Annotated in this window: 32 protein-coding genes, 1 tRNA gene and 1 riboswitch (1 of these 34 cut by a window edge); of the genes, 27 read left to right on the top strand and 6 right to left on the bottom strand. The window is 44.7% G+C overall.

The genetic code is table 11. The features are described 5' to 3' along the window. Positions 1-150: 150 nt before the first annotated feature. Positions 151-227: transfer RNA gene (locus tag R7Z50_RS19600), tRNA-Asp, on the top strand. Positions 228-975: 748 nt separating this feature from the next. On the opposite strand, the gene R7Z50_RS19595 is transcribed toward R7Z50_RS19600, so the two are convergent. Then, positions 976-2,307, bottom strand: a complete 1,332-nt coding sequence (locus R7Z50_RS19595) for a cation:proton antiporter (protein ID WP_044129501.1) — start codon at positions 2,305-2,307, stop codon at positions 976-978. Between the two features lie 191 nt (positions 2,308-2,498). On the opposite strand from R7Z50_RS19595, the gene metH reads away from it, so the two are divergent. Next, on the top strand, positions 2,499-6,179 hold the full coding sequence (gene metH / locus R7Z50_RS19590) for a methionine synthase (RefSeq protein ID WP_154204997.1): 3,681 nt from the start codon (positions 2,499-2,501) through the stop codon (positions 6,177-6,179). 86 nt (positions 6,180-6,265) lie between these two features. Here metH and lysC read toward each other — a convergent pair whose 3' ends face one another. Then, positions 6,266-7,618 carry a lysine-sensitive aspartokinase 3 gene (gene lysC / locus R7Z50_RS19585; RefSeq protein WP_017821324.1) on the bottom strand — a complete coding sequence of 451 codons (1,353 nt, stop codon included), beginning with the start codon at positions 7,616-7,618 and terminating at the stop codon, positions 6,266-6,268. 101 nt (positions 7,619-7,719) lie between these two features. After that, a riboswitch (Lysine riboswitch) is annotated at positions 7,720-7,898 on the bottom strand. A gap of 220 nt (positions 7,899-8,118) precedes the next feature. On the opposite strand from lysC, the gene R7Z50_RS19580 reads away from it, so the two are divergent. After that, a complete protein-coding gene (locus tag R7Z50_RS19580) occupies positions 8,119-9,240 on the top strand; it encodes a pyridoxal-phosphate-dependent aminotransferase family protein (RefSeq protein WP_033907426.1) in 1,122 nt (373 codons plus the stop codon). Positions 9,241-9,299: 59 nt separating this feature from the next. Here R7Z50_RS19580 and R7Z50_RS19575 read toward each other — a convergent pair whose 3' ends face one another. The 4 genes from R7Z50_RS19575 to R7Z50_RS19560 form a co-directional block, all read right to left on the bottom strand. After that, a complete protein-coding gene (locus R7Z50_RS19575; RefSeq protein ID WP_318149217.1) occupies positions 9,300-11,081 on the bottom strand; it encodes a PglL family O-oligosaccharyltransferase in 1,782 nt (593 codons plus the stop codon). Between the two features lie 67 nt (positions 11,082-11,148). Then, a complete protein-coding gene (gene uvrA / locus R7Z50_RS19570; RefSeq protein WP_318149216.1) occupies positions 11,149-13,971 on the bottom strand; it encodes an excinuclease ABC subunit UvrA in 2,823 nt (940 codons plus the stop codon). Positions 13,972-14,120: 149 nt separating this feature from the next. After that, on the bottom strand, positions 14,121-14,993 hold the full coding sequence (gene galU / locus R7Z50_RS19565; protein ID WP_005381239.1) for a UTP--glucose-1-phosphate uridylyltransferase GalU: 873 nt from the start codon (positions 14,991-14,993) through the stop codon (positions 14,121-14,123). 159 nt (positions 14,994-15,152) lie between these two features. Then, complete coding sequence (locus tag R7Z50_RS19560; protein WP_033907423.1) at positions 15,153-15,797, bottom strand: LuxR C-terminal-related transcriptional regulator; 645 nt, start codon at positions 15,795-15,797, stop codon at positions 15,153-15,155. 277 nt (positions 15,798-16,074) lie between these two features. Here R7Z50_RS19560 and R7Z50_RS19555 point away from each other — a divergent pair, with 277 nt between their 5' ends. The 24 genes from R7Z50_RS19555 to R7Z50_RS19440 all read left to right on the top strand — a co-directional run. Next, a complete protein-coding gene (locus tag R7Z50_RS19555) occupies positions 16,075-16,614 on the top strand; it encodes a single-stranded DNA-binding protein (RefSeq protein ID WP_005381235.1) in 540 nt (179 codons plus the stop codon). Positions 16,615-16,856: 242 nt separating this feature from the next. Beyond that, entirely contained in the window at positions 16,857-18,866 is a 2,010-nt protein-coding gene (csrD, locus tag R7Z50_RS19550) for an RNase E specificity factor CsrD (RefSeq protein ID WP_213894249.1), read from the top strand. Between the two features lie 11 nt (positions 18,867-18,877). Next, on the top strand, positions 18,878-20,323 hold the full coding sequence (locus tag R7Z50_RS19545) for an MSHA biogenesis protein MshI (protein WP_318149215.1): 1,446 nt from the start codon (positions 18,878-18,880) through the stop codon (positions 20,321-20,323). After that, complete coding sequence (gene gspM, locus R7Z50_RS19540) at positions 20,320-20,970, top strand: type II secretion system protein GspM (protein WP_054577143.1); 651 nt, start codon at positions 20,320-20,322, stop codon at positions 20,968-20,970. The genes R7Z50_RS19545 and gspM overlap by 4 nt, the downstream gene beginning before the upstream one ends. Then, positions 20,963-21,295 carry a hypothetical protein gene (locus tag R7Z50_RS19535; protein WP_005381196.1) on the top strand — a complete coding sequence of 111 codons (333 nt, stop codon included), beginning with the start codon at positions 20,963-20,965 and terminating at the stop codon, positions 21,293-21,295. The genes gspM and R7Z50_RS19535 overlap by 8 nt, the downstream gene beginning before the upstream one ends. Before the next feature lie 20 nt (positions 21,296-21,315). Beyond that, positions 21,316-22,956, top strand: coding sequence for a pilus (MSHA type) biogenesis protein MshL (gene mshL / locus R7Z50_RS19530; protein WP_054575326.1), 1,641 nt, complete (start codon positions 21,316-21,318; stop codon positions 22,954-22,956). A gap of 44 nt (positions 22,957-23,000) precedes the next feature. Then, positions 23,001-23,846: an ExeA family protein gene (locus R7Z50_RS19525; protein WP_053303467.1), complete on the top strand. Its 846-nt coding sequence runs from the start codon at positions 23,001-23,003 to the stop codon at positions 23,844-23,846. Beyond that, positions 23,843-24,937 carry a tetratricopeptide repeat protein gene (locus R7Z50_RS19520; protein ID WP_193837563.1) on the top strand — a complete coding sequence of 365 codons (1,095 nt, stop codon included), beginning with the start codon at positions 23,843-23,845 and terminating at the stop codon, positions 24,935-24,937. The genes R7Z50_RS19525 and R7Z50_RS19520 overlap by 4 nt, the downstream gene beginning before the upstream one ends. After that, complete coding sequence (locus R7Z50_RS19515) at positions 24,934-26,658, top strand: GspE/PulE family protein (RefSeq protein WP_005381188.1); 1,725 nt, start codon at positions 24,934-24,936, stop codon at positions 26,656-26,658. The genes R7Z50_RS19520 and R7Z50_RS19515 overlap by 4 nt, the downstream gene beginning before the upstream one ends. Before the next feature lie 8 nt (positions 26,659-26,666). After that, positions 26,667-27,890, top strand: a complete 1,224-nt coding sequence (locus R7Z50_RS19510) for a type II secretion system F family protein (RefSeq protein ID WP_225492039.1) — start codon at positions 26,667-26,669, stop codon at positions 27,888-27,890. A gap of 3 nt (positions 27,891-27,893) precedes the next feature. Beyond that, positions 27,894-28,355, top strand: coding sequence for an MSHA biogenesis protein MshF (locus tag R7Z50_RS19505; RefSeq protein ID WP_225492038.1), 462 nt, complete (start codon positions 27,894-27,896; stop codon positions 28,353-28,355). Between the two features lie 291 nt (positions 28,356-28,646). Continuing rightward, entirely contained in the window at positions 28,647-29,147 is a 501-nt protein-coding gene (locus R7Z50_RS19500; RefSeq protein WP_225492037.1) for a type II secretion system protein, read from the top strand. A 67-nt stretch (positions 29,148-29,214) separates the two neighbouring features. Beyond that, entirely contained in the window at positions 29,215-29,439 is a 225-nt protein-coding gene (locus R7Z50_RS19495) for a Tfp pilus assembly protein FimT/FimU (RefSeq protein WP_225492036.1), read from the top strand. 124 nt (positions 29,440-29,563) lie between these two features. Beyond that, entirely contained in the window at positions 29,564-30,043 is a 480-nt protein-coding gene (locus R7Z50_RS19490; protein WP_225462007.1) for a type II secretion system protein, read from the top strand. Beyond that, entirely contained in the window at positions 30,040-30,621 is a 582-nt protein-coding gene (locus R7Z50_RS19485; protein WP_124009117.1) for a type II secretion system protein, read from the top strand. Before R7Z50_RS19490 ends, R7Z50_RS19485 begins: the two co-directional genes overlap by 4 nt. Continuing rightward, positions 30,621-31,334, top strand: coding sequence for a PilW family protein (locus R7Z50_RS19480; RefSeq protein WP_225492035.1), 714 nt, complete (start codon positions 30,621-30,623; stop codon positions 31,332-31,334). The genes R7Z50_RS19485 and R7Z50_RS19480 overlap by 1 nt, the downstream gene beginning before the upstream one ends. After that, entirely contained in the window at positions 31,324-31,758 is a 435-nt protein-coding gene (locus R7Z50_RS19475; RefSeq protein WP_186584633.1) for an MSHA biogenesis protein MshP, read from the top strand. The genes R7Z50_RS19480 and R7Z50_RS19475 overlap by 11 nt, the downstream gene beginning before the upstream one ends. Positions 31,759-31,766: 8 nt before the next feature. Then, entirely contained in the window at positions 31,767-35,822 is a 4,056-nt protein-coding gene (locus tag R7Z50_RS19470; RefSeq protein WP_318149214.1) for a DUF6701 domain-containing protein, read from the top strand. A 151-nt stretch (positions 35,823-35,973) separates the two neighbouring features. Continuing rightward, on the top strand, positions 35,974-37,017 hold the full coding sequence (locus tag R7Z50_RS19465) for a rod shape-determining protein (RefSeq protein ID WP_005381144.1): 1,044 nt from the start codon (positions 35,974-35,976) through the stop codon (positions 37,015-37,017). Between the two features lie 150 nt (positions 37,018-37,167). Beyond that, on the top strand, positions 37,168-38,064 hold the full coding sequence (mreC, locus tag R7Z50_RS19460) for a rod shape-determining protein MreC (protein ID WP_005381142.1): 897 nt from the start codon (positions 37,168-37,170) through the stop codon (positions 38,062-38,064). Continuing rightward, on the top strand, positions 38,054-38,542 hold the full coding sequence (mreD, locus tag R7Z50_RS19455; RefSeq protein ID WP_005381141.1) for a rod shape-determining protein MreD: 489 nt from the start codon (positions 38,054-38,056) through the stop codon (positions 38,540-38,542). Before mreC ends, mreD begins: the two co-directional genes overlap by 11 nt. 4 nt (positions 38,543-38,546) lie before the next feature. After that, positions 38,547-39,116 carry a Maf family protein gene (locus R7Z50_RS19450; protein WP_206970985.1) on the top strand — a complete coding sequence of 190 codons (570 nt, stop codon included), beginning with the start codon at positions 38,547-38,549 and terminating at the stop codon, positions 39,114-39,116. Between the two features lie 18 nt (positions 39,117-39,134). Then, on the top strand, positions 39,135-40,604 hold the full coding sequence (gene rng / locus R7Z50_RS19445; protein ID WP_005381138.1) for a ribonuclease G: 1,470 nt from the start codon (positions 39,135-39,137) through the stop codon (positions 40,602-40,604). 12 nt (positions 40,605-40,616) lie between these two features. Continuing rightward, positions 40,617-42,177: the start of a YhdP family protein gene (locus tag R7Z50_RS19440; protein ID WP_206970986.1), read on the top strand. It continues 2,321 nt past the right edge of the window; 1,561 of the gene's 3,882 nt are visible here — the first part of the coding sequence; its start codon is at positions 40,617-40,619; the stop codon falls past the right edge of the window.

The following is a 42,177-nucleotide window of genomic DNA, read 5'->3' as shown; positions in this document are numbered from 1 at the left end:
ACTCAGAAGTGAAACGAAATAGCGCCGATGGTAGTGTGGGGCTTCCCCATGTGAGAGTAGGACATCGCCAGGCTTTAGTTTTATTTTCACTTTTTCGAAAAGTGAAGACAAAAGCGGACGCTTGCTTATTAAAGCGAGTGATACCACTGCGGAGTGGTAGTTCAGTTGGTTAGAATACCGGCCTGTCACGCCGGGGGTCGCGGGTTCGAGTCCCGTCCACTCCGCCACTTATATTAAGCCTCAGTCGAAAGACTGAGGCTTTTTTCGTTCTGGTTCCCCCGACTTACCTGAAACTCACTTTCATATTGAAACCTTGCATCTAGAGTTACACTACCCTCTTCACATGGTTTTAATATCGTCGTGAACGAGCTAGCATGTAACTCTGTGCCTTAGTCTTAGCCTTATTCCGATACCAAGCTCTAACCAAAGCTCCTTTTATTCGATATTAGAAAATCTAGTTATGTGACAGAGTTTAATTGTTTGAAGTGTCGCTTGTTTCTAATTTGAAAACAGGAGGACTTTGAATACAAGTTTAGTCTCACTGAGATCAAGAGGGAGGGGGGCTACATTTCTGTTAAGGCTTTGATCTACCTGAATGCTAGCTCAGTTTTATCTTGGTGAGGTTGCTAACCTGTTTGGGTTCTGAACGCAATTACCCTAAATGCCTCTTTCTCATAAAAATACAAACTCGCTCATTGCTAAGTATTGTGGAAGTTTAGCTTTGATGTTTGCGAGGAGCCTATATTGCCAAGGTAAGAGAAGTGATACAGATGAAAATGGGTAAATTAAAAGGCTCGTCTATGAATACTATCTATCAGCAATAGTTAGTATCTATGAAAATGTAGCGTAGCGATTCTTCGTATATTTGATGGTATATCAAAGAATAAGGAGCCTTCGTCCTTGAAGGGGAGTCTGAAAATTAGTTATGAAAAAAGCAGCTAGGTAGCTGCTTTTTATTTATTAAGTTACGTGTCTTTAAGAGTCCACTGTCTCCGTATGTTCCGGAGTGGTTATTGCTTGGTTGTTCTCTTCCATCTTCTTCTCTTCTGCTTTTGCTTTTTCAATCATTGGAGTGATTGTTGAGCCTTGAATGAGGATAGAGAAAACAACGACGGAGTAGGTCATTACAAGAATAATCTCTTTTACATCGATTAACTTATCTTGAATCACCCAAATACCAGATGGAATGGAAAGTGCCATTGCCAATGCAAGGCCCCCGCGTAAGCCGCCCCACGTCAAAATACGTACTGACCACGGGTTATATTTTCTGTAACGCTTAAAGCCAATGTACGAGAGAAATACGCTTAGATAGCGAGCTGCTAGTACAAGAGGGACTGAAATAGCCATCATAATCCAGTCTTCTTTGTGGAATTCAAAGAGCAGCATCGACATGCCGATCAGTAGGAATAACACGCCATTCAAGAACTCATCAACAAGCTCCCAAAAATGGTCAAGGTGATCTTCACTCTCTTTTGAAAAGCCAATAAAGCGTGTCCAGTTGCCAATCATAATACCGGATACAACCATTGCGAGTGGGCCTGATACATGGATGTATTCAGCAAATGCGTAACCTGCTGTTGGGACACCAATGGTAAGTAACAATTCCATTGAGTGATCATCGGTGGCACTGATCAAGTAGTGGAATAGCAAACCGAGGACGAAACCATATGTGATACCACCGATAGCTTCTTGGATGAAGAGTAAGGTGACACTACCTACAGTTGGTGCCTCAGTGCCAAATGCAATCGTAAATAGAGTGACGAAGATAACCAAACCGAAGCCATCATTGAAGAGCGATTCTCCTTCAATCTGAGTGGAGATACGTTTAGGAGCATCGAGTTTTTTCACAATAGCCAATACAGCGATTGGGTCAGTTGGCGATATTAGAGCACCAAATAGTAAGCAGTAGACCAAATCAAATTGGATGCCAATTAACTGACAAAACCCATACAGCGTAAATCCAATAAAGAACGTAGAAAACAGTGTAGCTCCAAGGGCTAAAACAGTGATCTCCCACTTTTGATCTTTAAGGTTCGGGAGTTTGATGCCTAGTCCACCAGCAAATAGTAAGAAGCCAAGAATGCCTTTGAGCAAGAAATCTTCGAAGTTAATCCTTGTGACCGTCTCCGTCGCAATTTCGGTGAGATGGAACCAGTTGTTTTGACCCGCAATTAAGATTAGAAGTGAAAGCACCATTGAACCTGCGGTAATCGCAATGGTGGTTTGCATCTTTCCTATCTTGCTGTTTACAAAAGCAATTAGCATCGCAGCTGCGGATAGAAAACATAAAGTATGATAGACCGACATAGAGCTCTCTATTTGTAACATTTTATGAATGGAATTCTCGGCTGATGCTGCTTAAATAGCAAACATTTTTTCGTGATTATTTTGTAAGTTAAGAAGGAGATAAAATAATCATTAATTCCACGTTTAGACGTCTAGACTCCTGAAGTTTGTGTGATAGGATGGAAAGATAACTAAAGGAATGAGGCTGTACTGTGGGAAGTAACGTAAGACAACAGATTGAAGCTCAATTGAAGCAACGTATTCTTTTGATTGATGGTGGTATGGGAACCATGATTCAAGGGTACAAACTTGAAGAGCAAGACTATCGAGGAACGCGCTTTGCGGATTGGCATTGTGATCTAAAAGGTAACAACGACCTGTTGGTTCTAAGTCAGCCTCAACTTATCAAGGAAATTCACGCTGCATATTTAGAAGCGGGTGCAGATATTCTTGAGACCAACACTTTTAACGCAACAACCATTGCGATGGCTGACTACGAGATGGAAAGCCTAAGTGAAGAAATTAACTTTGCAGCTGCCAAGCTTGCACGTGAAGTTGCAGACGAATGGACCGCAAAAACACCCGATAAACCACGTTATGTCGCAGGGGTTTTAGGGCCAACAAACCGAACTTGTTCTATTTCTCCTGATGTAAATGACCCCGGATATCGAAATGTTTCTTTCGACGAGTTAGTTGAGGCTTACTCTGAATCGACTCGAGCGCTTATTAAAGGTGGTTCAGACCTTATTCTTATCGAGACCATCTTCGATACGCTTAACGCTAAGGCTTGTTCATTTGCTGTTGAAAGTGTGTTTGAAGAGATGGGTATTGAGTTACCTGTGATGATCTCGGGGACTATTACTGATGCTTCCGGTCGGACATTATCCGGTCAAACCACAGAAGCGTTTTACAACTCATTACGTCATGTTAAACCGATTTCGTTTGGTTTGAACTGTGCACTTGGTCCAGATGAGCTGCGTCCTTATGTTGAAGAGCTCTCTCGTATATCAGAATCTTTTGTTTCCGCTCACCCAAATGCTGGGCTTCCGAATGCATTCGGCGAATACGATTTGTCGCCAGAAGATATGGCTAAGCATGTTAAAGAGTGGGCTCAAAGTGGCTTTTTAAACTTGATTGGTGGGTGTTGTGGTACAACTCCTGAGCACATTCGCCAAATGGCACTCGCGGTTGAAAATATCGCCCCTCGTCAATTACCTGAACTTCCCGTTGCTTGTCGCTTGTCTGGCTTAGAGCCGCTCGCGATTGATAAAGACTCTTTATTTATCAATGTCGGTGAGCGTACGAATGTAACCGGTTCTGCGCGTTTTAAGCGCTTGATTAAAGAAGAGCTGTACGATGAAGCGCTCGATGTGGCTCGTCAACAAGTTGAAAATGGCGCTCAAATTATCGATATCAACATGGATGAAGGCATGTTGGATGCACAAGCTTGTATGGTTCGCTTTTTAAACCTTTGTGCGTCAGAACCTGAAATCTCAAAAGTACCAATCATGGTTGACTCTTCCAAGTGGGAGGTTATTGAAGCCGGTCTTAAGTGCATCCAAGGCAAAGGCATTGTTAACTCGATCTCTCTCAAAGAAGGCAAAGAGAAATTCGTTGAACAAGCTAAGTTGATCCGCCGTTACGGTGCGGCTGTGATTGTGATGGCGTTTGATGAGATTGGGCAAGCAGATACACGTGAGCGCAAAGTAGAAATTTGTACCAACGCTTACCGAATTCTTGTTGATGAAGTGGGCTTTCCACCAGAAGACATCATTTTTGACCCAAACATTTTTGCCATTGCTACGGGGATCGAGGAGCATAATAACTACGCGGTGGATTTCATTGAAGCCGTTGGCGATATCAAACGTGATTTACCACATGCGATGATCTCGGGTGGTGTTTCTAACGTCTCATTCTCTTTCCGTGGCAATAACTATGTACGTGAAGCGATTCACGCGGTGTTCCTCTACCACTGTTTTAAAAATGGTATGGATATGGGGATTGTGAATGCGGGTCAGTTAGAAATCTACGATAACGTGCCTGAAAAATTGCGTGAGGCTGTGGAAGATGTCGTTCTTAACCGTCGTGATGACGCCACTGAGAGATTGTTAGATATCGCGGCGGAATATGCAGGCAAAGGGGTAGGTAAAGAGGAGGATGCCTCTGCACTTGAGTGGAGAACTTGGCCTGTTGAAAAGCGCTTAGAGCACGCGTTAGTGAAAGGAATAACTGAGTTCATCGTTGATGATACCGAAGAGGCTCGTGTCAACGCTTCAAAGCCATTAGAGGTGATTGAAGGCCCACTAATGGATGGGATGAACGTCGTCGGAGACTTGTTTGGTGAAGGTAAGATGTTCCTTCCTCAGGTCGTAAAATCTGCACGAGTGATGAAGCAAGCAGTCGCGCATCTGGAGCCCTACATCAATGCAGAAAAGCAGGTGGGACAAACAAACGGTAAGATTTTGCTAGCGACGGTCAAAGGTGATGTACATGATATCGGGAAAAATATCGTTGGCGTTGTATTGCAGTGCAATAACTACGAAATTATCGATCTTGGTGTCATGGTTCCTTGCGAAAAGATCTTAAAAGTAGCGCAAGAAGAAAACGTCGATATTATTGGTTTATCAGGGTTGATCACGCCTTCATTAGACGAAATGGTGCATGTTGCAAAAGAGATGGAGCGTCTCGACTTTAACTTACCTCTTCTCATCGGTGGCGCAACAACGTCAAAAGCCCATACAGCAGTTAAGATTGAGCAAAATTACAAGCATCCAGTGGTTTACGTGAACAACGCCTCACGTGCAGTGGGCGTATGTACTTCTCTTCTGTCAGATGAACGTCGCCCTGAATTTGTTGAAAAACTTCAAGCTGATTACGAACGAGTACGTGATCAACATAATCGAAAGAAACCGAGAACCAAACCAGTGACATTAGAAGCGGCTCGAGCGAATAAAGTTGCGATCGATTGGGAAGCTTATACTCCTCCAGTGCCTGTTAAGCCTGGCATTCATATCTTCGATGATTTTGATGTGGCTATATTACGTCAATACATCGATTGGACACCATTCTTTATGACTTGGTCACTTGTGGGTAAGTATCCAACAATTTTCCAACATGAAGAAGTTGGTGAAGAAGCAAAACGTTTATTCGAAGATGCCAACGAGTTACTTGATCGAGTTGAGCGAGAAGGCCTGTTAAAAGCGCGTGGAATGTGTGGCTTATTCCCTGCTGCGAGCGTGGGGGACGACATTGAAGTTTATGCTGATGAAACTCGTACCGACGTTGTGAAAGTATTACGTAACTTGCGACAACAGACCGAGAAACCAAAAGGATTCAACTATTGTTTATCCGACTACATCGCACCTAAAGAGTCGGGTAAACATGATTGGATAGGGGCATTTGCTGTCACTGGTGGTATTGGTGAACGAGAGCTTGCTGATGAATACAAAGCACAGGGAGATGATTACAACGCAATTATGATTCAAGCGGTGGCGGATCGCCTAGCCGAAGCGTTTGCTGAGTATTTGCATGAGCGTGTCCGTAAAGAAATTTGGGGTTATGCTGCGGATGAAGATTTATCTAACGATGATCTCATTCGTGAAAAATACCAAGGTATTCGCCCTGCACCAGGTTATCCAGCGTGCCCTGAGCATACTGAAAAAGGACCGCTTTGGGAGCTACTTAATGTGGAAGAGAATATTGGCATGACTCTAACCTCCAGCTATGCAATGTATCCGGGTGCGTCAGTATCTGGTTGGTACTTCTCTCATCCTGACTCACGTTACTTTGCGATCGCACAGATCCAAGAAGATCAGCTAGAGAGTTACGCCGATCGTAAGGGGTGGGATAGGATCGAGGCTGAAAAATGGTTAGGGCCAAACATTAATGGTTAAATTGATGTTTACCTCGTCCAAATATAACAACTAATGAAACAACAAAGGGCTGCAGATACGCAGCCCTTTGTTTTATTGAGTTGAACTTACTTCTCAAACAACTCCGTGTGGAGTTTTTGTATGGCTTGTTTCGATACCGATTCATGGAGCAAGAAGCATAAGTTGTGAGGGCTAGCGCCATAACAAATCATGCGTAGGTTAAAATCTTCTAGCGTGCCAAAAACCTGTTTCGCGTAGCCTTTACTCTCACTCATGTTGTTACCAATGAGAGCAACGAGGCATAGGTCATGTTCAACTTCTACCTTACATAACTCTTCTAACTCTTCTCGTGCAGCTTGCGGCAGCTGTGGTGCTCCGCCAGATGTATCAGTTTGATCAAGTGTTAACGATACACTGATTTCAGATGTCGTGATCAAATCGACAGAGATCTTATGCTTTGCAAGGATCTCAAAGACCTTTGCTAAGAAACCGTATGCGTGGAACATATTGGCGCTGCGTAGCGTTACCATGGTTTGGTTACAACGCAAAGCTAGCGCACGGAATAACGGTGAGCTTTCGACTTGGTGGCGAATCCAAGTTCCCCCTTTTTCAGGCTCTTTCGATGACCCCACAAATACCGGAATGTCGTGGCGCAATGCAGGTACTAGCGTAGAAGGGTGAAGGATTTTAGCGCCAAAGTTAGCCATTTCTGAAGCTTCACTAAAGCTGATCTCAGGAATTGGTGAGGCTTTTGGCGCAATTCGCGGGTCTGTTGTGTAGATGCCCGGAACATCAGTCCAGATTTCTAACCCTGCCGCTTTGACGCTCTCAGCAATTAAGGCGGCGCTGTAATCGCTGCCTCCTCGACCTAGTGTTGTTGTATTACCGGCTTCGTCAGATCCTATGAAGCCTTGAGTAACAACAACGGATTGTTGGCAAAGTGGTACGAGTTTATCTTGCGCAAGCGTCGAAATTGCTTCAATGTTTGGCTCTGCGCGACCAAAGTTGTCATCAGTACGCAGCACATCGCGGATATCAAAGCGCACAGCTTGAATGCCTCGCTCACACATTAACTGAGTTAGAATATGCGTCGACATGAGTTCGCCACATGCGACTAAATGATCGGTTAACTTCGCACTAGCTTGGATAGATGCAGCCTCGGCCAGGCTGGTTACGGTATCTAATATGCCATACACCTCGGCAGCAGTTTTCGTGCTGTCTTCGAGCTGAGTTAAAATGGCGTCATGAATGTTGGCCAGATTTTGCAGCAGCTCAGTACGGTGCGTTTGATCCTGAACACCGTTGGCGAGTTCTACCAATAGGTTGGTGACGCCAGAGCAAGCGCTGCTCACGACCAGGCGAGTATTTGGATTGTTTTCGATAATGGTGGCGCAACGACTCATTGCCTCAAAGTTGGCAACACTGGTTCCACCGAATTTAGCTACGTTAAATGCGCTCACTGCGTTCTCCCACGACTTCCTAAAAAATTGTACATCCAATGTTTAGTGAGAAAAGGAACAGAGCAAAAAGAGAGGTATTTAGAATGCTATTTGAAAAATTTACCCTCAGAAGCCCTTCATCAGACTGCGCTGATGACAGTTGATGGGATTCAGCCCAATTCAACCGACAAGTCAAATCCTGCAACTTTGACTTACCTCGGCACTACTCCCCCTCAATGATTGGTGTTGGAATTGCGGTTCCACAAATCATCTACCTGGGTAGCGCTCCTCTTCTACATAAAGCTCAAACATTGAACGGTTTTGAGGCCTTAATGTCAATCAATATTTCAACCGTTATGGTGTTTTTTATTAACGATTTTGTGACACTGGTTTGACCTCCATACTTACGGCTAATTGCTGATAGAGGAAAAATCTATTAGGGTGAAGAACCCTACACCTGAGCCATGTTATTGAATAGAACTTTTAGAATGCTCAGGATAAAAGATAATCAAGGAGCTGACATGTCGATCCAAAGCTTTATTCCGCCTCACCGTATTTTAATGGGACCTGGTCCTTCTGATATTTATCCTCAAGTGTTACAAGCACTAAGCCGTCCTACGGTAGGTCACCTTGATCCTCTGTTTATCGGTATGATGGATGAGCTCAAGCAGCTATTGAAGTATGCCTTTCAAACTGACAATGAGTTCACTATTGCGGTTTCAGCGCCTGGTAGCGCAGGGATGGAAACCTGCTTTGTAAACTTGATCGAGAAAGGCGACAAAGTGATCGTCTGCCGTAACGGTGTATTTGGTGAACGCATGCGCGAAAATGTCGTCCGTGCTGGTGGCGAAGTTGTTATCGTCGATGATGAATGGGGGACGCCTGTTTCCATTGATAAAGTCGAGCAAGCACTCGAACAGCACCCAGATACAAAAATTCTTGCTTTTGTGCATGCGGAAACCTCAACTGGTGCAGTCAGTGATGCTCAAGCATTGGGTAAGCTGGCGAAACAGCATAATGCATTATCTATTGTTGATGCGGTGACATCGCTTGGTGGTGTGCCGTTAAAAGTGGATGAATGGCAACTGGATGCGGTTTACTCTGGTAGTCAAAAATGTTTGTCATGTGTACCTGGGCTCTCACCAGTGACGTTTTCTCCTGCCGCGATTGAAAAGATTCAAGCAAGAACAACACCAGTACAGAGTTGGTTCCTCGATCAGAGTTTAGTTTTGGGGTATTGGAGTGGAGAAGGCAAGCGTAGTTACCATCATACGGCGCCAGTTAATAGCTTGTATGCGCTTCATGAAGCTTTATTGATACTGAAAAATGAAGGATTAGAAAACGCTTGGGCTCGTCACCAACTGATGCATGAAAAACTCAAAAATGGCTTACAAAAGTTAGGCTTTGAATTTGTTGTGGACGAAGCCCATCGGTTGCCACAATTAAATGCGATTTACGTGCCTGAAGGAGTTGATGAAGCAAAAGTTCGTGCTCACTTGCTAGAAACCTATAACCTAGAAATTGGTGCAGGCCTTGGGGCATTAGCTGGTAAAGCGTGGCGTATTGGCTTAATGGGTTACGGCGCTCGATCTGAAAACGTTGCGCTGTGCTTAAAAGCGTTAGAAGAGTCACTCACTGAATAAAATCATACAGCAATGAGATAAAGAAAAGCGAAGGTCATCCCTTCGCTTTTTGGTATTTATTACTCAGCTCCTGAAGTGGGGGCTGGTGAGGCAGATATTGCTTGAGAAGGTGGCTGGTAATTGACGTCACTGAAATCAATCTTCGGGAACAAAAACTGCGCTTCAGCTCTAATTTGCTCCGCTTTACTTGAGTCATCTAAGCCTTGGTAGGCCAAAATCAAATTATTATAAAATGCAGGGCGAGGCTTATCTTTGATGATTTTTAGCGACCAATCGATATAAGGCTGAATCAAGGTTGCGTCTTGTTGGTACAGCCCAAGGTTTAAAAACGTGCTATAGACATCCCAATCAAACCTGTCTTTCCAAACTACAGGGTTACTGACTTGATTCAGAATATCAGGGTTAGTTGGTCTAGTGGTCTCAAACTTCGTCAATACATAATTCGTATGTAATGCGCTTACCATGTAAAACGTAAACGCAACGGGAAGTACCAAACTAAAAACACGCAGCAAGCTTTTGGTTACATTACTAAAGCCGACTTGTCGATAACGAGAGACGCGCTGATCGACCCAGTACAGTAGGATAACGAAGATCAACCAATGCACGAGAGAGTGGTAGAAAGGGTATTCCAGTTGTGAGTGCAATACGATAGGTATAAACAAGGCCAGCAACGCAAGACGAGTTCCGCGTTTGGCTTGATAGATTCGATACAGTACCAGTGCCATCGCTAAGAAGATGCCGAGTATTGGCAGCAAGCCACCTTCTACTCCCCAGTAAAGCAGCTCGTTATGCGGATGATCCATGGCTGGCAAACCAGCTGGGTAATTCTCATTTAGGGCATGTTGACGAGCCGTATACAGCATGTACTCAGATTCAAACTTGCCATATCCATAACCAGTAAAAGGCTTTTCAATCACCATGTCTAATGTTTGCGGAAAAGTATACGCTCGAGGAGACTCCATATTTACTTTTTCTGCAGCTAACCCACCTCCATCAGGAAAGGCAAGATGCATGACAACGACTGAGAGTAAGAGCCCACTTACAAGTGACACAACCCAGCGGATAAAGCGCCCTTTGGTTGCAAAGCGGTACATGTATGGAATGACCAACAACACGGCGATGACCGAGGCTAACCAACCAGTGCGTGAAGCCAACGCCACAATTAGTGGTAAAGTTAAAACTGGTACGGCATAGAGAAGGTAAACATCGCTTAACTTACGATCGTATTTGTAGGGCTGACGTGCAAGTAAATAGCTGGCAATCACCAACCCTGTCGCAAGAAAACTGGCCATTACATTGGGCTGTTGGAAAATACCATAAGGACGATTGGCCACCGTGTCGTAACCAAACGGATTGCCTGGTTTGAGATACAGATATTGTGTCAAACCAAAAATGGCTTGGATAACAACCGCAAGGACAATGAACCATAATAGGCGTTGGCGATGTTTATTACTGAAATGAAATTGTTGTAAGACAATAAAGAACAGGACACCACACCACAGGCCAATGAGCTTATTGGCTGCCAAACTGCTATTCGCATTTGGGTACAGAATGGGCACCGTCATGATAAGAGCACTAATGAACAAGCCGATGGTTAGTTTTGAGTAACGTAGTACTCGATTATTCGCAAGTTGGTAACACCCAATGCCTAATGCAAAGCTAAAAGCAATCCAAGTTGTCGCATTGAACGAAAGCGAAAGCCCCGAACCGCCGGGGTTGGGCATGAAAAAGTGCATTGCCAACACAAATAGTGTTGCCAAGGCAATGAGAAACTTGCGATTGAGGGGAACCTGTACTTTTTCGGGAGAAAGCTTTGTTCCACTTACATGTATAGTAGCCATAGTTATTGCGTTGTTTTGAATGAAAAAAGACCAGCACTTGCTGGTCTCGATACTTTACCTGTTTTTTCTACTTCAACATAGGCTTGAGGAAGTGAGCTGTGTGCGAACCCTCGATTTGCGACACATCTTCCGGAGTGCCTTGAGCGATTATCTCGCCGCCACCCTGACCCCCTTCAGGACCAAGATCGATAATCCAGTCCGCAGTCTTAATGACGTCCAGGTTATGCTCGATCACCACGACAGTATTTCCGTGGTCGCGAAGCCTGTGCAGTACAGTGAGCAACTGCTGGATATCATGGAAGTGCAAGCCGGTTGTTGGTTCATCCAAAATGTACAAGGTTTTTCCTGTATCACGTTTGGATAGCTCTCGCGCCAGTTTCACACGCTGTGCTTCACCACCGGAGAGTGTTGTTGCCGCTTGACCCAATCGTATGTACGACAAACCCACATCCATCAGTGTTTGTAGTTTGCGAGCGATGGCAGGAACTGGATCGAAGAAGGTGCGTGCATCTTCGATCGTCATTTCTAGCACTTCATCAATAGTTTTACCTTTGTAACGTACTTCGAGCGTTTCACGGTTGTAGCGTTTACCTTTACACACATCACATGGCACATAAACATCTGGTAGGAAATGCATTTCTACTTTGATAACACCGTCACCCTGACAGGCCTCACAACGACCACCGCGTACGTTAAAACTAAAACGGCCCGGTTTGTAACCGCGAGAACGCGACTCCTGTGTGCCTGCAAACAGTTCACGGATTGGTGTAAAGATCCCCGTATAGGTTGCAGGGTTAGAGCGAGGTGTACGGCCAATTGGGCTTTGATCGATATCGATGACTTTATCGAAGTGCTCTAGACCTTTAATCGATTTATAAGGTGAAGGCTGAGCCGTTGTCGCTCCGTTAAGTTGGGTATGCGCAATTTTAAAGAAAGTATCATTAATCAGCGTTGATTTACCTGAGCCAGATACTCCTGTAATACAGCTGAATAACCCAACAGGAATTGAAAGGTTAACGTTTTTAAGGTTATTACCTGTTGCGCCTAATAGCTCAACCGTTTTTTTCGGATCTCGCGGCGTGCGATCTTTCGGTACTGCGATTTCTTTAACACCACTTAAGTACTGACCTGTCAGAGAATTCGGATTTGCGATTATCTCTTCCATGGTGCCTTCCGCAACAACATTACCACCATGTACGCCAGCACCAGGACCAATATCTATGACATGATCTGCACAGCGAATCGCATCTTCATCGTGTTCTACCACAAGTACGGTATTACCTAAATCGCGCAAATGAGTGAGCGTTTTTAATAAGCGTTCATTATCACGCTGGTGGAGGCCAATCGACGGTTCATCCAGAACATACATCACACCAACAAGACCTGCACCAATTTGGCTTGCTAAACGAATACGTTGAGCTTCACCGCCTGATAAGGTTTCTGCACTGCGTGATAAGTTTAGGTAGTTCAAACCGACGTTAACTAAGAATTGCAGACGGTCGTTGATTTCCTTCATCACTTTTTCAGCGATTTGGGCGCGTTGACCTTCCAGTTTCAAGGAATGGAAGAATTCCAATGCATCAGCAATGCTGAGTTCAACAATCTCAGGTAGTGTCGTATCAGCAATAAACACGTTACGTGCTTCAAGGCGTAGACGAGTACCGCCACAGCTTGAACAAGATTTAGTGGAGATGTATTTTGCAAGCTCTTCACGGACAGAGTTGGATTCTGTATCACGATAGCGACGTTCTAGGGTATTCAGAATACCTTCGAATGGATGGCGTTTAACGCGAATATCGCCACGATCGTTGATGTATTTAAACTCAATCTCAGTACGACCTGAGCCCTTTAGAATGACATCTTGTGTTTTCTTTGGCAGAGAATTAAAAGGGGCATGGAGGTCAAAACCATAATGATCGGCCAATGAGGTGAGCATTTGGAAGTAGTAGTAGTTCTTTTGATCCCAACCGCGAATCGCACCTTGTGCCAAGCTTAATGAATCATCTTGAATGACTCGACTTGGATCGAAGTATTGCTGCACACCCAAACCATCACAAGTGCCACATGCACCAGCAGGGTTGTTGAATGAGAAAAGTCGCGGCTCTAACTCTTGCATGCTGTAACCACATTGTGGACAAGCGAAGTTGGCGGAGAAAATAATCTCTTCACCGTCGCCATCCATTGGCGCGACAACCGCAATTCCGCCTGATAATTCGAGCGTGGTCTCGAAAGATTCGGCCAAGCGCTGTTGTAAGTCTGGACGAACTTTAAAGCGGTCTACCACGACTTCAATGGTGTGCTTTTTATGTAGCTCAAGGGTTGGAGGATCGGAAAGATCGCAAGTTTCTCCATCAATACGCGCACGAATAAAGCCTTGAGCCGCTAAGTTCTCAAGCGTTTTAACATGCTCACCTTTACGTTCTTTGACAATAGGCGCCAATAGCATCATTTTGCTGCCTTCCGGCATCTCTAGGACTTTGTCCACCATTTGGCTGATGGTTTGCGCGGCAAGAGGGGCATGATGCGTTGGACAGCGGGGTTCGCCCACACGAGCATACAATAGACGTAAGTAGTCGTAGACTTCGGTAATTGTACCGACGGTTGAACGCGGGTTATGAGAAGTAGATTTCTGTTCAATAGAAATCGCGGGTGATAACCCTTCAATGTGGTCGACATCGGGTTTTTCCATCAGAGACAAAAACTGACGAGCGTAGGCAGAGAGAGACTCTACGTAGCGTCGTTGGCCTTCTGCATACAATGTATCGAAAGCGAGAGAGGATTTACCGGAGCCACTTAGTCCAGTAATGACAATCAGTTTATCGCGAGGGATTGTAAGATTAATGTCTTTAAGGTTATGGGTTCGGGCACCGCGAACTTCTATTTTATCCATCGTTTTTGCTCTATGTATAACCAAGTGGGGCAAGTATTACATAGTGTGAGAAATGTGCAAAGAAAATTACTGGATAAAAAAACAGTAAAGTAAAAAGCCCAGCGTTGTGCTGGGCTTTCGATACAGTAATTTCGTACTAAGACGATGCTTTATACTGCTTTTTGTGTTGCGTGCTTACCTAGCTCAGAGGTTTTTTCATCTTTTAGATACAGGTTTTCAAAACAATAGTTAGTTGCTTCGATGTAACCTTCAACGCTACCACAGTCAAAGCGTTTGCCCTTGAATTTGTAAGCCAATACACAGCCCGCTTTTGCTTGTTTAAGCAGCGCGTCCGTGATTTGAATTTCACCACCTTTACCAGGTTCAGTGTTTTCGATCAGTTCAAAAATATCGGGAGTCAGGATGTAGCGGCCAATGATAGCAAGGTTGCTAGGCGCCGTGCCTTTCTCTGGTTTTTCTACCATGTCGTCTACACGGTAGATGTCGTCTTTGATCATTTCACCAGAGATAACGCCGTATTTGTGTGTTTCTTCGGCTGGTACTTCTTGCACTGCAACGATAGAACAGCGGAACTGCTTAAATAGTGCCACCATCTGAGCCAGTACGCCCTCTTGCTCGTTCACACAAAGGTCATCAGCAAGAACAACAGCAAATGGCTCATCGCCTACCAATTCTCGTCCAGTTAGAATCGCGTGGCCCAAGCCTTTCATTTCGCGTTGACGTATATAAGTGAAGTTTGCAGATTCAATGATTTCACGGATATCTACCAACAGCTCTTCTTTGTTGGTACCGCTAATCTGATGTTCCAGTTCGTAGTTCTTATCAAAGTGGTCCATGATCGAGTGCTTGCCACGACCTGTCACAATACACATGCCGTTCATACCAGCTTGGATTGCTTCTTCGACACCGTATTCAATAAGCGGTTTGTTCACGACTGGCATCATCTCTTTTGGCATAGATTTCGTTGCCGGTAGGAAGCGTGTGCCATAGCCTGCAGCAGGGAACAGACATTTTTTTATCATTGGGGGAATATCCTATCTCGTTTTTATCAAGAATCTGCGCATAACTTTAACACGAGAGGTATCAATGAATCATGAATAAAGTAGGAAAAAATGTGAGACTCGGTGCGGAAAAAAGATGAGCGACTCGTCATTTCAGTTATCAGAGCCGCTCACATTGCATCACGACATTAAGTTTTGGTCTGCCCAGGCGATTGCCTGTACTCGGTTCTTTACGGATAGCTTTTTGAATATCTGATACAAGTGCGATTTGATGGTGAATTCACTGACGAATAACTCTTCGGCCATCTGACTGTTCGAGGCGCCAGCTTGTAGGCAACGCAGTACTTGTAGCTCACGAATGGTTAGGTCTACCGTAGCTGGTGCAGTATGAGTATTAATGACATTGCGGTAATAGTGTAAAAGTTGACTGGTTACATTACGCGGCAGCCAGTTTTGACCGTTAACAATGCCTTTTAACCCTTCTCCAATTTGCTCTAGCGTATCTTCAGAATAAAACACACCTTTTAATTGACCAAATGAAAGAAGTTCATCCGTGGTTAGTCTTTTAGGCACGTTGAAGACAACGGTTTCAAAGTTTTTCCATACAAGAGGCAAGTTTTTGATCGATTGAACAAGTGATTTATGTTCACTGAAGTCGATCAGTAGAATTTTATTACGGTGTTGTGGCTTGGCTTCCATGAGTGCTTCGGTTGAAATCACCGGGATGCTCATATCAATGTACTTTTCGAGTGCCGCCACTTTTTTTTGCGCATTATCTTCCATACTGATCAGAAATAGCTTTCTTGCGTAAGCCGACTTTCTCACGTGTTCCAATCTCCCTGGGTTCAATAGAAGCCATAAACTGGCATTAAAGAGAGGCCATAACCATCGCTTTACTGAATAAATGCGTTCGAATTCAAAGCTTCACGAAACGATGTCTGCAACGCGAATCAAAAATGCTACACACGTAAGTTGAAATACGATTTGGGTTCTAGAGGGTGACTCAATAGATCACAATGGTATTAGACTTTAATCAAAACATTAAAGCGTGCTATTCTAATGCGCTAAAATTTTATATATCCAGAGTGAAACGGAGCACATCATGGCCAGCCGTGGAATTAACAAAGTTATTTTGGTGGGGAATCTAGGTAACGACCCTGAAATTCGTTACATGCCGAATGGCGGTGCAGTAGCAAACATTACTATTGCGACTTCTGATTCATGGCGTGATAAAGCGACTGGCGAACAGCGCGAAAAAACGGAATGGCACCGTGTTGTGTTGTTCGGCAAACTTGCGGAAGTAGCAGGTGAGTACTTGCGTAAAGGCTCTCAAGTCTACATTGAAGGGCAACTGCAAACTCGCAAATGGCAAGATCAAAGTGGTCAAGATCGCTACTCAACTGAAGTCGTTGTTCAAGGCTTCAATGGTGTGATGCAAATGCTTGGCGGTCGTGCTCAAGGTGGCGGCGCACCTATGGGCGGTCAACAGCAGCAACAAGGTGGATGGGGTCAGCCTCAACAGCCAGCTCAGCAGCAGTACAATGCGCCTCAGCAACAGCAACCACAACAACAGGCTCCGCAGCAATCACAGCAGCAGTACAATGAGCCACCAATGGATTTTGACGACGATATCCCGTTCTAAATTCTGCTTATGCTTGAATCGAAAAGGCCGCGAATATCGCGGCCTTTTTTATTGTCGCAATCTAATGATCTCACAGGCTTATCTTGGCAAGGTTAGGCGTAACAATAAAACTTATCAATGAGTGTGATTTTCTTTATGCTCCAGCCTCTCACTATCAGACTAATCCGATTGTTTGATGAACTCTTATCAAGTATAAATATTTCAATAAGGTATATGATGAATAAAAAAGGAATTTGGTATTCATGAGGTATACCCCAACTCTTAAGTTAAGCACACGGCTGGTGGCCTTCGTCACCATGATCGTTATCTGCGCCATGTTTATCTTGTTTGTCGGTGGCACCCTCTCTTTTAAACGTCTTGGGCAGGAATATCTCACCCATTATTTAGAAGGGATCGTAGAGGTGGTCGACAAGGAGATGGAAGATCCTGACGCCGCTTATTCTATGCAGCGCTGGATGCCGAAAATGCTGCAGGCTTCCAATATTGTCGAAATGACGTTGTCGACCAACAACGCCGTTGTTTATCGCTTCAAAGATACTTCTCATCAAATGGAAGCGTCAGTCTTGTTTGAGGCTGAGTACCAGTTGACTCACAATCAAGATTACACGATTCACTTTAAAGCAATTCCCCCTTACTTAGGTTACAGCTACTCAATGCAGGCGCTTTGGTCGATCACGCTTGCCGTTATATTGATCATCTTCTGCTTAATGCGCGGCGTGGCATGGCTTAAGGAACAATTAGAAGGCTCCGAAATGCTCGAAGAGCGAGGCAGAATGATCCTGGCTGGTAGGGTGGAGCAGTATGCCAAAGGTGACAAAAAAGAATGGCCTTACACCGCCAGTGAAGCGCTCGATGTATTAATCGAAGAGTTACAAGATGCGCGTCAAGAGCGAAGCCGATTTGATACCTTTATTCGAACTCAAACCTTCCTTGATAAGCTAACCGGTACCGCTAACCGAGTGTTATTTGATAGCAAGTTGGAATCGGCGTTACTAGAAAGTGGGGCTCGCGGCGCCGTGTTGCTAGTGCGTATTCAAGACTGGAAACTGGTTGAAGAAGAGCAAGATAAGCAAATTACGGATGAGTTTATTGTTGAAGTTGGGAGTTTATTGTCCAATTTAGTTCAACGATACCCAGATGTTGTATTTTCCCGTTATTACGATGCTGATTTTGCGCTTTTTCTACCGCACCAAAGTGCGAAAGATGTGGCTAACCTCGCCTCGCAATGCATTCGCCAGTTAGAAAAGTTAATGCCGCCAGAGCCACTTGATCCAGACAACTGGTGCCATATTGGCATCACCACTTATAAAGAAGGTGAGCGACACAGCCAAATCATTGATGAAGCCGAGACTGCTTTGCGTAGTGCGCAACTACAAAATAACAATAATTGGAGTCGCTTCAAAAAATGGAACCACGATGAAGAAGCTCGCGGAAGTGTGAGGTGGAGAACGTTATTTGACACAGCACTTACACCTGAAAGTGTGATACTCTACGCACAATCTGTGCACCCAATAAGTGACGCGACGCATAAAAAATCATTATATGAAGAGTTAACATGTCGGATTCGCGATCCTGAGAATGGGATTGTTAAAGCGTCTCGGTTCATTTCTGCGATCAGACAGGTTGGTTATGAAGCGCAAATGGATAAGTCGGTTATTAATAAATTCTTAAGAGATTTTAAGGATAATTTTGATAACTCAAGATCGTATGCGCTCAATTTGAATGTAACGCCATTTTCTAACCGAGAGTACTTTAAATGGTTTCGTGATGAACTCTTACAGTTGTCACGTGAGCAGAGAAAGTGTCTCAGTTTTGAGTTTGTTGAAGCACAATTTGTAAGACACTTAGACTTTATGCGACCAGTCGCTAAAATGCTGGCCGGTTTAGGGTGCCACTTAATGGTTGGGCAGGCTGGGCGTACCATCGTCAGCACTCACTATTTAAAAGAAGTGGACATTCGTTACCTTAAACTTCATCGCAGTTTAGTAGCAAAAATCGACCAACGACATGAAAACCAGCTATTTGTCCGCAGTATGCTAGGTGCGGCGGCAAACAGTAAAACTAAAATTATAGCAGTGGGAATTGAGAATCAGAACGAGCTCAACACATTAATTGAGCTCGGGGTTTATGGTGGGCAAGGACGTTACTTTTCTGCGGAGCAGCAGTTTCTTCCTCGTCCCCAAGCGTTGCCGAATTCTCAATCAGAATCCCAAGTTAAATTGGGAAGACGAAATCGCTGGCGGAAAAAATAAAGATAATAATCATGGATTTCAAAGCACTATTCGACAAGCTTAAGCGATCATCTAGTGGTGATCGCTCCTGCTTTTTGGTTATTCAGCCAGACGCCGTTTATTTATCATCTTCAATCAAAAGTAGTCGTCCATACCAATTTGATATTTCTGAGTCCAATTGGGAAAAAGCCGTTGAGCAAGCATTGAGCGTTGCAGCGAGTGCGTATGATTCATTAACGGTTGTTCTTTCTCATAACTATTACCAGATGTACCAAATCGACAAACCGGTCATGCCGCGTCAAGAATGGCCAGCCGCATTACCGTTTTTGTTGAAAGAACTGATCTCTGAGCGTGCCATCGACATTATTGCCGATGCGGTCGAGTTACCGAATTCAACCAAAGTGCAAGCATATGTCTTATCGCGAAAAATATTGGATAAGATTGTGTTACTGGCCAGTCGAGCCCAGTTACCATTAGAAGCCATTCTTCCTGAAGACGATATTTGGGGAGAGACTGCGGGTGAACTAGGAAACTTCCTATTATTACAACGCAGTGTGCGTGGTCATTTCCGTATAAGCGCTTTTGTCGAAAATACTATTGCGTTCCACCGCTCTATTCGCAGTGTGACGCCACCGTTAACGGGGGTTCCGTCTAGCGATTTACAGATGGACAGTCTGTCGTTAGAACTGCAACGTTCGATTGACTATCTTTCATCTCAGTTACGCCACGTGCAATTACATCAATTGAAAGTGTGCTGTGATGAAGAGGATGAGAGCGAGCTTGTTCAGGCTCTGAACTACCGTTTAAGTACTAAGGTTTCACCGTTATTACCACCAGAACATGAGCTATCAGGACATGTTTTGGCTGACACTTCGGCTACTTCAAATACTCGACGCGTCAACTTATATCCCGATTACTTAAAGCCGAAAAAAGAGCTCCTGACGCTAAAAAATATCGCGTTATCTTGGGGCGTTGCGGCGGCTGCAATTCTATTTTCTTACGGTTATGTCACTTGGCAGAGCAGCGGTTTGGAAGATGAGATTGCTATTGTAAAAAGTAAAGGCGATATCATGAAGTCAGAGCTTGAACGTTATCAAGTCAAGCTACGTAAGCATCAACCTGACAATAATAAGCTGGCAGCTAAAGCCCGCTTAGAACGTGAAGTCAAGGCGAAGCGAGACTCGCTTAAAGCTGTCGGGAAATACGATGACTCGCAACGCACGGGTTACTCTGGCGTGATGCAATCATTAGCGAAGCTAGGAAACCAAGAAATTTCTTTGTCCGAAATTCGAATCAATACCCATACCTTAGACCTGAAGGGACTAGCGAAAAAACCGAGCTCAGTGCCAAATTGGGTTAGCCAATTTAAAAACGAAATTAGCTTGGTTGGTCGAACGTTTGACGACGTCAAAATAGGTCGAAATGATAAGGATATTGTGACGTTTGAACTAAAAACGCGCGAGGATAAAGAGAAATGAACGAATTCTGGCTCTCATTAGAAGGGCGCTTTGGCGAAATGAGTACGCGTGAAAAAGTGCTCACCGCATTATGCGGTTTAGTTGTCGTGATCATGTTGCTCTTTACGCTGGTATTGGAGCCAAAGCTTAACGAGATCATCAGTAATGAGAGGCAACTAAGTAATTTAAAGCAAGCCAATCAAAAGATTGAAATCGATACGCTACGTATTCAGGCGCAACTTAAGAAAGATCCAAATGCTGAGGTTGATCGCGCGATATCTAATCTGTTAGCTGAGAGTCAGCATCTTTCGATGCAATTAGCGGAGATCATCGAGCATCTTATTACACCTTCGCAAATGGCTGAGCTGCTTGAAAATGTGTTGGAGCAGCAAAGTGGCATTCACCTTTTGTCTCTGCAAACCTTGCCATCTGAGCCAATAACGGAAGATAAAGAAGCATCGCAATACTCTGGTTACTACGTGCATCCTGTTCGTATGGAACTGACTGGTGACTATTTTTCTATTGCTAATTATCTGAATAAATTGGAGAGCCTTCCTGCGAGTTATTACTGGCGCAGCTTTAGTTATAAAGTCGAAGAGTACCCGAAAGCGAAGCTTGTGTTAGAAGTCTACACACTAGGATCTAGAGAGGAGTTTATTGGTGGTTAACAAACTCATCATCTCATTGCTTGTTATGGCAGCGGCAGGAACCGCTTGGGCAAACCAAGACCCAACGGCCCCACTTGGTTGGGAAAAGCCAGCGGTTGAAACGTCAGCGAAACCAAAAGTTAAACGGTATCGACTGCCTAAGCTCAACAGTATTGTGTGTAAGCCAAGTACTGATTGTATCGCGATTATGGATAACAAACTTGTCGAAAAAGGCGAGCTATTTAAGGGTTATCGCGTCGCGAGCATTAATAGTGAATTTGTAACTTTAAAGCGTGGTAACCGTCAGTGGGACCTAGAGCTTTTTGATTTAAACGTAAAACAATAATAACCAGAGCCCGATCAGATATGCGCAAATTAGTTGTAGGAATAGCGATTGCTTCTTTAATGGGATGTTCAATGGGTCATCGGAATCCAGTGGAAGTTAAAGAAGCGCTCAATGAATCTATCAATCAAGCGAACAGCCGCACATTGGAAGAAATCCCTTCTTCTGTTGAGGCAGACTTGATGCCAAATTTAGACTCGAACGTTGCATCAGAGCAAGGCACCTCGAAGCGTTTTCGTATTCAAGCGAATGCGGTCGATGCAAGAAGCTTTTTCGCTTCGTTGGTGAAAGGCACAGAGTACAGCGTGGCGATTCACCCATCGGTACAAGGTAATATCACTGTCAACTTGTCTGATGTGACATTGGATGAAGTTCTGAATGTCGTACAGAATATGTATGGCTATGACGTGGTGAAGTCTGGCAAAGTTATTCAAATCTACCCAGCAGGTATGCGTACTGTGACCATTCCAGTCGATTACCTGCAGTTCAAGCGTTCTGGTCGCTCATTAACCAGCATTGTTACGGGCTCTGTAACCTCGGCTGGTACGTCTAATTCTGGTGGTAGCTCAGACAGTTCTGACTCGTCAGACTCTAACAATGGAAACAACAACGATAGCTCAACCACATCTACGGGTGGTACACGCATTGAAACCATCACTGAAAGTGATTTCTGGCCGATGCTGCAGCAAGCTGTTGCGAATCTAATTGGTTCAGGCAAAGGGCAAAGTGTGGTTGTAACGCCACAAGCGGGAGTTATTACGGTTCGAGCATTTCCAGATGATATTCGCGAAGTACGCGAGTTCTTAGGTGTATCGCAGGAGCGCATGCAGCGCCAGGTCATTCTTGAAGCTAAAATCCTAGAAGTGACGTTGAATGATGGCTACCAACAAGGCATCAACTGGTCAAACTTATCGGCGTCAATTGGTAACTCGGGTAGTATCGTAGTCAACCGCCCTGCATCGGCATTACCACCATTGGATGCGATTGGCACGCTATTGGGCGGTCAAACCAACGTGACTATTTCGGATGGTAACTTCAATGCAGTGTTGAGCTTTATGTCTACGCAAGGTGACTTGAACGTCCTTTCGAGCCCTCGTATTACCGCTGCCAACAACCAAAAATCTGTCATCAAAGTCGGTACCGATGAGTACTTTGTTACCGAGCTATCGAGTAATGCAGGCAACGGTGAAAACTCAAATGCAGTTCCTGAAGTGGAACTGACGCCATTCTTCTCGGGTATTTCCCTCGATGTGACTCCGCAAATTGATAACAAAGGCAATGTGTTCCTGCATGTTCACCCCGCAGTTATTGAAGTTACAGAAGAAGTGAAGCAATTGAACTTGGGCGGAGATTTCCAAAACATCCAACTGCCATTAGCGAAAAGCTCTATTCGTGAATCAGACTCGGTTATTCGTGCTAAAGATGGCGATGTTGTGGTTATCGGCGGGTTGATGAAACAGCAAAATCGTGAGCTTGTTTCTAAAGTCCCATTTTTGGGCGATGTACCAGCATTGGGGCATTTGTTCCGCAACGTGAATAACGTAACTGAGAAAACAGAATTGGTCATCTTGCTAAAACCGACCGTAGTTGGCGTGAACTCTTGGCAGAAAGAGCTAGAGCGCTCTCGTGATCTGCTGCAAGAGTGGTTCCCAGATGCGCAATAAGCGCTGGGAAAGGTTCTGTTTTTCAATAGGTTTGTGATTCGAGTATGTACTTGTCACACTTTGGGTTCCGAGTTCAGCCTTTTTCGTTAACCCCAAATACAGAAATGTTCTTGGGGTTAGTCCCTCACTATGAGGCGATCCAAACCATCCTAGCTGCCGTGCAAATGGGAGAAGGGGTGATTAAGGTGACGGGAGAAGTCGGCACTGGAAAAACCATGGTATGCCGTAAGCTGATCGAGCAGATTGAATCTGAAGTTGAGCTTATTTACTTACCCAATCCAGTGTTGAATGGGGAACAGTTGCAGTTTGCTGTCGCCAGAGAGTTAGGTATCGAGAACGATGATCCGCTGCGCATCGTTTCCCTCATTCAAGAGCACTTGATTCAAGTACATTACTTGGGAAAGAAAACCGTCTTGATCGTTGATGAAGCGCAAGCTCTTTCCCCACAAGCTTTAGAAACATTGCGTCTATTTGGCAACCTAGAAACGGAACAAGATAAGCTCATTCAATTGGTGTTATTCGGACAACCTGAGTTGGATGAAAGATTGGCTAACCATGAGCTAAGGCAGTTTCGTCAACGCATTACGTTTAGCTGCCAGTTACGTCCTCTCTCTATCGATGAAGGCGTGGCTTACATCAATAATCGTTTAGATAAAGCAGGCAATGGGGCGCACATTTTTTCTATTGAACAGAAAAAAGCGATTTGGCGTTCATCCATGGGGATTCCGCGCTTGATAAACCAAATTAGCCACAAGTCGTTGCTTGCTGCATTTAATGAGCGTTGCACACTATTGAAAAATCATCACGTTTACGCCGCTATGCACGATACGTTTGATGCCCGTAAACCTAAGTTTAAAACACCCGTATTTTGGGGATGGAGTCAACCTTGAGTGCCATCAATAAAGCATTATCAGAACTTGCTGAAAAAACATCGCCGTCAGAGCTTACTCGTGCGGAGATTCCAAGAGTCTCACGCAGTAAACCTTGGCTTTGGCTTGTCGCCGGTTTTTCGTTAAGCCTTGCGGTTGGTAGCTGGGCGGTCTCTCGCGGTCCTGTCCCTTCAGGCGAGCTATCACAGTTTCAAACCGACGCTATGCCACTGTCGTCTGTGAATGTCTCACCAATTGTTTCATCGGAGCGCACTCACTCGCCAACGAGTAAAATGACGCCCGATACAACTCAAGTGGTTTACACTAAACCAGCCACACAGCAGGTAGTGCAACAGCCTCACATACAAGAGACTGATAGGTTCACGCCAAGATCTGAGATAAATATCGCCTCTGAAGATGCAGTTTTACTCGCACAGTTAGCAACGATGCCGAGCGAGGAGCAATACGATCACGTAACCCACACGACATCAGAAAACAGCTCAATGCGTATTGAGCAGGTTGAGCTTACTCACCGCCAATTATCTCTTAAAGCGGTTAGCCGAGCGGAAAAGGCACTCGATGCTAACGATATGCAAACGGCGTTATCGGCTTATGCCGAGGCGTTGCGTTATGAGCCAATGAATGCAGACACGCGTCAAAAGTTATCAGCGTTGTACTTTGGTAAAGGTGACACGCGTAAAGCATATGAGATTATTCAAGAAGGCATCAACCTAGATACGAACAACCAAGTACTCCGCTTGGCCTTGTCTAAGTTGTTAGTGAAAGCTAATCAACCTGAAGCGGCGCTGAGCCCGCTTGTTCATTTGCCTCCAGTACCAAGTCGAGATTACTTGGCGATGCGTGCGGCATTGGCACAAAAACACAAGCAAAATGACATTGCGCTTGAGAGCTATCAACTCCTAACTCAGCGTGAGCCGGAAAACGCGCGCTGGTGGTTAGGTTTGGCTATTCAACAAGAGCGCGCCCTGGCTTTTACTGCCGCGATTAACTCTTACAACCAAGCTCTGGGTAAAGTTGGCATTTCGAATCAATCGCAAGCATTTATCCGTGACCGTTTGAGCATCTTGAAAGAGTTGGAGAGCGCACAATGAAAATTCAGTTGAGAAAACGCTTGGGCGATCTTCTGGTTGAGGAAGGTATCGTCTCTGAAGAACAAATCCAGCAAGCACTAAACGCACAACGCAGTACCGGGCAGAAGCTAGGGGATGCGTTGATTGACCTTGGCTTTATTACCGAAAAGCAAATGTTGGACTTCTTGTCTCAGCAGCTTGGTTTGCCACTGATCGATCTTGGTCGTGCGCCTGTGGATGCCGAAGCCGTGCAGATTCTACCTGAGGTACACGCACGTCGCTTACGTGCGATGGTCGTTGCTCGAAATGGGGACACCCTGCGCGTTGCTATGAGTGACCCTGCGGACTTGTTCATCCAAGAATCATTGATGAACTTGTTGGGACAATACAACCTTGAGTTCATTGTTGCTTCAGAGCGTCAGCTTATTTCAAGCTTTGACCGTTATTACCGCCGTACTAAAGAGATCGCCTCCTTTGCTGAACAGCTGCATGAAGAGCATAAAGATGTACAAAGCTTTGATTACGGTATTGATGAAGCCGATAGTGAAGAGGTTACCGTTGTAAAGCTGGTTAATTCCATGTTTGAAGATGCGGTACAGGTTGGAGCTTCGGATATTCATATTGAGCCAGACGATCAAGTATTGCGTTTGCGCCAGCGTATTGATGGCGTATTGCATGAAACGCTCTTAAATGAAGTGAATATTGCATCGGCTTTGGTTCTTCGACTGAAGTTGATGGCACACCTAGATATTTCTGAAAAGCGCTTGCCGCAAGATGGCCGATTCAATATCAAAGTTCGTGGCCAGTCAATTGATATTCGTATGTCGACGTTACCAACGCAGTACGGAGAATCTGTAGTAATGCGTCTGCTTAACCAGTCTGCTGGTTTGCGTCCGTTAGAAGAGTCGGGCTTGCCGCCAGACTTGCTTGCTCGCTTACGTCGACAGCTGGCGCGTCCGCACGGCATGATTTTGGTTACCGGGCCGACAGGTTCCGGTAAAACCACCACGCTTTACGGCGCATTGAGTGAGCTCAACGAACCTGGGAAAAAGATCATTACAGCAGAGGACCCGGTTGAATATCGTCTGCCTCGCATCACTCAGGTACAGGTTAACAGTAAGATCGATCTAACTTTCTCGCGTGTTCTTAGAACCTTTTTACGTCAAGACCCAGACATCATTCTTGTTGGTGAGATGCGTGATCAAGAGACGGTAGAAATTGGTCTGCGAGCTGCACTAACGGGTCACTTAGTATTGAGCACTCTTCACACCAACGATGCTGTCGACAGTGCGTTACGTATGATCGATATGGGTGCGCCGGGTTACTTGGTTGCTAGTGCAGTCAGAGCTGTGGTGGCGCAGCGTCTTGTGCGCCGAGTTTGCCCAGATTGTAAAACAGAAGACCACTTAGATGAGTCTCGCCAGCAGTGGTTAGCTGGGCGTTTCCCAAATCAAGTTAGCACCATTTTTTATAAAGGCGCAGGTTGCCAAAACTGTAACTTGACTGGTTATCGAGGCCGAATCGGTGTGTTTGAAATGCTCGAACTTGAGCAAGAGATGATGGATAAATTGCGCGCTAATGATGCGGTTGGCTTTGCGCAAGCCGCGCGCCGCTCAGAAAACTATAAGCCACTGCTTGCTTCTGCAATGGAACTGGCGCTACAAGGCACCGTCAGTTTGGATGAAGTGATGACCCTAGGTGAGGGTGATGCTTCTGGTAAGACTGATCCCATTTTCATATAGGTAAGTGAATGCCAACTTTTCGTTATCAAGGCCGCACGCTAGACGGCTCATCCACTAACGGCAAAATCGAAGCAGTGAACTCAGAAGCTGCGGCGGAAGCATTGATGAATAAAGGGGTCATCCCGCTCAATGTACGTTTAGAGAAAGAGTCGGCAAAAAGCAAAGTGAGCTTATCTAAGCTATTTGTGCCTGCTATTCCGTTGGAAGTAATTATTCTTTTCTCTCGCCAGTTGTTTAGTTTGACTAAAGCTGGCGTACCTTTGCTGCGCTCTATGCGTGGCTTGTTGCAAAATTGCGAAAACAAACAGCTCAAAGAGGCGCTAGAAGATGTCGTTTCTGAACTGAGTAATGGCCGAGGTTTGTCTTCTGCGATGCAGCAACACAGTAAAGTATTCAGCCCACTGTTCGTTTCTATGATCAACGTCGGTGAGAATACGGGTCGGCTTGACCAAGCGCTATTGCAACTGGCGAATTACTACGAACAGGAACTTGAGACTCGCAAACGCATTAAAACGGCGATGCGTTATCCAACGTTTGTCATTATCTTTATCACCATCGCCATGTTTGTATTGAATATCTTGGTGATCCCTGAGTTTGCATCGATGTTCACGCGCTTTGGGGTTGAGCTACCATTGCCGACGCGTATTTTGATCGCGACTTCTAATTTCTTTGTTAATTATTGGGTGTTGCTGGTTGTGGCAATGATTGGCGCGTTTACGGTGTTCAGAGCGTGGGTGGCGACGGCTGATGGTCGGGAGAAGTTCGATAAGTTTCGGCTTCGGCTGCCAATTGTAGGCGATATCGTTAATCGTGCGCAGCTTTCTCGTTTTGCCAGAACCTTTTCGTTGATGCTGAAATCAGGGGTGCCACTTAACCAGTCTTTGGCTTTGGCCGGGGAAGCCTTAGGGAACCGTTTTTTAGAAAATCGAATTCTTGAAATGAAGTCCGCAATTGAAGCGGGTAGCACCATTTCAGTGACGGCCATCAACAGTAAAATATTCACCCCATTGGTGATTCAGATGATTGCAGTAGGTGAAGAAACTGGTCGTATTGATGAGTTGCTGCTGGAAGTGTCGGACTTTTACGATCGAGAAGTCGATTACGATCTAAAAACACTGACCGCAAGAATAGAACCATTACTTTTGGTGATTGTCGCAGGCATGGTCATGGTGCTGGCATTGGGTATCTTCTTACCAATGTGGGGAATGCTCGATATCATCAAAGGCGGCTAATAGGTGGTTGAAAATCAAAGCCGAGCAACGCTTATTGTGTTTGGGGTTATTGCTACGATTATGGCGGTGGGTTTGGCGGTCAAATTACGTCCTGTGACCGAGCAAGCACAAGTGACTGGGGCTAAGTTGGCAAGAGTTTGGATGCAAGATAGTGTTCAGCGTTATCGTCAAGCTTGGCTCGTAAAAGGCGAGCCAGAACATATGCTGATGGATGGTTTTAACCTTACTATGACTGAGGACGGGTTAGTGTCTCCCTTTACTCAGCAAGGTGTATTAGATTGTGGTTATTGGCTAGCGGTGCATTACCCCCAACGTAAAATAATGACCAACAAGTTAATAGATATCAGTGGAGCCATCAAAACTGATCGTTATGTCTGTCACTATACTTATGAAAATGGTCAGTCGATTGTAGTTATTTCAACAGCTAATCAACTGAAAATAGACGTCGGAATGTCGGCGGAGTGAATTTTTTGACACCTAATCACTATAATTGGTGATGAAAGTCGGTATAATGCAATCATTACCATAAGTAAGACGCTGTAATAGAGAGTAAACAATAATGTGTTTTTCTCATTGCAGCATGAACTGAATAATGGCGAATCGTCATTCTGCTCAAGCGGTAGATACAGTATCCACTTCACGGTCAGTTTTAGTGAACGTTGCTGCCCCAAACCGTTTTGACAATATCCAAAATGGTCGCGTGACCTAAACGAAACTTTGCAGTTGTACTGCATGCTTACATAGAGAGAGTAAACAATGAAAAGACAAGGTGGTTTCACCCTTATCGAATTGGTAGTGGTAATTGTAATCCTAGGTATTCTAGCGGTCACTGCAGCACCACGTTTCCTTAACCTGCAATCGGATGCTCGTGAATCAGCTCTTCAAGGTCTAAAAGGTGCGATCGATGGTGCTTCTGGTATTGTATTTGGTAAAGCTGCAATTGAGGGTGTTGAGACCAAAACAACTGCGGATAAAGTTACTGTTGAAAATGTAAAAATCAACTACGGTTATCCACAAGCACTTGCTGGTGGTCTAGATAACGCTGTGAATGGTCTAACTCAGGATTGGGCTCTTGTAAATGAAGGTACAGATCCTGAAACGTTAGTAGCGACTTTTGTAAGTGGTGATCTAAAGCCAGGCTTTGATACCAAAGCTAATACTGTTGAGAAAGTAAAAGCAAGTGAATGTTACGTTACATACACTGAAGCAACTTCAAGCGCGGTTGCTACTACGATTGTGACTGATAGAGGTTGTTAATGTAATTCCTAAGGCCAGCTAGTCTGGCCTTTATCTCTTTATTTTGATTAATCTCGGAATAGTTCATATGCGCAAATCATCGGGTCTTAGTGCAATAGAGTTTGTGGTTGTACTGATTATCTTAGGCGTGATCGGTTATGTGGTATTACCAAGATTTATCAGCTTTGAACCAGAGACTTACGAAGCAAAGTGGGAGCAAACTAAGAAAACCGCTGAGCACGTTTCTGAAACGTTAAGCAATAAAGAAACTTACGATCGAATTGAAGAAGAGATTGGCCGTTCAAAAGAGTAAAGTAACTAGACATTGGTTATTTGTTCGTCTGTTCACACTTCGAATCGAAAAATTATAAACCTATCATTAATCTCATAATTTCATCGTATACTTATCTCGCTTGTTCTAAGCCTAAGGTTGGGTTATGAAAATTCGCAGCTCTGCATTAGGATTCACTTTAATGGAGTTAATCCTCGTGATTGTTCTCCTCTCTATCCTTTCACTTTTTGCAGCCAGCCGTTTTATGGGCTCAGGCAGTTTTTCTGGATATGCATTACAAGAACGCGTGATTTCTGTGATTCGCCAAGTACAAGTGAATCGTATGCAGTCGAATGTTGCAAGTCCTGATAACAATTTTCGTTTACAAGTTTCTAGCTCATGTGTTGGTTCGGTTGCTGCCTGTGCACTAACAGGTAGTGCACAAGATGCCCGTAGTGACGTGGTTATCGATAAGTCCGCAAAGTTTTCCGTTATCAGCGGTGCCGCAAATACAATTAATTTTAACCTTCTCGGCAATCCTGTAAGTGGTGCTGTAAACATCTTAATTGAAGATAAACATGGTCGAAGCCGTTGCCAAGTTGAAATTAATTCTCAAGGTTATGTTTCTAAAGGTACATGCTCATGAAGAAATCTAGTGGCATGACGTTAATAGAAATGATCATCGCGATTGTTTTAATGGGCATTGCGATGGTGGCGTTTACTTCTTTTCTTGTCCCTCAAATTCGAGATTCCGCCATTCCTCATTATCAAACTCGTGCCGCTGCATTAGGCCAAGGTTTTATGTCTCAGATGTTGGCGCGAGGCTTTGATGAGAACAGCGATTTTGATGGTGGTACTGTTCGATGTGGTGAGAATGGAGTGAGCTGCACTGACGTAAATAAATTAGGTGCGGATAAAAAACTAGACGGTTCTTTGGAAACAACGCCTAGTGATTTCAACGATGTAGATGACTATATCGGGTGTTGGAGCACATCTACAACGGCTTCTCAGTGTGATGGTATCCCTAGAGGGAATATTAGTGATGTACTTGGTGCGGATAGTACTGAGCAGTACAAAAACTTTAGATTAGAAGTTAGCGTTGCCTATGATGATCTGACGGATAAAGCTCCCGATGAAATAACCGAATACAAAAAAGTAACATTACGGATTTTTGCGGGGAACACGCAGCCCCTTACTTTAACAGCTATTAAGGGGAACTACTGATGAAAGATCGTGGTTTCACCTTAATGGAAATGATAGTTACGATTGTGGTCGGCAGCTTCATCATGTTGGGGATAGCTGGGTATGTCCAGTTAGGAATGAAAGGTTACGCTGATACTATCGATCGCCAACGAATACAAACACAGGCTCAGTTTGTTTTAGAAAAGATGACCCGAGAAATCCGCCATGCCGTGCCAAATAGTTTTCATGAGCCAGCTGGGACAAGCAATTGTTTGGAGTTTGTACCCATTGAATATTCTGGTTTTTACACGTTTAAGAATAACGACTTAGAGTTTTTGCTAGGTAATGACTCAACGCTTAATCCTATTCCTGCGAATCGCAGGATGGTGATAAATCCGAGCCGATATGAAGATTTACAATCAACTTCTTCGCGAAATATAGCCATTGGTGGTTTAGCTAAAACAGGTAAGGTTTTTGTTGTTAGTGGGGGGGCAAGTACGATTACGGGATCCTCTGTTTCTAGCCGTCTTTATATTTATCAAGAGAAGTCGGAGGTTCGCTACTGTTTTGATACCAAGCGAGTTACGCGAAATGGTATTACGGTTGCGGATAGTGTCGATACGTCCGTAAGTGGTATGCGTTATCTAGAGCCAACTCTGCAACGAGGTGGTTTAGTTCATATCAATTTAGAGTTTGAGCAGGATGGTGAACGTAGTGTGTATCAACAAGATGTGCAGGTGCTCAATGTCCCATAGAAGAAACTCCAGCGGAAATGTACTAATCATCGTGTTGTTCGTCATTATTGTAATGGGATATTTGGCTTCCTCTTTAATGAAAGTGACATGGTCGAATCAAAGCGGATTAACAAGAGAGTTTTTGGGAACAAAAGCTTGGTTTGTTGCTCAGTCTGCAAATGAGTGGGCATTGACAAGGTTATATCCCATCAATGGTACGAGTGATAGCGTCGCGACAATCTGCACAAATACGGTAAGCGGTGCAATGCCTAATGTCACACAAGGGACCGGATGTAGGCTTAGCCCAATGAGTTGTGTAGATTTAGGCACTTTAAACTTAGGAACACCAGCAGCAGAGTCACTATTTAGGGTGCAAGCTACGGCCGTTTGTGGCTCGGGCTTATCGCAAGTTGAGCGCCAGCAAGAGATTTGGGTTCGGGAGTAATAACAAGAATGAAAAAACTGATTTGCTTAGCCTTGATATGTATGATGAGTACGGCGAACGTTCTCGCTAAGGTTCACGATATTACGCCAAGTTGGGACTGGGTGAGGTGGGTCCCTGAAGGTGCAAGCGATTTGTGTGATAACGGTAGTTACCAAGATCGATTTAATTTTTTTGTTAGGCCTACAACCTACCTATGCCCGAACGGACTCACGTTGAATAACGGCGATACTATTGTGTCTGATAGTAAAATGACGATTCGTGTACGAGGTACTATTCAACTCGCTGGCAACAACCAGATCGGTAAATCTAATGCTCATATTGACCTTATTAACGAGACCAGCGATGTTATCGGAGATAACGGTGGCTATGATATTTATGGTGATATTGAGTCGCACGGTAAAATTCAACTTAAGAACCGATCGCATGTTTATGGTTCGATCTTGTCCACGCATGGGGAGGTTATTCTTTCTCAAGCGGTTATTGAAGGAAATGTTACGAGTAAAACGAGCACGATAAAAACCGAACAAAGCGACAATATCATTCGCGGTAACGTTGAAGCTGCTGGAACGGTTACGTTGAAGCAAACCCATGTCGAAGGTAGCGTGACAAGTATCGGTGGTGAGGTGAAAACTGAGCAAAGCGGGAATGAAATTCAAGGTGATATTTCTGCATCAAGCCGGGTTACATTAAATGAAACAAAAGTTACGGGTGACGTTACCAGTAAGGGCTTAGAGGTTATTTTAGAAGCCAATAACCAAGTACACGGAAATATTCTCGCTCTACATAAAGTCGATATTAAAAACTCATTGGTTTGTGGCCGGGTAGAATCAACAGGTAGCGAAGTATCGTTGACTAACTCTAAACTCGATCAAAATCGAGGTGTTTATACTCTTAGTGAAGCGATTCAGTCCCACGGGAAAGCCACAGTAAAAAGCTCGACCGTCTGTGGTTCTGTTAACTCAAAATCACATTCTTACGAGTACAATGATAGTGACATTTATTGTGGTGTAGATGATCCCAACTGTCAGCCCCCCCAGACCGGAGAGTGCCCAATAGAGGCTGTAGCCTCACTTTGTCCTGAATTAGTTCCTGTTATTCCGCCAACACAGCAATGTTCACTATTACCAGAAGAAAACTTCAATTCAGGTTCATTGTCAAACTGGTCGGTGATGGGCTTTGGTACCAGTGACGAGCCCCATATCTCTGATGGACGTTTCATCTTAAACTCAAATAAACCAGAGCAGGCAACAGCCTCTGCATATAACTATATTTTTCCTTCAGATCAGAACTATTTAGAGATTGAGTTTGATCACAATGCATATGGTGGGAATGGTGCTGACGGTGTTGCGCTGGTGATTTCTGATGCGAGTGTCCCTCCTCAAACCGGGGCATTTGGTGGTCCGCTTGGTTACGGGATGAAGCTTCTAAAGAATCACTACCCTGAAGTCTCCAAAGATGTAGAAGGCTTTGCTGGTGGTTGGCTAGGTATTGGTATTGATGAGTTTGGTAACTACATTCGTGAAGGGAGCGAGAAAATCGTTTCAAATAGTGTTGCTGATAATGTTGGGGTGCGTGGACAGGGCGTCCAAGATGCGAATGGTAAGTGGTTGAAAGGTTATCCGTATATCACTGGCAAAAAATACAGCAGCTCGTTGGATAATCGAAAAGGTAAAGAGAAACTGCATCGTTATAAAGTAGTTTTAAATTCGCGTAACACCGATACGATAACGCTGGCTGTATTTCGAAAAGTCGGAAAAAATGGCGGATGGGATCCTGTTATCGAAGAGTTTAACGTTTTGGAAAAAGGTGGTTTTAACTATATTCCAGATAACTTCCGTCTGTCGGTAACGGCATCCACAGGTATGCTTACCAATACGCATGATATTGATAACTTCCGAGTCTGTGCGGACAAGTACTCGCGATTAACAGATGGTATTCATCATTTCGAGTTTGACTACTCAGGCTCAGGCAGTACGTGTCAGGCTTCTGATGTGACACTTAGAGCTTGTATGAATGAAAGTTGTTCTGAGCAATATCCTAGAGATGCATACGATGATGGCAGCTTAACGCCTCTCTCTGTCACTTTACTTCCATCTACTGGCAATAATGTTGCCAACTGGGTTGGTGGTACAAATGTACAGTTTGAGAATGAAACTCAGCTTGAGCTGCAAGGTTCAAGAGCTGGCGATATTACTTTGGGTATCGATCAAAGTTCCGTACCACAGTTTGGCTTTGAAGGGGCACGATGTCGAATTAATGGCGGGCCACTATCTGCTAACAACTGTAATGTAACCTTCGCTTCAAATGTGCTTGCGGTGAATGTTAATGATGTAGTTGCTAGTCGCGAAACTACGGGGGAGGACTACCTATCGTTTTGTTCAACTCGAACTGAAGACGGCGGAGAATCTCGCGGTGTTAATATGTCGATTGATTATGAAGTGGCACCGATCGATAGCTCTCAACCTGTCGTGATTTCTTACAAGAAAAAAGTGAAAGATCAGGCTGTGGAATGGAGTTCAAATGTCGAGCTAACCAGAGCTAATAAATACCTGCCTAATGTTTATTTTGATGATGAAGGCAAGGCATTCTTTAAGTTGAGATACTCTGAAGCTGGAAAGGTCAAACTTAAAGCCAGTGTTGAAGGTGTTGATGACTCGGATGGATTCGGCAGCTTCGTTAGTTTTCCTTCAAAACTGAAAGTTACTGCAAAGAGTGGTGATAAGAGCGGAGAGTGCACCAACAGTGAAAATGGCTGTTCTTCGGGGTTTGTTGCTGCTGGTGAAGTTTTTGAGTTAACCATCTCGGCATTGCAAGATGATGATACGGTTGCTGAGAACTATCAAGAGAAGACTATTACGGTTAGTAATAAAGTGAAGTACCCGTCTAATGGTTCATTAGCCAAACTTCTAAATGAGAAGCTACCAGAATCAAGTAAATGGTCTCGTGGCAGTGTGACGTTTGATCAATCGGTTTCAGAAGTCGGTGTTTTCGAGCTTATTGCTGAGGCACCAGTTGCTAAAGATGAAAATGGCGATGATATTGGCACATCTCTATATCTTGGTAGTAATGCATTTAAAATAGCCGATGGTAAGTCAACCATTGGGCGCTTCTATCCGGATTACTTTAAAGTCACCGGGACAGAGTGGACCTACCCTGATAATCAGAATCAATCTGTATATATGGGACAGAATTTTGAATCGGTTAAGTTTGAAGTCACAGCATATAACGCTAACGGTTACACAACTCAAAATTATGGTGGTTTTGCCAATTCTTTAAAAGCAGATTTGTATTTGGCTGGTGGTTACTCAGATAGACTTAGCATTTTGGATTCCGATTTGACTAGTGATAACTGGTCGGGAGCTGTGTGGAGCAAAACTTGGGATAACTCAGTTTATTGGCGTAAAGATTTATCTTTGCCGAGTCCCGATGGTCCATTTAATTCAAAACTACCGGCAGACAAGGATAGTTCCATCGAAACGTCTATTTCGCTTTCACTTAATAATAATGGAACTAAAGTATCTGGCTATGTTGATCCTACGATGTTCTTAAAAGAAGGGCAAAATAGCACTGAAGATAGAATGGTTTCGCAACAGCTACAATCGCAACCTGATGTCAGGTTTGGTCGCATAGCTCTGGATGATGTGGGAGTGAATCAGGGTAAATCTGTTAATATCCCCCTTAGAGTGGAGTATTGGAGAGATACCCGATTCGTTTTAAACAGTAAGGATAACGGGACAACAGTGTCCCCAACTCTAAAAAGCCAGGAGCCAGTTTGGCCTGATGATGGCTCCGACTGCGACATTTTACTTGAAGGCGTCAGAACGACGGTTAACGATGGTGCCATGCGTGAACTTATTGCTAAGCAAGAGCGCGCAGACTGTGGACGTCAACAAGCTGAAGTTTGGCTTAATCTCGACCCTAGTGGTAACAACCTCCCTTGGCTCAAATACGACTGGAACAATGATGGCTCCGAAGAAAACCCATCATCCGTCGTCACCTTTGGTATTCATCGAGGTAACGATCGCGTGATTTACCGTGGTGAGCCAGGGTTAACCGGACAGTAACAACTTAGGTTTTTGCCCTTAAGTTAGGAAACTGCAAGAAATTGAGGCTTTCTGCTCATGTTTGTGTACCAATACCTTGCTGTGACAGCGAGGCATTGGTACATTTAGAGCAATTTTTGTCTTCTATATTTTTGCAGGATGAGCGAAGAGTATGTTTAAGAAACTTCGTGGCATGTTTTCTAACGATCTATCTATCGATTTAGGTACAGCCAACACTCTAATTTACGTAAAAGGGCAAGGAATTGTCCTTGATGAACCTTCTGTAGTTGCTATTCGTCAAGATCGTGTAGGTTCTGCAAAAAGCGTTGCTGCAGTCGGTCACGCAGCAAAACAGATGCTTGGTCGTACACCTGGCAACATTTCCGCTATCCGCCCAATGAAAGACGGCGTAATCGCTGACTTCTACGTAACCGAAAAAATGCTTCAGCACTTTATCAAGCAAGTGCATGACAACAGCATCCTAAAGCCAAGCCCACGTGTTCTTGTTTGTGTTCCTTGTGGTTCTACCCAAGTTGAGCGTCGCGCAATTCGTGAATCAGCACTTGGTGCTGGTGCCCGTGAAGTTTACCTAATCGACGAGCCAATGGCGGCGGCAATTGGTGCTGGTTTACGCGTATCTGAGCCGACAGGTTCAATGGTGGTCGATATCGGTGGTGGTACAACTGAAGTTGCCGTTATCTCTCTAAACGGTGTGGTTTACTCATCGTCTGTACGTATCGGTGGTGACCGCTTTGATGAAGCTGTGATCAACTACGTACGTCGTAACTACGGCAGCTTGATTGGTGAAGCAACGGCTGAAAAGATCAAACACGAAATCGGTTCTGCTTACCCTGGTGATGAAGTTCAAGAGATTGAAGTTCGCGGTCGTAACCTTGCAGAGGGTGTGCCACGCAGCTTTAGCTTGAACTCAAACGAGATCCTAGAAGCGCTTCAAGAGCCGCTATCTGGCATCGTATCAGCAGTCATGGTTGCACTAGAACAGTGTCCACCAGAGCTAGCTTCAGATATCTCTGAAAACGGCATGGTGCTAACCGGTGGTGGCGCACTACTGAAAGATCTTGATCGCCTACTTATGGAAGAAACGGGTATTCCTGTGGTTATCGCGGAAGATCCACTAACGTGTGTTGCGCGTGGTGGCGGTAAAGCACTAGAAATGATCGACATGCACGGTGGCGATCTGTTCTCTGAAGAATAAAGGTTTAGGTGAAGCTCATGTCGGGCTTCACCTTCATTTCTGCTCTCTCTGTAATTCAAACATGCTCCATACCTAAAAGTATTTAGTTAAGTATTTTTAGGTTGCCAAGTAAGGCTCAATAATCATGGAAGCAATCAGGTCAAAAACAAGATGAAACCGATTTTCGGCAGAGGTCCGTCTCTGCAATTACGTCTGTTTTTTGCTGTCATCGTGTCGGCGAGCTTAATGCTGGCCGATAGTCGTCTAGATACGTTTTCCAACGTTCGATACCTACTAAACAGTATGGTTGCACCGATTCAGTACGCAGCGAATTTGCCTCGTAGTATGTTCGATGGCGTATTTGAACGTTTTAATTCTCATCAGGCATTGGTTGAAGGCAATCGCAGCTTAAAGCGAGAAGTGCTACGCCTGAAAAGCGAGCTTATCTTGCTCGACCAATATAAAGAAGAAAACCAACGCCTACGTAAGTTGCTAGGATCTTCATTTGTCCGTGATGAAAAGAAAGTCGTGACAGAAGTAATGGCGGTGGATACTTCACCTTATCGTCATCAAGTGGTGATCGATAAAGGCCGTATTGATGGTGTTTACGTTGGTCAGCCTGTTATCAACGAGAAAGGCATCGTCGGTCAGGTTACGTTTGTCGCAGCGCACAACGCACGTGTTCTGCTGCTAACGGACGCGAAAAATGCAATTCCTGTCCAGGTGATCCGCAATGATATCCGAGTGATCGCATCGGGCAATGGTGAAATGGATGAAATCCAACTGGAGCACATTCCAACCAGCACAGATATTCAGGTTGGTGATTTATTGGTGACATCCGGTTTAGGTGGCATTTACCCTGAGGGATATCCAGTCGCGACGGTTACCAATGTGGATCACGATACGCGTCAAGAGTTCGCCTCAATCAAGGCTGAGCCGGTAGTGGAGTTTGATCGCTTACGCTACCTACTGCTGATTTGGCCGAATGAAGACCGTCAACACAAAGTACTGCGGTCCAATGTAGATGAAGGGTTAGAGCAAGAACAAGAGGTAACCGATGGCCAATAATGTATTGAGTAGCCGAATGGTGATTGGCGTCAGTTTCTTCGTTGCGCTGGTACTGCAAACCATTCCATGGCCAGGTGTGTTAGATGTGTTACGTCCGTCATGGTTGTTCCTTGTCACGTGTTATTGGGTGTTGGCACTACCGCACCGAGTGAACGTCGGAACTGCGCTAGTGTTGGGCTTATTGTGGGATATCTTGATCGGCTCAACGCTTGGAATTCGTGGCATGATGATGTCGATCGTTATCTACCTTGTGGCGCTGAATTTCCTGTTGATTCGCAACATGGCATTGTGGCAACAGTCGATTTTAATTGCCTTTTTTACTGCGTTATTGGAAGTTTTGATATTCTGTGGGGAATATTTGAACCAGGACGTAGTATTTAATCCATTATCTCTGTGGACGGCGGCAATAAACTGTATACTTTGGCCATGGATGTTTTTATTAATGCGACGAGTTCGTCGTGCATGGCACGTAAGGTAAAGCGGTGAAGAAAAGCTTATCTCTCGTTCTCGCATCGGGTTCTCCGAGAAGAAAAGAGCTGCTTGCTCAACTGGGTTATGATTTTGAGATCGTATTGCCTGATGTTGAGGAAGCCAAACAGGCTCATGAGCAAGCACAAGATTACGTGTTGCGTCTTTCTTTGGAAAAAGCTCAGGCAGGCTTAGCGTTGGCTAAGCCTGATTCCGTTGTATTGGGCTCTGATACGGTCGTCGTATGCGATGACCGTGTGCTAGAAAAACCAAAAAGTTTTGAAGATTCAAAGCGTATGCTTACTGACTTATCGGGTCGTCGCCATCAAGTGATGACTGCGGTGAGCGTTGTATCATCGGAACAACAACATTCAGTGGTCGTTACCACTGACGTGTGGTTCAAACCACTGACTCACGAAGAAATCGAACAATATTGGCAGTCAGGAGAGCCATGCGATAAAGCTGGAAGTTATGGTATTCAGGGACTCGGAGGGCGATTTGTCACCCGGATCGAAGGCAGTTATCACGCTGTAGTAGGCTTACCTTTGTTCGAAACCGATCAGCTAATTCAAGAATTTTTATAATTGTTTTGAGGTGTGCACATGAGTGCAGAATTGCTGCTTAACGTGACCCCGAGTGAAACTCGTGTGGCCATGATTGAAGGTGGAGTACTACAAGAAATACATATCGAGCGCGAATCGCGTCGCGGTATTGTGGGCAATATATACAAAGGCAAAGTAAGCCGAGTGTTACCAGGTATGCAGGCGGCTTTCGTCGACATTGGTTTAGATAAAGCGGCGTTTTTACATGCGTCAGATATTGTTCCTCATACCGAATGTGTGGCAGAAAACGAAAAACAGCAGTTTCAAGTCCGTGATATCTCTGAACTGGTACGCCAGGGACAAGACATTGTTGTGCAAGTGGTCAAAGATCCGCTCGGCACGAAAGGTGCGCGTTTAACGACGGATATCACCTTACCTTCGCGTTATCTTGTTTTTATGCCGGGGGCCAGCCATGTCGGTGTTTCGCAGCGTATTGAAAGTGAGAAAGAGCGTGAGCGTTTGAAAAAGGTGGTGAACCATTACTGCGATGAGCACGGTGGTTTTATCATTCGTACCGCGGCAGAAGGCGCTGATGAAAAAGAGCTCTCTCAAGATGCGGCATTTCTAAAGCGTTTGTGGCTAAAAGTCATGGAGCGTCGCTCAAAATACAAAACGCGTTCAACACTTTACGGTGAACTCGGCTTAGCTCAACGCATTCTGCGTGACTTTGTTGGCACAGAGCTCGATAAGATCATGGTCGACTCCCGCCTTGAATACGAGAACCTGAAAGAATTCACTTCTGAGTATGTACCGGAGTTAACAGATAAGCTTGAGCTTTACGAAGGTGACAAGCCAATCTTTGACATGTACGACACCGAAAACGAAATTCAGCGTTCTTTAGAGCGCAAGGTCGAGCTAAAATCGGGCGGCTATTTGATCATCGATCAAACCGAAGCCATGACCACCATCGACATCAACACGGGTGCATTTGTTGGTCGTCGTAATCTCGAAGAGACTATCTTCAATACCAATATAGAGGCAACGCAAGCTATTGCGCGTCAGCTACGTTTACGTAACCTCGGCGGTATCATCATTATTGATTTTATCGATATGGCATCCGAAGAGCATCGTCAGCGAGTGCTTACCTCACTGGAAACGGCGCTGGCGAAAGACCGAGTAAAAACCAACATCAACGGCTTTACCCAGCTTGGCTTAGTTGAAATGACGCGTAAGCGCACACGAGAAAGTATTGAACATATCTTGTGTTCTGGCTGTCCTACTTGTGAAGGCCGTGGCAGCGTGAAAACGGTCGAAACCGTATGCTTTGAGATATTACGCGAGATTACTCGTGTGAACCGTGCTTACGACGCCGATAATTTTGTCGTGTACGCATCGCCGTTTGTTGCTGAAGCACTATTGGGCGATGAGTCTCATGCGCTGGCTGAGCTCGAAGTATTTATTGGCAAGCAAGTGCGAGTTCAGGCTGAACCCCTGTACATTCAGGAACAGTTTGACGTCGTAATGATGTAATTTGGAACATTTGTGAATTCTGGTGTTAACCGTTTTGGGCGTTTTTGTGCGTGGAGTTTAGTTACTGTATTGGTGTTATTAGCCATATTAGTAACCACGCTTCGCGTCACACTGCCGCAACTTAACCATTTCCAAGATGAGATCAAAACCTGGGTCAAACAAGGCACAGGTTTTGACGTTTCTATTGCCAATGTCGCAGGGACGTGGCGCAATAATCATCCCTCAATTGCGTTACTGGGTTTAGAGGCAAATCTACCAAACGTGCAAGATGCCCGCTTCGCTGTTGAAGAAGTCCAAATTGAGTTCGATCTTATTCAATCTCTTTTTCAACTTAAACCTGTAGTTGCAGACCTTACCATTCATAACCTCGCTTTAGACATTCACACGGTAGACATTCTGCCGACTTCTCATCGTCAAGATCCGAAGCCTGAAGTGGATAAGAGCGAAGTGAAACTCATTGACCAACTCGACTCACTTCTTTTACGTCAGTTCGAAGACTTCACTATTAGCGATTCACGGATTTGGTATAAGTCGGTGTCTGGTGAAACTCGCCGTTTAGATATTGAGCAGCTTCGTTGGAGCAATCAAGGGAAACGTCACGTAGCCGAAGGCACGGTTAGCATTGCCGATGTTCGCCTGAATTCATTGTTGGTAAGCGCTAACTTTAAAGATCATGGCTCGTTGCGTGATGTATCTGGTGAGTTTTATGTGAGTGCTCAAGATGTCTCGGTCACACCTTGGCTGACCACTTACATGCAAGAAGAGTCAGGAGCAGAGTCGGGTAAAGTCAGCTTAAATACTTGGCTAACGCTCAAACATAGCCAACCGCATGATGCTTATGTTGAATTACTGCCTTCCGAGTTGGTGTGGAATGAAGATGGACATCATGAGCTGTTTATTGAGTCTGGAATTTTCAATCTTCGACCAGATAAACAAGGCTGGAAAGTAAATGGCCACTCACTTCAGATCAGAACCGATAATACCCCTTGGCCAGAGCTAGACGTCGCGTTTGATTGGCAACCAAACGGCTGGATGCTTAATCTCTCTCAACTCGACATTGAAGCACTCATTCCGCTCATTAAGCTGGCTCCAGAGTCAGAGTCGACCAGTGACCTTATTAACAAACTAGCACCGAAAGGTCGGGTCGAAGATGTCCGATTGTCAATGAACGGTGGTTTAGACACCTTACGCTACTCGGCTGAACTGGATGAACTCGCGATGACACAATGGGAGCTCCTACCCGGGTTTCATCACGTACAGGGCAGCGTATCGGGGGATGTGAATCAAGCTAAAGCAAAAGTCACCGTCATTGATGATGTCTTTCCGTACGGCGATGTATTCCAAGCTCCGCTGAATATCAAACAAGGTGAAGTCGATATTATCTGGCAGCAAGATGATGCGGGTTGGCGTTTGTGGGCGGATAAAGTGACGGCAGCAACGCCTGATCTTCAAGTCTTGGGGGCATTCCGTCTTGATTTTCCAAAAGAACAAAGCCCATTTTTATCGTTCTATGCCGAAGCGGATCTCTACAACGCGGGTGAGACATGGCGCTATCTACCGACTCTGGCACTTG

Source organism: Vibrio sp. 1249-1 (assembly GCF_033340495.1).
This window is presented reverse-complemented; position numbering and strand designations above follow the sequence as displayed.

Coding starts and splice junctions, on each gene's coding strand:
- R7Z50_RS19580 (WP_033907426.1), top strand. CDS start 8,119: ATGTCGATCCAAAGCTTTATTCCGCCTCACCGTATTTTAATGGGACCT.
- galU (WP_005381239.1), bottom strand. CDS start 14,993: ATGATAAAAAAATGTCTGTTCCCTGCTGCAGGCTATGGCACACGCTTC.
- rng (WP_005381138.1), top strand. CDS start 39,135: ATGAGTGCAGAATTGCTGCTTAACGTGACCCCGAGTGAAACTCGTGTG.
- R7Z50_RS19485 (WP_124009117.1), top strand. CDS start 30,040: ATGAAGAAATCTAGTGGCATGACGTTAATAGAAATGATCATCGCGATT.
- mreC (WP_005381142.1), top strand. CDS start 37,168: ATGAAACCGATTTTCGGCAGAGGTCCGTCTCTGCAATTACGTCTGTTT.
- R7Z50_RS19480 (WP_225492035.1), top strand. CDS start 30,621: ATGAAAGATCGTGGTTTCACCTTAATGGAAATGATAGTTACGATTGTG.
- R7Z50_RS19490 (WP_225462007.1), top strand. CDS start 29,564: ATGAAAATTCGCAGCTCTGCATTAGGATTCACTTTAATGGAGTTAATC.
- R7Z50_RS19470 (WP_318149214.1), top strand. CDS start 31,767: ATGAAAAAACTGATTTGCTTAGCCTTGATATGTATGATGAGTACGGCG.
- R7Z50_RS19515 (WP_005381188.1), top strand. CDS start 24,934: ATGAAAATTCAGTTGAGAAAACGCTTGGGCGATCTTCTGGTTGAGGAA.
- mreD (WP_005381141.1), top strand. CDS start 38,054: ATGGCCAATAATGTATTGAGTAGCCGAATGGTGATTGGCGTCAGTTTC.
- mshL (WP_054575326.1), top strand. CDS start 21,316: ATGCGCAAATTAGTTGTAGGAATAGCGATTGCTTCTTTAATGGGATGT.
- R7Z50_RS19545 (WP_318149215.1), top strand. CDS start 18,878: ATGGATTTCAAAGCACTATTCGACAAGCTTAAGCGATCATCTAGTGGT.
- csrD (WP_213894249.1), top strand. CDS start 16,857: ATGAGGTATACCCCAACTCTTAAGTTAAGCACACGGCTGGTGGCCTTC.
- uvrA (WP_318149216.1), bottom strand. CDS start 13,971: ATGGATAAAATAGAAGTTCGCGGTGCCCGAACCCATAACCTTAAAGAC.
- gspM (WP_054577143.1), top strand. CDS start 20,320: ATGAACGAATTCTGGCTCTCATTAGAAGGGCGCTTTGGCGAAATGAGT.
- R7Z50_RS19555 (WP_005381235.1), top strand. CDS start 16,075: ATGGCCAGCCGTGGAATTAACAAAGTTATTTTGGTGGGGAATCTAGGT.
- R7Z50_RS19510 (WP_225492039.1), top strand. CDS start 26,667: ATGCCAACTTTTCGTTATCAAGGCCGCACGCTAGACGGCTCATCCACT.
- R7Z50_RS19465 (WP_005381144.1), top strand. CDS start 35,974: ATGTTTAAGAAACTTCGTGGCATGTTTTCTAACGATCTATCTATCGAT.
- R7Z50_RS19500 (WP_225492037.1), top strand. CDS start 28,647: ATGAAAAGACAAGGTGGTTTCACCCTTATCGAATTGGTAGTGGTAATT.
- R7Z50_RS19575 (WP_318149217.1), bottom strand. CDS start 11,081: ATGGCTACTATACATGTAAGTGGAACAAAGCTTTCTCCCGAAAAAGTA.
- R7Z50_RS19475 (WP_186584633.1), top strand. CDS start 31,324: ATGTCCCATAGAAGAAACTCCAGCGGAAATGTACTAATCATCGTGTTG.
- R7Z50_RS19595 (WP_044129501.1), bottom strand. CDS start 2,307: ATGTCGGTCTATCATACTTTATGTTTTCTATCCGCAGCTGCGATGCTA.
- R7Z50_RS19525 (WP_053303467.1), top strand. CDS start 23,001: ATGTACTTGTCACACTTTGGGTTCCGAGTTCAGCCTTTTTCGTTAACC.
- R7Z50_RS19495 (WP_225492036.1), top strand. CDS start 29,215: ATGCGCAAATCATCGGGTCTTAGTGCAATAGAGTTTGTGGTTGTACTG.